The organism is Paenibacillus oceani (assembly GCF_014705615.1).
In the GTDB taxonomy this organism is placed as follows: Bacteria; Bacillota; Bacilli; order Paenibacillales; family NBRC-103111; genus Paenibacillus_AB; species Paenibacillus_AB oceani.
In genome coordinates, this window is the sequence record NZ_JACXJA010000036.1 from 57,672 (window position 1) to 111,233 (window position 53,562).

Here is a 53,562-nt window from a genome sequence, read left to right on the forward strand (position 1 = left end):
ACCGGGTTTGGCCGGCCGTGTGATCGGACCGGCAGTCATATTGCGATTCGGCCATCTCCGAACAAGCAGAGATGCCGGCTCGCCGCTTTGCAAGCCTATAACGTATCTTCCTGCCGGAAAAACGGCGGGTGAAGCGGTAGTGCGGGCCAAGCTGCCGACACTAGGCAGCGGTTGTCCTCCCAAACGGTGATGGAGAGGAGCCGTCCAAGGCTTCAATCGGATTACGCCTTTACCCGTACTTCCGGGAGCAGTCGGACCGGGTCCGTCTGTCTCTTTAATTTGCTTGCCGCCTTTTCGTCTGCGCTTCGCGGCTCCTGCTGCACTTTGGGCAGGTACGGCCGGTTCTGCCGAATCCGCGGATTCCATAGGAGGCTCGGCATCTTGAGCTTTTTTCTTTCGTCCGCCCGGGCTTTTCCTCCGGGTCCCCTTTGCAGCCGGGGCGTCTTCCCCCGTCTGGACGGGTTCGGCTTGCACCGGAGCGCGGGTTGATTCATGTGCAGTGGGAGCTGCACGGGTTGCGGGATAAGCATGCTCAGACGGCTGCCCGGAAACGTCCGGCCGGGGCTTGCCCCGATTCTGCGCATCCTGCCGCTCTGCCTTGGACGTCGTTACGTCGCGGACTCGTTCGTCCCGCAGCACGATCGTCGCCGTCAAGGCGCTCCGTTCCTTCGGCTCCGCCGGCATGGCTGCCTGCAGCAGTTGCAGACGGGTCAGCCATTGCACCGTCATCGGATCGCTGCGTCTGGAACCGCCCATGATATGCTGCACCAGCTCGCGCTGATGCTTGAAGACCAGCGACAGCCGGCCGATATAGTCGTCTTGATTAAATCCGTACTTGCCGGCGATACCGGACGCGAAACGGTTCATTTCGAGAGCGGAACGCGTTATCGAGGTGCGGCCGGGCGATAGGGACGCTCTCCGCGAGCCGGCCGCCAGCCGGGCTCGGGATCGGGCGTTATTCGGTTGTAGCGGAGCCATATCGAATCCCCCTGCCTGCCACTCTATTTGCTGAAGATCGTTTTCAAGCCGGTATGCACAATTTCGATCGATTCTATCGCTACGCTGCCGGTTGATGCGTTCAAGTCCGGCCCGTTCCATTTGACCGGATAAGCGTCAAAAAAATTCCAGCGGCAAATCTCTTTGCCGGCATGGTTGTGCAGGATAATGGAGCCGCTTTTCCGTTTCACCTGGCCTGCGGCTACCCCGTCATACCAATCCCACAGCTCGCTCGACTGGGTCATGCCCCTCTTCAGCACGATCCGGGGATACTTCGTCTGCTTCGGGAATAGGTGCACGTGGGTATTCAGCCCGCCTTCGGCATATTCCATCACCTCGGTTTCGGACTTGATGCCCGTCACCTCGGAGAACCCGCCGACCAGAAGCCCGTCCAGCTCCACCTTGAACCGGAACGCGCCGTTCACATCGTTCACGCGTTGTACGGTCTTCATCTGGCTCACCTCTTGTTAAACACATCGAACGGATTGTCCGGCGCTTCTTTCCCGTCATCGTTCAAATTGCGGTTAATTTTCGAGATTTCCTCGCACCAGCGGCGGCGCTCCCGGTGCTCCATCGACATGATCTGTTCGTGAGGCCAATGAAAGTAATAAGCGATAAAGCTGGCCTCTTCATAAATTTTGTCGACGGGATATCCGGTTATGCCTCCGCCGTCTCGTCCAAAAAAGAAACGTCCACATCGAATTCATGCTCGCACTTCGGACACGTGCAGTGTACTTTCGGCACTTCCGCTTCGTTAATCGTCCGGTACAGATTTTGCAAATAAGCGAGGTCCGCCGTAAACAGCCTTTCGATGACGCGGGTATCGATTGCCCGCAGATCGCCCAGCTTGGTGACGACTCTCGCAAGCAAAATAATGCTCAGGTAGCCCGGGTTTTGCTGGACGCGCTGGTCGCGCATCGGCAAAATTTCGTCAGCCGCCGTTGCCAGCCTCATCACGCCGCGCTTGTGAAGATCTCCGTTCTCGTCGACATAGCCACGGGGAAGCACAAATTCGTACTCGGTTTGAAAAGCCATCGTTAAAGTCCTCCTAGTCGTAACGTTCCGATCGAAGTCCCGGGAACAGCCGGGCTATGCCGCCCGGCTGTTTTACCGCTTCTTCGCTTCCTTACTTCGTGCGTGTCATGCCTTCGTGCGCGAGCTCCAAGTTCTCGATCGCCACTTCATTGCCCGAGCCGTTGAAGCCGGGAGCCGAATATTTGGACGGCCATGCTTCGATAACTTGCCAAGTCGCCACGTCCTGGCCTTCCTCGTCGATCGCGATGATCGTCACCGTCTTGCGCGAGATTTTGCCCTGTATGGATTCGGACATCCAATTGTACATATCCAAAGAGTCGGTGACGCCCCACTTCAACGTAATGTTGCCGTATTTGGCGAGTCCCGGAAGTTTGCGTGGCGTGATCGTCTCGTTGCCCTCCCGGTATTCGATTACGGATAAACTGGCGTCAAAGCCGGATACTTCGCTGAAACCGGCTTGCTGAATGCCTTCCACTTCGATACGGAACCTAAAATTGCGGTATGGATCTTTGCGCTCGCCTGCCATACTATACCCCTTCCCCAGACTTTAAGAATGAACAGCGTCATGCAAGCCGTCAGCGGCTTACTCTTCTCTCGTTTTTTGCGTAATCCGGAAAATGACGAACTCCGCAGGCTTCACCGGAGCGACGCCGATTACGCAGATGAGGCGGCCGTTGTCGATATCGTCCTGCGTCATCGTGCTTCTGCCGATATTGATGTAGAACGCTTCGCTTGGGCTTCCTCCGGTAAGAGCTCCGTCTCTCCATACCCGGGTCAGGAACGCGTCGATCGTCCGCTGTACGCGTGCCCACAGCTGCTCGTCGTTCGGTTCGAAGACGACCCAGTTCGTGCCGTTGCGGATCGATTCTTCCAGGAAAATGAACAAACGTCTGACGTTGATATATTTCCACAGTCCGTTGGAGGAACAAGTGCGGGCGCCCCATACGCGAATCCCTTGTCCGGCAAACTGACGGATCAGGTTGACCCCTTGCGGATTGAGAATATCCTGCTCGCCCTTATTGTATTGGCAGTCGAGTCCGACTACGCCGCGCACGACCTCGTTCGCAGGAGCCTTGTGCACGCCGCGCGTATTGTCCGAACGGGCATAAATACCGGCCATCGAACCTGAAGGAGGTATGTAGATGTTGCGTTTGTCGAGGGGATCGAACACTTGCAGCCACGGGTTGTACATGGCGGCGTACTGGCTGTCGAAAATGTTGCGGTGCGTCATGACGTCCGCCACTTTCGTCTTGTCGCGCGGAATGTCGAGAATCGCAAAACGGCTGCCCAAATTCTCGCAATGCGCAACCAGCGCAAGCTGAACGTTCGGGTCGGTTACACCCGGAACCGCCATAATGCTGGCGAAATCGTTGTCGATAAACGCCTGGATACCGGTACGCTTGCCCGGACCGCGGTCTTGGCCCATGAAGTCGGAAGCGGACAAATTGGCCAGCGAGCCGTCGCTGCCTCCGGACAGGGCGATCTGGAACTTGCCTTGCGACTCGCTGCTTCCGGATACGACCTCGAACGGTGCGACCGCGCCGAAATCGCCGCTGGAGATGTCCTGCACTTTGACGATATTCGAGCGTGCCATCACTTTCTCGATATGGTTCGCCGCCGAGACGTTCAGCGACATTTTCTCGAACGTTTCCGCCTCGTCGCCATAGAAGACGTGGAACGTAAATTCGCAGGTCGTGAGCACTTTCGCCGGAAGCAGATTTTGATCCACGACGGAATCTCCGCCCTCAAGCGCCGACTCGAGCTCGATAATGTTGTCCTGGGAAGAGACGACCTTGTTGTACTGCTTCTCTCCGCCCGCTTCGAAAGCGACGACGTCGCCTACGTTGAATCCGGCATTGTTCTTCACACGGTATTGCTTGGCTTGTCCCGCTTCGCCCAAAATTTCATAGATTTGCGTTTTGGCTTTGCTGGACGGCACGACGGCAATCCTCACCTGGTTGCCCCAAGTTCCCGGATTTTTCGACTGGATGTTCAGAACGGCCGATTCCTTGCTGCCGCCCGCTTGGTTGCTTGCCGGCTTCGCGTCGGATGGCGCTACCCGCATAATGAACGCGCGGGACCCTCCGTTCAGAAAAAAGTGCTCTACGGCGTAAGCCAAAAACCGGTAATCGCCGAAAGCATTTTCGGACAAATATCCTCCGAAGATACGGTTAAAATCGGCAACACTCGTGACGAGCTGCGGAAGCCCCTCGATCTCCCCGCGTTGAGCCAGACCGATAAAGCCGGCTGTACTCGTGCTTGCACCTTCAAGCGGTTGAGCGCCGCTGTCAAACTCTTCCACATACACGCCTGGCGATAAATACTCAGCCATTGTTTCCCGGACCTGTTTGCCTGTCCCTCGGTTTCGCCTGGGACATTGCGGCAAACGAATGCCAGTTCTCTCCTTTCAGCTTTTGCTTTATGTTGCAAAATGGAGGAATGGCGCTTTCGGCCATCGTTCCATTCTACTTCAACACCCATGTCCCCAGATTAACCGTGACGCCCTGCCTGACCGTCACATCCATAACCGCCGGTTCCCCGTCCTGCGCACGCACGCTCAGCGACGCCGGATACGCTTCGACAGCGCTTCCCGGGAAGGCGACCGCGATCTCTCCGCGTTCCGTCGTCCTGGTCCGGTATACCGGCAGCAGCATCGATCCGCGCGAATAGGCAGCCGCCAGCGGACGTTCCAACCGGAATCGTTTCTGATACTCGATCGTATCGTGGATTCGGACCGTTTCCCGGGTTTCCTTCGCCCCCCGGCCGACGAGCACGAACGTATCGCCGCAGCCTGCCGGCACCGACAGACCGGATACCGCGATCTCCGCGGCCCCTTCCGGCGTCTCCTCCTCCGCGAGACGCCCTACGGCGCATTCCTCGGAGGAAAGGGCAGCCGTGACGAGCGCTCCGCGCACCGGATTCCCCGACGCATTCGTAACCATAGCCCGGATCAGGGTGTCGCTCGGCCGGTACGGATAGGAAGGCAGCGGGAGCAGCGGAAGCTGAACGATTACATTTCCGGTACTGACCGAAATCAGCCGCGTTTCCCGAAAATAATAAGTAGAATCGATTTCCAGCTTATACTCGCCCGGTTCCAAATCGTTAAATATGTACGTGCCGTCCGGCTTGCCGACCGGCCTCCTCGGGTAATTCGCCAGCCGGACTTCCAGCTTCCGGTCGGACGGCGGCGCGGCAAGGAAACTATCGCGCAGCAGCACGACCAGGGACACCCGGCTTTTCATACGAACGATCCGCAGTTGTTCCATGCGGATTCCCCCTAACCTTGAATCGAGACGTCTCGTTCGGTAACCCGCTTGGTCGTTTTGACTCGAGTCGAGTCGATCATAACAGGTCCTGCAACGTAACTGACGGACAACCGGTAAGGCGTGTCGGCAAAATTCCACATGTTCAGCAGCGCATCGCCGGGCATGCTTTCCATCACGACGCGCACTTCCTCATTCCGCTCGGCAAGCGTGCCGACTAACGCCGGGCCGCGCAGGACGGAATGATCGTACAGCACTTGCATCGCACGACCGAGAATACGCTGCTCATCCAAGGCTCGGGATTGCAGCTCGGCCGGAGAATGCACCGTCATCAAGTAGTGAAGATCCACCGTCATCGGCGGAAACTGAATTTCGCCCGTTCCCCGCGAGACCATCTGGGTTTTCCGGCTGTCGCCGCTCTCCCGTACGCTGTACAGAAACAGCGACAAGTAGAAATCCCCCTTGTCCACCGGGCTGCAGAGGCCGATCAGCTCGGGCTGCGGGATCGGATCGGGCGTCATGCGCTCCCGAAGCAGCTTGATGAGGGAAGCGCTAACATCGGCTATGACGGAATATTCGCCTATAAGTATCCACTCCCAACCGCAAACGGTAAGTCGTTCGGAAAGGCCGCCGCCAAACCACGCGCAACGATCAAGCGCCGCCTATTCGGCGGCACCCTGATGCATGCGTGTATGCAATGTCCGGCTCTCTTTCGTATCCATCGAATTGCCTATTGCAGGCAAGCCATGCGTGACATTTTCCGACTCTACTCTATTATATAGGTAAAATAGTGTACTTAGCTATAGCGATTTCGGTGAGATTTACCACAATTTAAGCTCTCTCAATAATGTTCGAAGCCGGTTCGCGGGACGATTTTCCCGGATTTCTGCAGTTCGTGGCGCACGGCGTGAACCAGATGCCGCATGCCGATCCCCGTCCCTCTCTCCGCAGCCAGAAACGCCGCCGACAAAACGACGTTTTTGATATTGCCTCCGGCGATTTCGTACGATTTGGCCAGCCATTTGAAATCCACGTCGTCCGAAAGCGGCGTTTCCGAAGGAATCGTGGCCCGCCATATTTTCTCCCGGTACTCTGCGTCCGGGAACGGAAACTTGATGACGTAATTGATTCTTCGCAGAAACGCCTCGTCGATATTGTTCAGCAGGTTGGTGGCGAGTACGGAGATCCCGTCGTACTCCTCCATTTTCTGCAGCAGGTACGCCGTCTCGATATTCGCATATTTGTCGTGCGCGTCCTTGACCTCCGACCGTTTGCCGAACAAGGCGTCCGTCTCGTCAAAAAACAGGATCGCCCCGCTTTTGCGACCCTCCTGAAAAATCTCGTGCAAGTTTTTCTCGGTCTCCCCGATATATTTGCTGATCACTTGCGACAAGTCGATTTTATACAGTTCCATGTGCAAATCTTTGGCCACCACTTGGGCGGACATCGTCTTCCCGGTGCCGGGAGGACCGGCGAACAGCATCGAGAGCCCTTTTCCGTAAGCAAGCTTGCGTTCGAAGCCCCAGTCGCCGTATACGACATATCTGTACTTCACCTGGTTGCAGGCGTTGCGCAGCAGCTCCTTCTGCTCTTCCGGCAGCACGATATCGTCCCAGTCGTAGCGCGGCTGAATCCGGACGGCTTTCCGTTCCAGACTGTGCCGCACCTGCCCGTAGCTCGCCTGATCGATGACGGCCCCCGCGCGCTCGCCGTTCCATGCGGCCGTCCGCACCGCTTCTTGCAGCGCGCTCCGGATCTGCCCGGGAGTAAAGCGGAACTTGGCAGCGAGCCCCGGCCAGTCCACAGCTTCATCAAACCCCTGTACCTCTGCATATGCCTGCCAGACCGACAATCTCTCCTGCTCCGAAGGCACGGTCAGCTCCCGCTCCAGCCAGCTCCGGCGCGGCGTCCCCAGATCCGCCCTCAGCCGGGACTCGGACAGTAAAAAGACGGGAAGCCGGCAATCGTCCAACTCCTCGCGAAACAGGCGAAGCCGCTCTCTGGCGCCGGCGTCCGGCTCGTCCGGGTCCAGTACTTGCGCGTTCTCGAAGGCGAGGCACGCCTGATGCAGGAGCGCCTCTCTCAGCACTTTGCCCAGTCGGCTGCGGAACCCTTCTCCCTCGGCGACAATCGCCCGCATATCGGCGATCAGCAAGTTTTTGCCCCATTTGGCCGCGGCATGACGAAGCTGAAACTTTTTGCCAGAGCCTGCGGGACCCCACAGCCGGACTCCCGTCGCAGCTTCGACGCTTCGCCCGGAGGAGGCAGGGCTCCCGACAGGAGCGCGGACCGACAACTGCGCCTGCACGTCATGATGGACCAGCAGCGGCTCCAGCGGTTCGTCCGGATAATGGATCGTCACGACCGGCTGGAGCTCTTCGTCCAGCGCGCCCGTATCGAGAAGAAACGCCGTCACTCTCCGGTCGAGCGCAAACGGTCTGGACAGCAGCGGCCTGCCGAACGGTTCGTTCTCCTCCTTCGCCAGCACATACTTCGACAGCTTGCCGCGCGGGGAGAAAGCGACCCGGGCCGCACGCATCTCGTCAGCCGTCCGGCATACGAGCTGAAGCGCAAGGCCGACGTTCGGCAAACGAATCGTCAAATCGTCCGCCATAAATCCGAATATCCGCTCATATTTCCGGTCGAGCTCGACGGCCAGAGCCAGCATAACGACCCCTTGCTCCACGGCGTTTAAGGAGAAGACGCTGCTTACATGCACGATCGGCAAAAAGACGCCACCCTCCCTGCTCGCCGCCTTGCGTCCCGCAATCTCGTCCCGGAGGGCGTTGATTTTGCCCGCGCGTTCCTCTGTCTCCGGATCTCCGTCTTCCTCCGCCTCCGTCACCTCCTCCGCATCCGCGACCAAACGCATAAATTCGTCCTCGGACACGTACATCCCCCGGAAGGCGTCCGCTTGCGGGTCCTGCTCCGGAAAACCGCGGCGGCTGTACAGCTGCAGCAGCTTCAAATCCAGTAGACGAAGCTCGTCCGCGTAATGTTCCCATATATGCGAATAGGGCCGTGCGGTCGCCCGTTCTCCCGGCGTTTTCCCTATCGATGTTTTGCTCAACCGTCCGCACCCTCTCTTTATCATTTCCCTGAAATTCGTTTAGCGCCTCGCCCTTTGCCGGGAAGACCCCAATCGCAGCTCCTCCCTGTATTTCATCACCGTCCGGCGAGAAATGCGCAGGCCGTCCGCAGCGAGCAGATCGGCGATCTGCTGGTCGGAGAGCGGCGCCGCCTTGTTCTCTCCGTCGATCAGCCGCCTTATTTTCGCCTTTACGGCTTCTGCGGAGGCCGGGATGCCGCCGCTCGTAGGCAAACCGTTTGTAAAGAAAAACTTCAATGCATAAACGCCGCCCGGCAGCTGCACGAATTTGTGCTGAACCGCCCGGCTTACCGTCGACTCGTGCAGCTGCAGCCGTTCCGCGATCGTGCGCAGGCTCATCGGCTTCAAACCGTCTACGCCCCGCTCCAAAAACGCGCGCTGTTCCTCCACGATCGCCCCGATAACCCGGCTCAACGTCGCCTTTCGCTGCTCCAGACTTCGGATCAGCGAGCGAGCCGCCTGCAGATGATCGCGAAGATACACTTTCGTCCGCATATCCCTGCTATTGTACGCCAGCCGCTTGTAGTACGGACTAAGGCGAAGGGAAGGGGTGCTCCGATCGTTAAGATACAAAACATAGTCCCCTCCGACATTGCGGACTTCCGCATCGGGAACGATAATCGTCCCCGAATCTCTGGAATACCCTGCACCCGGGCGCGGGTTCAGCGTGCGAATATAAGCTACCGCCGCTTCCACCTCGGCGATTCCGATGCCTAGCCCGCCGGATATGCGCCGGTAGCTGCCGGACGCCACCTCCTGAAGGTATCCGTTCACGATCGGGATCGCATGCTCGTTGGCATAACAATCCCGCTCGATCTGAAGGCGCAAGCATTGCTGCAGCGTTGCCGCAGCCACTCCGGCTGGCTCCAGCGACTGCAAAGCCGCGATCGCCTCCTCCACCCGGCGGACCGGTTCGCGCAAGCAAGCGGCCGCTTCCTCCGCCCCGATCCGCAAGTAGCCGCTCTCATCCAGATTGCCCGCCAAATACCGGGCGATCCGATACAAATCGTCCGCCATGCCGCTCATCCGGAGCTGACCGAGCAGCGACAGCTCGAGCGTCTCCTCCGGGGCGCACACTTGCTCCAGTCCCTCATCGCGGTCGGGATTGCGTGCGCGCCCCCCGCTGTCGGACCGGCTCCGACTCCGGCTGCCGCTGCCGCGCGAATATTCCGCCGACTCCACCGTTTCCATCGGCTCCATGCACGGATTTCCCTCCAGCTGATCCCGGACATACAGCTCCAGATCGGCCGCCGCCATCTGCAGCACGTTCATCGCCTGAATCAACTGCGGGGTCATATTCAGTTTCGTATAGAGGCCCTGGACCTGCGACTGCCCGACCCACATGCCGCTCCCCCGCCTTCCATCCGCCGGCCGCGCGAATCGCCGGCTTCCGGTCATAATAATAGTTACGCATGCCGCCTACCATCGTTACTGTCCCCGGCAAGCCTCGACAAACGCTTCGAACAGCTTCCTCGAGATGTCGTCCGTGCCGGCCGTCTCCTCCGGGTGCCACTGCACCCCGAGGACGAACCGGTCGCTGCTCTCGCTTTCGATCGCCTCGACAGTCCCGTCCCCGGCTCTGGCCGTTATCCGCATACCGGGAGCCGGCTGCTTGACGGCCTGATGGTGGAAGCTGTTCACCTTAAACAAATTCGTCCCGGCAATTCGCGCCACCAGACTGCCTTCGTCGGCCGTAACCGCGTGTGACAGGTGGGAGGTTGGCGCCTTCTGGCTGTGCTGAATCGTCTTGCATTGCGAATAAATATCCTGATACAAGCTGCCGCCCATCGCAACGTTCAACACCTGTTCGCCCCGGCATATCGCGAGGATCGGCTTGCCGGCGGACGCATATTCGCGGATCAGCAGCACTTCCAGCCGGTCGCGCTCAGGCGTAATTCGCCCCAGTTCCTTCAGTGGCTCCTCCCCGTAATAACCCGGATCGATATCCGCGCCGCCGGTAAGCATCAGACCGTCCGTCTTGCCGCACAGCCGGCGGACTTCCGCCTCTCCGAGCCCGAACGGGACGATGACCGGTATACCTCCCGCGCGTATAATCCAGTCCGAGTACGCATATTTCAAAACGGCGGTATTCTCGTCACAGCTTGCCGTAACGGCGATAATCGGCTTCAAGTCCATACACCCACTCCTCCATACGTTCCGTTACTCCTAGGTATACATGATGCGGGCGGTTACGTAAACCACTTTTTATCGGTCAACCCTTCTCCATGCCAACCTGTTCCGGCACCAAGAGGCGACGATCACGATTGTTAGTTTGGTTAGTTTACCTTGGTTGCCGCAACTGCCTTGCTTGGCTCTTTTGGCTCTTTTGGCTCTTTTGGCTCTTTTGGCTCTTTTGACTCTTTTGGCTGGGCAAATGTGGCAGACGTAGCTATAAGCGGCTCCCATGTCCGTTACGTATCCACTCCACCCCTTTTTCCACTCTAAGCTGCAGCTGTGTCCGTTATGACATTGTTTCGCAAACGCGCCGCGGTGTCCATTGGCTAGAGGATGGGGTGCGCCAACAAAACAAAGCTTTCTACGCAGCGGATGACCGTACCGCCGGAGCCGCTTAGACGCAATGAGTTAAGATGAGGCGTGGCAAGCCGGGTCGCGAAGAGGACCGCACTCTCGCACTGTCGACCACCTAAAAAAAGCCCCCGATCCTGTCCGGTCAGGACAAAACGGGGACTTCACGAGTTGCCGATTGCAATCTCAGAACGTATTGTATGGGATAAAAAAGCGTTGCCGGTGGCCAACTCCGAATTTCAAACCAATAGGTCATGCCCTGAGCGTGTAGCGATTACACTTGCTCCAACACCGTCTCAAACCCGACCTCGAACATCCGGCTCCACGGCAAATGCACGTCATCGATGCGGATTCGTCCCGGGCAGCCTTCCTGTACATACTGCTCCACGAATTCCTCGAGCTTCCGCTGGATGACGGCATACACTTCCGCCTGCACATGGGTCAGCTCGTAGTAGCTGGCTCCGAGCTTAGGCAGCTCGTTATGGATAACGTCTTTGCGGACAAGCGCCTGGTAGCCCCAGTCCTCGATTAACCGGAAATAATAATAAGCTCTGCTCCGATTCAGCCGTTCCGCCGACTGATCGCCGCGGCCGCGATAATACGACTCGATGATCGCATGGGAGATCACCGTTCCGAACGTATTGCCCGACGTATTCCAAGCCGCATACGCCGCAATATCGTGCAGCAGTCCGCTGCGCGCAACCAGCTTCATAAACGGCAGATCCGAGCCGTTGCTTACTGCTACGTCAGCCAATGCAACCATATGGCCTTCCCGGATATAATGGCGGATCGCCTGTACGAACTCCTTCGGATTCGTTTCCGAAAAATACGCACGGTTGCGCCCGCTGTACGGAGTGGAGCATTCCGCCATATCCTTTTGCCCGACCGGTGGAGAATTCGTCATCAGAACAAAATCGGTTCCGGCCGAATTGTCGTGCGACACGGCTCCGGCCGCCGTCAAATGATATTTGATGCTTTCCCCGAGGGAGCGGTCTTCATACTTCGGCGCGACGAACGGGCCATGCACCGAGGAATACCGGACGAACGCTTTCGGAATATATCCTTTCGCTTCGCAAAACGCCCTGGCGAACAACGTGCAACCGATCTCGTCCGCACCCGGATAAATCATCACGCGGTCGCTGATGTCGAGTTCTTCCGCAAGCAGCGTCAGCTTCCGCTGTTCCAGCGGGCTGAAGCCGTATTGGGAATTGTCGTCGAGCGGGACAATCAGATAGTCGATAATTCCGTCACGGACAAGCTTCATCGTCTCCGCATTCACAAACGAATTCGTTTTCCGGCGCGTCAGGAAATCTTCCAGCACCGCCTCCGGAATGGCAGCCGTAACCGACTCCAGACGAGCCGTCTCTTCCTCATCCAAACTTTCCTGCTCGGCCTTGTCCTTCAGCCAGCCGTACGTAAAAATTTCGTTGCCGTAGTCGGCGTAATAATCCGGTTCTTCCTCCGAGCTGGAGTAAGCCGGAACCCGGGTAATCAGGTTGAATCCATATATGCGAAGCTGCGGATTGTCCCGCTTCAGCTCGGCCAGAACGGCCAAGCGCTCCTTGCAGACCGCTTCGTCCGTATGGTGCAGACGGGACGGCACGATTCCTCCGTGCACGAGCATATCGATCGAAACGATCAGAGCGTCTGCGCCGGAAACCGCCCCGGGCAGCCAGTCGCGGATCGCATCTGTATTTGCAGCCGTTTTTTTGCGTCCAAGCATGCCGATCTCCGGCGCTTTCAAGGTCATATCCGTCATCGACGCCAAAATTTGAGGGTAGCGGTAGTTACAAGGTCTTTCGTCCAACGGAACATACACGATCGTTTGCATGGTTTTCTCTCCTAGCGAATAAGTAAGTTTAAAAGATTTTTTCCTTTAACAAGGGTAGTTATGGAGAATAACTCCATTCTAACACGACCCGGCCGATAGGGAAAGCACGAACAGCCCACAGTTGCCGCCGCCCGAGCCGCACATCGCCGTCTAATCCCAACAACCCGGTATTCCTCCGGAGTGCTCATGATTAATAAAATGCAACTTTTAGCAATTTCCCTCGTCCATTTTATGTATCCGCATGTATCCGCCTATAGATCCATGGAAATAGTGCAGAATAAGACAACCTAAGGAGGTGCCGCCATGAAAAGGCTGCTCGCCGCCATACCGCTGCTGCTCGCCTTAGCCGTCTCCGGTTGCGCAGGCACGGCAAAAGAGCCCGTGGAGCCCGGAACCGGCATGGGAACCGGAACTGAAACAGGTACCGCGTCTCCCGCTCCGCCGCCCGCCGCCCCCGATCCGATTCAGGAGCGGCTGAAGTCGATGTCGCTGGACGAGAAGCTGGGACAACTTGTCATCGCCGGCGTCAACGGCACGAAGCTGGACCCGGAAACCCGGAGCCTGATTGAAAAGGATCGCGTCGGAGGATTTATTTTATACAAGCCGAATATCGAATCGGTCGAACAAACCGTATCGTTTCTGAATGAGCTGAAGCAGGCCAACCGCAACAGCCCCATTCCGCTGCTGCTCAGCGTCGATCAGGAGGGCGGAAAGGTGAGCCGGCTGCCGCCGCCGTTAGCCGCTCTGCCGTCCAGCCGGGATATCGCGCGAGACGGAAAACCGGAGCGTGCTCGCAGCATCGGCGAAGCGATCGGCGAGGAACTGCGGGCGTTCGGCTTCAACGTTAATTATGCCCCGGTGCTGGATGTGGACAGCAATCCGAACAATCCGGTTATCGCCAGCCGGTCGTTCGGCCCGTCGGCCGCAATCGTCAGCTCTTATGGGATCGAACTGATGAAGGGGCTGCAGCACCAAAAGGTGATTCCGGTCGTCAAGCATTTTCCCGGACACGGCGATACTTCCGTCGACTCCCATCTCGATCTCCCGGTTGTGGACAAGACGGCGGACCAACTGCGCAAGCTGGAGCTCGTCCCGTTTGCCGATGCTGTACGCGCCAAAGCCGATTCCGTCATGATCGCCCATATCCTATTGCCCGATCTCGATCCCGGCGTCCCATCCTCCATGTCTTCGAAGATTATTACCGGACTGCTGCGGGAGGAGCTCGGCTTCGACGGCGTCGTCATGACCGACGATATGACGATGGGCGCGATAACGAAGCATTACGATCTCGGGCAAGCGGCCGTGCAGTCGTTTAATGCCGGAAGCGATATTCTGCTGGTCGCCCACAAATACAAAAACGCGCGCCTGGTGCTCGACGCCCTGAAGCAAGCCGCCGTATCCGGAGCCATTGCCGCAGAACGAATCGATCGCAGCGTCACCCGGATTTTAACTTTGAAGCAGCGCTACGAGCTGTCGGACGAAGCCGCAGGCCCCGTCGATACTGACAAAATCAACGCCGCGATCCGGCAGGCCGTCGGCAAATAGCCGCCGCCTCAATTCAAACCTCTGTCGCATGGCTCTTCTTCCTCGTTTCAGTTTCGTCATGCAATGAAGAAAACCGTCCGGCAAAGGTGTCCGGACGGTAACTACTCAGGCAGCAAGAAAGCGAGAGGGAACAAGGCTGTGATTAAAGAGGGAATCATCTTTCACTACACAAATTCCCTACTATTCCAACCATCTTTTCTGATGTATCTAAGTAGTTACTCCGGACGGTCCATGGACGTGCAAACCCATACGCTTGTGTATGGGAGAGAATGGAGAATGGGTATCTTCGCTTTAGTCGCTCGTTGACGAGGTTTCGGGGGTACAACCCGACTCTAGGTGCGGTCCGATAACAGTTGGCTTACGAGCAGGTTGTTGCGTTTGCCTTCGCCAAAACGTATGCGCGCGGGTTCTAAATCATATAACAGTCTTTGCTACCTTCTATTTTCGATCTTTTCGACAAACTAAATCGGATAGAGGCGGTTTGCAGCTTTTATTTGAACCAACTGATGGGGAGTTTACCTTTTTCGCGGATTTTAGCGACTTCAAACCACTCTTATTCCGTGTTCAGTCCGGTTTTTGGACAATATAGCGGGTACAAACGACACTTATTCGGTTCCTTCTCCGCTCGGAAGCAGGGCTGGAGGTCCAAAAAAAACCACCCACGATGAACAACTTGGCTGACTTGATAAGAAAGGGGGCTCCCCGCCCGCATTTAGCACAGTGACCCGCTTAGACATTCCGGCCTAGCAAGTACAAGCCCCCTCACCCACTTCGCCATATTGAAGCATTTAGGCATTCCAACTAACAAGTACAAGCCCCTCGCCCACTTCGCCATAATGAAGCATTTAAACATTCCAGCCTAGCAAGTAAGAACTCCACTTGTCCACTCTGCCACGCCGACTCACCCAAACAATTTAGCAAAACAAAAAAGGGACGTTGGCCCTCACGCCGGCGTCCCTTGCTTTTTATTGAAAGTGAATGCGCCCGTTGCGGACCCATTCCCATAGCTGCTGAGAAGGGATGTTCGTCTTGTCGGCTAACTGTTGAATCGTCATCCGCGAATCATTCCGCACCAATTCCCTCACCACATCGAACATCCGGTCGTAGTGCCGCTCGCAATCCCGGCACACCGTCACTTCTACACGGTCCGGTACGAACAGGACGCCGCAGTCGCGGCAATTGCACAGAGTCATGGCGTCCCGGCCTCAAGCACAGCTTTTTTCCAGCATGTACCGTTTTACCGTGCCGAGCGCATCCATGAAATGGACCAGTTCCTCTCTGGACATCGTCTGGAACCGCTGCAGCAATCCATCCATCCCCGCCCTGCTGATTAACTGTTCCAGCTCCGCTGTCAATTGAGCCATTTCCGGTTGATTCATCGCATTCATCCTCCGTTATCGATTAGGTTTGCGCCACAACATCGCGCATTGGCGCCGTTCGTTTACTCCCCGTAACGAACCCCCTTTCTGACAGGCGGTCCACCGAAAAAAGAAAACTGCCCGAAATGCGGGCAGCCGTCACAATCCTTTACGGACTTCCTCATTTCGGTAGCCCAGCTGCCGTAGGCGGTTCCCTTAGGCCTGAAGCTTTGCGTCCCTACCTTTCGATAGGTTTGCCGTTTATCGATGCCGGTGTTAGGTACAGTATAACACGGGAAGCACTAAAAAAGAACTACTCCGCGACGGAAAGTAGTTCTTTTTACTCATTCCACAGCAGCACAAACCGATTCAAGCCTGCAGTTTGAAAAACGCTTCTCTCCCTTCCACAATCGCGCGCGAGGAAACAAACAGAAACGTTTGCTTGATTCCGGAAAATTCGGCGACATACTCCGAGAGCGCTTCATACGCCTGATAATACGGAAACAGCCGGTGCAGCGCACCTTCCCCTTCCGTTCGGAGCAGCTCCGGCCGCAAAGCCTTCAGCATGAGACCCGCCGGTATTTTGCCGCCCTGCATAACCCGTTCCTGCAGACGAACCGTCACTCCAATGGCGCGGATGAGCCGCTGACGTTCCGGACAATTCAAATCCGCCTTCTGCAGCGCCTTGGACAAATCCCGCACCCGCTCGACCATCGTCTCATATGTCCGGAACAGCTCCCCCGGAGCGATCGGCCCGCTGCTCCGGTTCATCCAGCGGTCTTCGCGGATGAAGGCGGATATTTCCTTGCCCGACTCGATGTATTTCCGCACTTCCTCGATCTGCAGCCGCATTTGCGGCTTATAGGGCGTCATGCGGGCGGACATCAAATCCTGCTGGATATAATACAGCAGCGTACGGAGCATACTTTCCGATTTGACGAGCAGCACCTCTTCCCGTTCCCGGTGAACCGGCTTGCGAATCATATTAACGGCGGTGCCGACCAGCATCCCGATCAGAACGAGCAGCAGTTGGTGATAAGCGGCGGTACCGTGGAGCTCGTCGGACGTTCCGATCGTATTGACGGCGACGATAACGGCCAGCGTCAGCGAAGCGGTCAGCTTCAGCCGGACATGGATCGCCATGACAAGCAGCGACACAGCCGCGATTACGAGCGAATATTCCCCGAACAAAAGCGCGGCTCCGATCCCGAGCAGAGCGGCGAACAAGGCGCTGGCGAGATGGGACAGCGTCGATTGGAGCGAACGGTATACGGACGGCTGAACGGCCAGCATCGAGATGATGCCCGCGAAATGATCCGGCTCCAGATGCAGGAGACGGGCGATCGAGATGCTGATCGCAATCGCGATCACGGTTTTGACTACACGGAGTCCTACTCGCATATTGAATCCATCCCCATCCGCTTCTTTATGTTAATTATTATAACATATAATTTGCGTTTGAATATACTTTGGTTAATTAATGTCATTTTATATAACATATACATGACACAACTATTCATTACCTCGGTATTACCGCTTGCAGATAAAGCCGATCCAGTCCTATGCCGCTAATCACGAATCGATCTTTGTTGTTGCCGGGCAGCTGCTGCGTTCATCCCCCAGGATTTCCGTCCCCGATCCGCTGAAACGTTTCCAAGGATGACCGCAAGGATTGAGATTAAATCCTTTTATAAAACACAAAAAATCGCCCCAAGCCAAGCTGGGACGATGGAGCTGCATACGGTAAACTTTTCAATAGCAAGGACGAAAAATCCGGACAATCGTGGTATACTTCAACCTTCTCAGGAACGTCCCGCCACACGGCCTCCCGCTCCCCGCCTGCTCAAAATCAAAAAACCGATGCCGCCCAGCGCGCACGATACCGCCGCAAACCGGAACATCGTTCCGAACCCGGCATGGTCGATTAGCCAGCCACCCGCGTTGCTCGCGATCAAAATCGCCAAGTTGACGTACACCATACTGAACAGCGTCTGCCCCGTCGACTTCCAGCTATCCGGACAAAGGTCGCTGACGTACTGGACACCCGCCGCATAAAACAAGGCGAACGTTATCCCCTGCAGCATCTGGCTGAACAGCAGGACGGCGAACGGCGGGTCCAGCGACAAGATGATCATCCGGGAAGCCGCCACGAATGCGCCCAACGCCAAAATGGCCCGGTAGCCGAACCGCTCGGTAAATCTCGTCGCAAAAAAGAAAAACGGCAGCTCGGACAAAGCCGACACGGTCGACAGCCAGCCGATTTTCTCCGACACCTCTCCGCCCGTCGTACCCAAATAGACGGAGAAAAAGATGCTGAAGCTTTGGGTGCCGCAGGCGACAAGCAGCACGAGCAGCAGAAAAACGGAAAGCTCCTTTTGGCCCAACAGCTTCACGACGTCGCGCATCGAGGCGTTTTTGCGGACGCTGCCTTTCTCCAGCAATCTCGTGATCGCCACAACGACGATCATAAGCCCCATATATAGAAAAAACATCTTATCGATGCCGATCTGCGTATACAATATCCCTACCGGCGACACGATCAGAGCGAAGCCGATTGAGCCCCATACCCGGGCGCCGCCGTACGTTTGCCGGTGTTTCTGGGCATGGGCAACCGCGACGGCATCCGACAGCGGCACCATCGGGGAGTTGAATATCGCAAGCACGACCGCCGTAGCGGCAAAGACGGCAAATCCCGCTCCCGTCGAATAGCCGAACGCGATCGCCGGCGTCATCAGGCCGCATATCATCAAGGCCGTCTTCTCGATGCCGTACTTGTCGCACAGAAGTCCCCACATCGGCTGAACGAACAACGCTACGAAAGGACCGATCGCATAGATGATGCCGATCTGCTGGCTGGTCAGTCCGGCCTCGCGAAGCCAAAAGGCAAGAAAAGGCGAATAAGAGGCCGCGGCCGCGAAGAAAAAGAAAAAGTAGACGTGAGGCGCATAAGCCTGCAACCGGTTCATGATGTCAGCTCCGTTTCGTTAATCGTTCGCATACCGCCCGTCCCTCTCCGATGTGCTTACGATAACACGCCCTATACGAAGCGTCAATGCAGCTCCAAAAACGTTCAGTTATCGGGTAAAATATGCTATGCTTGTGCTTATATTAACGGGAACGGAGAACTACGAAACGATGAATATACTCACCGCAGAACGATTAAGCAAAAGCTTCGGCATGAAAAAACTGTTCGAGCACCTGTCTTTCAGCATCAATGAAGGCGACCGGATCGGGCTGATCGGCGTCAACGGAACGGGCAAGTCGACGTTTCTGAAAGTGATCGCAGGCGCGGAACCGGCCGATGAAGGATCGATCGCCGTCCGAGGCGGAGTCCGAATCGAATATTTGCCGCAAAACCCGCCCTTCGACGACGACGCTACGGTGCTGGAGCAAATATTCAGTGGCCGCACGCCGCTTATGCAGCTGCTGCGCGACTACGAAGCCGTGGTCAACCGCCTGGAGCACGGAGATACCGACAGCGGCCTTCAGAAGCGGCTGCTGGAGCTGACCGGACGAATGGATGCGGAAGGCGCCTGGCAGCTTGAGAACGAAGCGAAGCGAATCTTGACCAAGCTCGGCATCGACGATTTCGACGCGCGCATGGGCTCGTTATCCGGCGGCCGGCGCAAGCGGGTCGCCCTGGCCGGCGCCTTGATCCGTCCGGCCGACCTGCTCATTTTGGACGAGCCGACCAACCATATCGACACGGAGACGGTCGACTGGCTCGAGTCGTATTTGGCCAAGTCCAAGTCCGCCCTCCTTATGATTACCCATGACCGGTATTTTCTGGATCGGGTAGCAGGACGAATTATCGAGCTGGACCAAGGAAAGCTGTATCCGTACACGGGCAACTACAGCGTTTTTCTGGAGCAAAAAGCGGAGCGGATGGCCCGGGAGCAAGCTTCCGAAGAGAAGCGGCAAAACTTGCTGCGCCGGGAGCTCGCGTGGATTCGCCGCGGGGCGAAGGCCCGGTCGACCAAGCAGAAAGCGCGGATCGAGCGGTTCGAGAAGCTGCAGGACGCAGCACCCGACGCGGCGCCCGACGCTATGGACATCTCGCTTGCCGGAGCCCGTCTCGGCAAAAAAGTGATCGAGCTGAACGAGGTCGGCAAATCGTATGAGGGCCGTACCGTCATCCGTTCCTTCAGCCATATCGTACAGCGCGACGACCGGGTCGGCATCGTCGGGCCGAACGGCGCCGGCAAGTCGACGCTGCTGAAGCTGATTGCCGGGCGGCTGACGCCGGATTCCGGCATGATCGATACCGGACCGACCGTGAAGATCGGCTTGTTCTCCCAAGAAAATGAAGAACTGAACGAAAAACTTAGAGTGATCGAATATATCCGGGAAGCGTCAGAGCAGGTCCGGACGTCCGACGGCGAGATCGTCAGCGCCTCGCAAATGCTCGAGCGTTTCCTGTTCCCTCCCGCGGCGCAATGGACGCCGATCGCTAACTTGTCGGGCGGCGAGAAGCGCCGGCTCTTTTTACTGCGCATCCTGATGGAAGGTCCGAACGTCCTGCTCCTGGACGAGCCGACTAACGATCTGGATATTCAGACGCTGACCGTGCTCGAAGATTATTTGGAGTATTTTCCGGGAGCGGTGCTCGTCGTCTCTCACGACCGTTACTTCCTGGACCGTACGGTCGATACGCTGCTCGTCGTCGAGGGAGACGGCGAGATCGGCCACCATACCGGCAACTATTCGGAATTCCGCGACCGGATGAAGGACGCCGAAGCGAAGGAAAGCTCCGCCAAAGAATCCAAGCCGGCCGCAGATTCCAGAACTTCTCCGGCAGACGGCCGCCCGAAGGAAAAAGCGCTCAAATTCTCCTTCAAGGAACAGAAGGAGTTCGAAGAAATCGACGGGAAAATAGCCGAAGCGGAGCGCGAGCTCCACGAGGTCGGAGAAGCGGTCTCCGCCTGCGGGGCCGATTACGAGGCACTGGCGAAGCTGACCGCGAGGCAGCAGGAGGCGGAAGCCGCACTCGAGCATCTGATCGAGCGGTGGACCTACTTAAACGAATTGGCGGAACGGATCGAGCAGCAGAAGAAAGGCTAGCGCCGGGCTGCGACAATCCGCCGCAAACGGCCGACCGCCGGGAGAGGAGCAGAGATGGAAGACGGGACATTCCATATCCGCAGCTTTATCGGCAAGTTCGACGAAACGTGGCAGGACATCGGATTTCACCAGAATACGACGCTGGAAATCGAAATCGTCCTCGAAGGACGCGGCCTCTTCGAATGGCCGGAGCGCAAGCAGCATATCGAGACGGGGCACGTCGTCGTCATTCCGCCGGGCATCCCGCACCGGTTCGCCGCCATCACGAAAGTGCGGTACGGGGTGTTTCACCTTCAGGGCATGCCCCCCTCCTTGCGCGAAGCGGCCGACAAGCTGGCCGGCAACTACACTCAGCCGAAGCTGTACGCCTTGTCCCGGATCGACCGGGACCGGTTCGAGAAGCTGTTCCGCGAATGGCTGCGGGTGCTCGCCGCCTCGCTGAAGGACCGCCAGCGCAATTATGCGGTATGGGCGGAGATGCTGCTGCTTTATTTGTACGAGCATTCCCAGACGGATCTGCAGGCGATGACCATTACGAAGGCTGCGGACTACTTGCGCGAAAATCTGGGGCAGACGGTCCAGATGGCAGATCTGGCCGAGCTGTCCGGGCTAACCGTCGCCGGCTTCCGCCGCACGTTCGAGAAAATATACAAGCTCAGCCCCAAACAGTACCAGCAGCAGTGCCGCATGCAGGAGGCCAAATGGCTGCTAAGCGCGACTGACAAAGATATGAACGAGATTGCCGGTCAAGTCGGCTTTTACCGCCTCCACTCGTTCTCCCAGTGGTTCAAGTCCGCCGAAGGCGTCTCCCCCACCTTTTGGCGCAAGCGGCAGAAAATGAATCACGGCGGCGGAGAACCCCTTACCTGACCGGCCTTAGACGGGTCCGCGACGCGCGGCCCGTTTTTTTGCGTAAATTCCGGTTCCATTTGAATAAATACTTTTCCGGGCATATCCACTATCCTTGTTCGTGTAACCATCGTCCCTAAGGAGGATTTCCCACATGAGCAAAGTGAAAGTCGGTTTTATCGGAGCCGGAGGAATGGCCGAGCATCATATGAAAACGCTGCAAAAGCTGGAGCAGGCCGAGTTTACCGCCGTATTTGACTTGAATGCCGAGCGGGCAGGCCAGGTCGGGGAGCAATACGGAGCGCAAGTGTTCGACAGCGCCGACCAGTTGCTTCAATCGGGTGCGGTGGACGCGGTATTTATTTGCACGCCGCCTTTCGCCAGAGACGGAATCGAGGAAGCCGCCGCCCGCAAAGGCATTCACCTGCTATCGGAAAAGCCGGTCGGTCTCAACATGGAGGTTGTCCGTTCCAAAAGCAAAATCATTCAGGAATCCGGGATCATTCATTCTTCCGGTTATTGCCTGCGTTACCTGGAATCCGTCCAGAAGGCAAAAGAATATCTCGCAGACAAATCGGTCGACATGGTGTTGTCTTACCGGCTCGGCAGCTTGCCCGGAACTCCATGGTTCCGCAAAATGGACAAATCGGGCGGACAGCTCGTCGAGCAGTCCACTCATCAGGTCGACCTGATCCGTTACCTGGTCGGCGATTTCCACGAGGTACATGCGCGTTATGCGCAGCGCAGCATCCTGAAGGAATTCCCGGACGCTACGATTCCGGACGTCGGCATCATCTCGTTCTCGCTTCAGTCCGGCGCAGTCGGCTCGTTCAGCACTGCGTGCATGTCGAAGAAGTTCGGGCGCGGCGACGTCGAGCTGATCGGCTCCGATTTCTACGTCACGATCAAAGGCGGGGCGCTCCGCATCGTCGACAACGAGCTGAATGTGGATGAGAAATATAACACCGACTTTTACCTGGAGCAGGACCGCGCCTTTATCGAAGCGGTGCGGACCGGCCGCCAGGAGCTCGTGCTGGGCGGCTACGACGAAGCGGTAGCGACGCTCGAAGCGACGCTCGCCGCCAACGAATCGGCCGCCACCGGGCGCGCCGTCACAATCTCCGCCAGCACGGCTCAAGTGTAAGGCGAGAAGGAGGAACCCGTTATGCTAAAAAGTGTCAACCAATGGTGTTTTCCTGAAGGCACCCCGCTGCCGAAATTGTTCCAAGTTAGCCGCGAGGCGGGCTTTGATGCCGTAGAACTGAACATCAACCCGCCGGGAGGAGTCGGACTGACGATGGAAACGACTCCCGGCGAAGCGGACGAGATCGCCAAGCTCGCACGGGAGAACGGCATCCAGCTGCGCAGCATCTCGACTTCCCTGATGGGGAGAAGCCCGCTCTCGTCGGCCGACGCGGACATGCGGGCGACAGGACGGAGCGTCGTGACGAAGCAGCTCGACCTTGCTGAGCGGATCGGAGCGGATACGGTACTGGTCGTTCCCGGCGTCGTAAATCCGGCCACTTCGTACGACGATTGCTACGAACGAAGCTTGAGCGAGCTGCAGAAACTCGTTCCGGAAGCGGAAAAACGCGGCGTCAAGATGGGAATCGAAAACGTCTGGAACAAGTTTCTGCTCTCGCCTCTCGAGATGCGAACCTATATCGATACGCTGAATTCCCCTTACGCAGGCGTCTACTTCGACGTTGGAAACATCCTGCTGTACGGCTTCCCGCAGCATTGGATTCGCATTCTCGGCAGCCGGATCGTAAAAGTCCACGTTAAAGATTTCAAAACGTCGGTCGGCAACGGAGGCGGCTTCGTCCCGCTGCTCGGCGGCGACGTCAACTGGCCGGAAGTGGTCGCGGCGCTGAAGGAGATCGACTACGCGGACACGCTGACGGCGGAGATCGGCATCTACTCGTCCAGTCCGCTGCAGCAAGTGTATGACACGGCGCGCCAGTTGGATGCGATCATCCAGGGCCGTCCCGCTTGAATGATGAAATAAAGGCGATTTGCATCACAAACTCTAACGGACACAGAGGCCGTTATTGTGATGAATTTCGATCCATTTGATTTCTATAGGACATGGATGCAACTATTTAGTGAGAAATGTTACTTTTAGAGGTGGTTCGGAGTAAATAAGTGCTGTGGTGACCGTTACATTTAAAAAAACTGTATTTTAGCGAAATAGCTTCCACCATGTCCGTTAGAGTATCGTTTAGCTTAAATTCCGGGCTCATCTTCGCTTTAATACAGTGAAGAATATTATTGTGATCTATTGACAAAAACCGTCTACCGGCCAAACACCGGTGACGGTTTTCTTTTTCGAATCTAAAAGGTAACGCCTGCCAGCGCTTCAATCGCATCCTTCAGCATCATATAAGCATCACCGTCCGTCAATTTCTCCGGATTTCCGATCAGGTTGACGGTGGATGGCGATAACAGCTTCCGGTTCGCCAGTTCGTCCTGAGCCGTGTCGATCGTCGCATCGAGTCCGATTCCTTTGGCAATCGTGTAGCTGGCCTGCTGCAGCGTCAACGGTTTTTTCGCGGGCTCCTCCACGCCTTTTACAGCCTGGGCCGGATCGCCCTGAAAAGAGTCCGGGTTCATGCGTCGGATGTGATGAACCTGATTCACCATACGCTGCATATTCGACGGATTGTCGAGCAGAAACGCTTCGTTATTGTAAGAACCGACGGCAATCCCGGTATAAACGGCCGCTTTCAGCCCTGCATACGCTTTATGCTTCATATAGGGCTGAGGCTGCAGCGTATACGGCTTCAGGTCCATCCCCTGGTCGTTAAGCCGTTTTTGAAGCTCGGCGATCAGCGGTTTCGACTCGGCCATGCTGCGGAATGCAACTCCGTGCTCGACCGCCAGTTTAACCGCAGCACCCGCCGCTTCGCCTGCGGCCATGCCCGTAGGAATCACGCGCGCGCTTCCGTGCGCCAGCGTGTCATAGCTGGCCGAGCGTCCTACGACCAGCAGACCGTCTACGTTTTGCGGAACGATGCTGCGGAAGGGGACGGCGTATTGGAGCGGATGTACGACGACCGCGCCGTTGTCCGACACCGAGGTTCTTTGAATATCCGCTGGGTAAGAACCGAACGCGATCCGGTCCCATTGATCGCGGTTTTCCAGCAAGTCGATCACGCTCAGCCGGTACAGACCGTTCATATGCCGCGTCTCGCGGACGTACAGCTCGGGAGCGATCGCATCGAGCTCGGCATGCTTGAACTCTTCGAACGTCTGCAGAAATTTTACTACGTTCGGAACTTCCTCACGGGCAATCTCCAGCGCTTCTTTTCTCGATTCCGGGTTTAATCCGTCAATTCCGAATATTTGCAGCGCGTTGATCAGAATCGTGCCGTCAAGTTGTCTGCCGATATTCAAGCCGCGCATTTTCGTCTGTTCTTTATTTAGGGGCACATACTTTTTCATCTCGTCGCCGTAGCCCCATGCCGACATGTCACTGACTCCGGTATTGCTGTCGCCGTCTCCGTTCAGCCGCTTGGCGATTAGTTCCCAAGCTTTGTCGTCGATATGGTTCAGCCGGAATACGGCGGTCACGGCCATCCGCGAATCGGGATCGCCCAGATCCTCGCGTCCGATCGTAAAAGGAACTCCCGCCACAGCGGCGATATCCGCATCTTGCGTAGCGTCGATAACCGCCTTCGAGCGAACCTCCTGCTTCGTTCCATCGGTTCCCGTGATCGTGACGCCCTCGATCCGGACCGTTCCGCCTTCCTTGGCAACGATCGGCTCCACGTCGGCCGCCTTCATATCCAGATCGATGCGGCTCTCGGCCCGGACCATATCATTGAACGCATTGGCAGCCGTCGTCACATCGAAGGAATGGCCCTCCGTTTTTTTATACCATTCGGTAAATATCCCTTTGTTGAAATGATCTCTTCCTTTGCCCGGGATCGAAGCCGCGGTGTTGTCCCAGTTCATATCGATGCTGTTCAGCCAGCCGACCGTCATCAGTCCGCCCAGCACGTCGCGGCCGTAGCTGTCGACAAGCAGCGTATTCAGTCCGCTGCGCGCCGCAGAGACGGCTGCGCTGATCCCTTCCGGGTCTGTACCGACGACAATCAAGTCGTAGCTGTCTTTCCTTTTTTCCACGGAATGCACTTTTACCGGTTCTCTTTTTACATCATTCGCATCGTCCGCCCCTCCTGCCCGTGCCGGATCTTTCCCCTTGCTGTAGTAGATCCCTGCGGCTCCTCCGAGGAATACGACCAGCACTATCGCTGCGATAATCAACCCTTTGCGTGACATGTAGCACCTCACCGTTATCATTAGAATTTCGGTAATTACGTAAAAAGCGATTTACTCCTTTCCTCGATGTATGCTGACCAGTATAGCGGACAAAGTTTAACCGTTTTTGTTCGGCCGCTTATCGGCCGCTTAAGGGATTCTTAATAAAAATTAAGATGTTCGCAGAGCCCGAAGGCGACTTTCCCGCTGCCAAACGACCTTTTTTGGCGCAAAAAAAGAAGACCTCCTGCGGTCTTCCGTCTAATCTGCTTATGATCCGGATCGATCCAGAGGGAAGCCCGTTTCAAACACAGTCTCTCTCCGTCCGCTGCGTGCGGATAAACGTCCGCCGTGCAGCTCGATTATGCTTTTGGTAATCGCCAGCCCGAGCCCCGTCCCTCCGGTCAGCGACGATCTGGAAACGTCCGTGCGATAAAACCGTTCGAAAATATAAGACAAATCCCGCTCGGGAATCGGCTCGCCGTAATTGACAATTTCTACAACCGCTTCGCCGTCCGTTTTGCCGATCCGGATATCGACAAATTTCCCTTTGCTCCCGTAACGAATCGCGTTCGAGATTAAATTTTCATAGGCGCGCATCAACTGATGGCCATCCGCTTGAATGTACACGCGGTCTTCTTCGGTAACGAGCCGGCAGGACATGCCCGCTTTCGTCAGCGCCGGGATGAACTCCTCCGCCAACTGCTTCAGGAAACCGATCAGATTCACCCGTTTCAGCTCCAATTCCATCCCTCCGCCGCTCAGAGACGTATACTCGAACAGGTGATCGATCAGCCGCTTTAAGGTTTTGGTTTTCTCGTAGGCGATACTCGTATAATATCGCAGCTCCACCTCGTCCTTGTAACGGTCGTTCTCGATCGTTTCCAGATAGCCGAGCACAGACGTAAGCGGCGTACGTAAGTCGTGGGATACCCCGGTGATCAGCTCACTTTTCGTCCGTTCCGCATCTCGCTCTTCTTCGATCGATTTCCGCAGCTTTTCCGTCATCTGGTTGAAATGATCCGCGACCGCCCCCATCTCGTCCGACGATTTGGTGACGATTTTATAGTCAAGGTTGCCTTTAGCTATTTCCTGAAGCCCGCGGGTAATCTCATCGAGGTAACCGATGCTTTTGCGGCTGAACAGAAAGAAGAAGACCAGGAACAGGATCGCGCCCACGACAACCATAACCGGAGCGGAGCCGATCTCGCGGACAACCCACCCGATCGGAGCAGCGAACGGCTTCACGTAGACCAGAACCAGGAGCAGCCGGTAAGCGATCAGCACGGTCGAGGCCGAAAGCGCTGCGCTGAGCATGAAGGCAAACATAAATTTCCAGCGAACCGTATAAATAAACTTGGTTTTCATAACCGTCCCGCTCCAGTCTGACCGCAATCCCGTGCGTTCATTCGATCTTGTATCCGATTCCCCATACCGTCTTGATATAGTGGGGGCTGCTCGGATCGCGTTCGATTTTTTCCCTGATTTTGCGGATATGCACCATGACCGTATTGTTCGACTCGTAAAAAGGTTCGTTCCACACCGTCTCGTAAATTTGCTCCATGCTCAGCACATGACCGCGATTCTTGGCGAGAACGTGAAGGATCGCGAATTCGCGCGGCGTTAAGCGAACCTCCTGCTGATCAACCGTCACCTTATGCGTGAGTACCTGAATCTCGAGTCCGTCGATAACGATTTCGTTGTCGTTGCTTCTATAGGCGGCCGTAAGCTGCCGGTACCGGCGCAGCTGCGATTTGACGCGGGCCATCATCTCGAGCGGGCTGAACGGCTTAACGACGTAATCGTCGGCCCCGATGCTGAGCCCCATAATTTTGTCGATCTCCTGGCCTTTGGCCGACAGCATAATAATCGGCATTTGCCGTTTCTCTCTTATTTTCATGCACGCCTCAATGCCGTCCATCCGGGGCATCATTACGTCGAGAATGATCAGATCGACGTCGTTCGCGTTCAGCAGCTCCAGAGCCTCCACCCCGTCACTTGCCGTAAGCAGGTTGAAGCCTTCATTTTTCAAATACAGTTCCAGCAGACCCATAATCTCTTTCTCGTCGTCCACAAGCAAAATCGTTCCGCCCCGCATACGCACCCTCCCGCAACCCATCTCCACAAAGTAAAGCTCCACTTCGTAACCGGCCGCAAAAAAACGAAAAGCTCTCTCCCGGTTCGGAGAAAGCCCCCATCTCTCTTGTAAACCGCTCTCTGCTACCCTGTCAGACTTACCCCACATACCACCAAATAAAGGCGAGCACAGCCGCGATCGTGGCAACTGCGTAAATCAGCGTCAGTCTTAATGTATTTTTACCGATCTTTTTATCGTAATCGGGATTCCCTTCGACGTTTTGCTTGGACAAACCGATCAGCACTGTTGCGACGGCGGCAAACCCAATCAGCGCAATCAGCGCTACAACGATTCCTATATTCACCTTGTACCGCCTCCGTTTTTTCCTGTTCGAACTACCCTTATTGTATCGCGTAAGCCCGGAATGTAAAGCGCGGGGGAAGAAATATTTTGTGAACCGGGGCGGCAGCGCCGGTTTGGCGGCAAGATGCGCTCAGACACCGAAACCTCTTTTTCAGTTATAGTTTCCGGTTGAGTTTCGGTTCATGCTCGGACTATAATAAGAAAAGCTTATAATCGATGTATTACCACGATGAATCACCCTGCGTAAGAGGTAGCTTTTCTTGCGAGACGATGAATGACCCTGTGTAAGACTCCCCTCCCCTACTACTATAATGAAAAAGGTGCACAATGAGTATACTGACCGTCAAAAATTTAAGCCACGGCTTCGGCGACCGCGCTATTTTCCGCGACGTGTCGTTCCGGCTGCTCAAGGGCGAACATATCGGATTGATCGGCGCTAACGGCGAGGGCAAATCGACATTCATGAATATTATTACCGGGAAGCTGCAACCGGATCAAGGCAAGGTCGAATGGGCCAAGCGGGTCCGCGTCGGTTACTTGGACCAGCACTCCGTGCTTCAGAAAGGGCTCACCATCCGGGATGTGCTCAAGACGGCATTCGCCTACTTGTTCGAGATGGAAGCGGAAATGAACGGCATGTACGAGAAGATGGGCGAAGCGACACCCGAGGAGCTCGAGAAGATGCTTGAGGATGTCGGCACGATCCAGGACGCGCTCACCAATCACGATTTTTATATGATCGACGCGAAGGTCGAAGAGATTGCTCGCGGCCTCGGTCTGGAGGATATCGGTCTGGAGAAAGACGTTCACGACCTCAGCGGCGGGCAACGGACCAAAGTGCTGCTCGCGAAGCTGCTGCTCGAAAAGCCGGACATCTTGCTGCTCGACGAGCCTACGAACTATTTGGACGAGCAGCATATCGAGTGGCTCAAGCGGTATTTGCAAGAATACGAGAACGCCTTTATTCTAATCTCTCACGACATTCCGTTCCTGAACAGCGTCATCAACCTGATCTACCATATGGAAAATCAGGAGCTCAGCCGCTACGTCGGCGATTACTACGTCTTCCAGCAGCAGCACGAAGCGAAGCAATTGCAGTTAGAGTCGGCCTACAAAAAGCAGCAGCAGGAGATCGCCGATCTGAAAGACTTCGTAGCCCGCAACAAAGCCCGGGTATCGACCCGCAACATGGCGATGTCGCGCCAGAAGAAGCTGGACAAGATGGACGTCATCGAGCTGGCCAAGGAGAAGCCGAAGCCGGAATTCCGCTTCAAGGACGCCAGAGCGTCCGGCAAACTGGTCGTCGAGACGAAAGGTCTAGTCATCGGCTATGACGAACCGCTGTCGCGGCCGCTGGATCTGCGCGTGGAACGCGGCCAGAAGATCGCCCTCGTCGGCTCGAACGGCATCGGGAAAACGACGCTGCTGCGCAGCATTCTCGGCGAGATCCAGCCGCTTGGCGGATCGGTGGAGCTTGGAGAGCATCTGTATATCGGCTACTTCGAGCAAGAGATGAAGGGATCGGGCAGCACGACCTGCATCGACGAGGTATGGAACGAATTTCCTTCGTTCTCGCAATTCGAAGTCCGCGCGGCGCTCGCCAAATGCGGTCTGACGACGAAACATATCGAGAGCCGGATCGACGTGCTGAGCGGCGGCGAGAAAGCTAAAGTGCGCCTATGCAAGCTGATCAACAAAGAGACGAACCTGCTCGTGCTCGACGAGCCGACGAACCATCTCGATGTCGATGCCAAGGATGAGTTGAAGCGCGCGCTGCAAGCTTACAAAGGAACCATCCTGCTAATCTCTCACGAACCGGAATTTTACCGCGACGTCGCGACCGAGGTTTGGAACTGCGAATCATGGACGACGAAGCTGCTGTAACGGATAAGCGTCCCGGTCCGCCTCGATGGCGGCCCGGAACGCTTTTTTTCGCTTGCTCCGCAGGCAGAACCGCTGAACGATGCAATCCAGAAAGTCAACCCTAATTCGAGCGCCGCAATTATCGGGCCGTTTCCCCGGATTTCGGCGTCCGGACGTAGAGGTAATTGTCAACTCATGTGGAATATATATCCTTATTCGACGCGCGACATCTGGGCTTGTGACGGAGGTATTTCTGTGAAATCTCGGTTTAGGATGAAATTGACGGTCGTGATGATCATTTTCGCGATGGCGCTGTCCGTCGCGATCGCCCTGATGGATCATTATCGTCTGAAAGATCAAGCCCGTCTGGGCAAAGCGGAGCAAGTCCGGAAAAGCGAGCAAACCGTCAAGTACGCGCTGGAATCGATGGAGAAAGCGTATTACGTGCTCGGCGAGAATATAGCCGCCAAGATGCGGGAAAGCACCGTTTATTTGCTAAACCAATATGAGAACGCTCCGTCCGTAAGCAGTTGGGATCTGGAAGCGCTGAAGAAAGAGCTTACCTACGACATCCACATTATCGACGAGAACGATGTAATCGTCTACAGCAGCCTGCGGGACGAAGTCGGACTGGACTTTAATGCTTGCTGCGGCAAGCTGGCCGCCATTTTGAAGGAGCGGCGGAGCACCGGCGAATTTTATCATGACGGAATCGATCTCGAGCAAAACACCGGCATTTTAAAAAAATACAGCTATATGTCGACACCCGACAAAAGGTATATATTTCAGCTCGGCTACACGCTGCAGGACAGTATGATCTACCAGCATTTCAACTTCTTCCAGGCGATCAACGAGCTCGTAGCCCAGGACGATTCTTTTTACGAGATCAACGTGCTGAATATGGGCGGCCACGCTTTGGGCGAGCTGGCCGACGCCAGCAAGCTGTCGGGTTCGCGGAGGGATGCGTTCGAGAAAACGTTCACAACCGGACAAACGAGCGAATTTCGCGGCGACTGGCAAGGGCTGCCGGCGATCTACCGTTATGTGAACTACGACTCCAAGTACGACAGCGGTTCCACGCAGACGAAAGTGCTCGAAATGATATACAACGACAAAGACTTGCAGGCTTTCCTGCAGGAAAACCGGAGGACGTTCATCGTCCAGCTGATCGCCGTCCTGTTCGTAACGGTCGTTCTGGCCCTTATTATCTCCAGATGGGTGGCCAGGCCGATGCATCTCGCTTTTCATGACAGCTTGACCGGCTTGCACAACCGCGCGGCTTTCGAGGAGCTGCTGGAATCGATGCTGGCGGATAACAGAGATACGCTCGCCCTGCTTATGATCGACTTGGATAATTTCAAATCGGTTAACGACGATTACGGTCACGATGCCGGCGATCTGCTGCTGAAGCGGGTCGCCCACAGCATCCGCTCCGTCCTTCGCAAAGGAGATGCCGCCGTGCGGCTTGGCGGCGACGAATTCGTCATCCTTATGCCTTCGGCGAGCAAGGAGGAAGCGGAACATACGGCGGTACAGCTGATTGAAGCGGTCCGGGGACCGCTCAAGCGGCACTCTCCGCTTGAGAAAGCGAGCATCTCGGTCAGTATCGGCATATCGCTGGCCCCCCATGACGGCATCGACGTCGAGACGTTATGCAAGCGGGCCGATACGGCGCTTTACGTATCGAAGGAGCTCGGCAAAAATCGGTACAGCTTCTATTCCTGGCAGGCGGCCGACCGCCGTCAGAACGCGGCAAGGCCGCTATAGAAAGGCTCGCCCCCCATGCAAGGTGGTGCGTTCCATTTTCCATAGCGGCCGTTCGTCTGCAGCGCTCCTATCGGTCGTCGTCCCGGACAGGTTCCGGCTCTGTCTCCGATTCCGGCTCAACCTCTTGCTCCAACTGTTTCGCCAGAGTTTCGATCTGGTCCTTCGTTACCGTCGTAATCAACGCAAGCTCCTTATGCTTCGCATAGCCGATCTGCTCGGCCGCCTCTTCAAGACGTCCCAGCTTCTGAAGCGTCAACGCATAATAGTAGTAAGACTCCGCATGCTTCGGAGACTTGTCCACCGCTTTGGCGTACATCTCGGCCGCTTCCTCGTATCGGCTGAGCAAATAATACGTTTGCGCCAAATTATCGAGGATCGTCACATCGCCGTCGTTGTACTCGTACGCCTCCCGGTTGAAGCGGAGCGCATCGTCCAACTCGCCGCGCAGCAGCTTGAAATAACCCAAATTTCCGTACACGGTCGTGTTTTTAAATGTTTCGTACACGGTCTCAAGCAGGTCGCGCGCTTCGTCTTGCTTGCCCTGCAGCCAGTACACGGTCGCCAGATTCACTTGAGCCTGCAGCCGGATCTCGTTCGAAAGCTGGCCGGACAACACCTCGTTTAACACCCGCTCCGCTTGATCCGTCTCTCCCGCCTTCGCCAGCAGGAAGCCGTAGCCTGCGATATGCTGGGGATGATACGGCTTGGTCTGGTACGCTTTCTCCAGCTTGGCGAGCGCCGTCTTCATATCGCCCTTCATATACGCTACATTCCCCTGCTGCGCATAGATCGCGGAACGGCTCTTGTAGATCCAGAACGCGAGCAGCAGCACAAACACCCCGATCCCCGCACCGATGTGAAACTTAAACGCGGCGAAAATGACGACCGCAACGAGGGCCAGCTTGATCAACCCTTGTACAATTGGCGGCATGGATACTCTCCCTTTCTCCTCTTTGTTTCTTACAAAATCTATCTGCACAGCAGCTTCTGCGTCACAATATCCGAAAATAGCTCCATTCCCGCCGTCCGCGCGATATGGATGACGTCCGACAGCGTCGCACTTTGCGGAGACAGCTCGGACAGGGCATTGTCCAGCCGGAGGACGCGCTGCGGATCGTACGCAACGTCCGGCTGCCCGTCGAATAGTGCCGCATAAAAGATCCCCGACTCGACCAAGTCCTGAAAAAAGTGACTGCCGTACGACAGCTCGGGCATAAATCCGGCTTCGACCGAAGACGTCTCGACGATAACGGACATATGGCACAGCTCGGAAAAATGAACCGGCACCCCGAGCGACGGCGTCGTCGTTCCCCATCGGCCCGGGCCGATCAGCATCGCATACCGATGCTTCAGAATCGCGTTAACGTACCCGATATGCCGGGCGACCTCGTATTTCCCCTGCACGCTGCGGTCCAGATACGCCTGCGGATGGACATAAACGACATAATCGATCGGCAGCCGGACGTTGCCGCCCATAAAGTTTCCTTTGGACGAAAAGAAGCTATCGTCCCCGTCGGTCAGCTCCGGTATATGGACCGATTTGCCCAGTCCTCTCGTCTGCAGCGGACGGCATTGCAGCACATTCACTTTGAACCGGCGGTCTTTCGTAAAGTTGGCTGTAAACTCGATATCGACCGGATAATCGTACACGCCCGACAATAAAGCGAGCAGCTCCTTCATCAGGCCGGGAAACCCGGTCCCTGTAAGCAGGCTGTCGAAATCGAGAATATCCGGCGTCTTGTACCCGGTGTAGCCGAGCTCGCTCAGACGAAGCGCCGTCTCGTAGTCCGGCGAGGCGAACAGCGCTTTGTCCACCTTCAGATCGTACGGAAGAACGTCCTCCAGCCGTTTGGTCGACAGCGTGTTTTGTTTCAAGGCAATGACATCTACGTAGTGCTGGGAATATTTCCGGTAGTCTTCGGCCAGGCTGAGCGGCTTGCGCTGCGGGTTATCGAGCGATACGATTTTCGCGTAGTCCCCGACCGTCCGGTCCACCGCCCTCGTCCCCAGCCCGAACACCAGACGAAGCATGCCCGCGTCCATATCCATGCTTTTATCCCACACGTACAGATTGGTGGAATTGCCGACGCCCGCGAGATGCGGAAAAAACAAATCGTTGTAATGGTCACCGGATACCCGCTGGACCAGGATCGCCATCTGCTCGTCCTGCTCGAACAGTCCCCGGTTCAGCCGGTATTGCAGCGCATCCTCGTTCATCGTGCTGGCGTATACGGTGCGGATCGCTTGCTCGAACGCTTCGTACCGCTCTTCCGGCGTGCCTTGATTGGCGCAAAATACGCTGTCGTACTTGCCGGCGAACGCATTGCCGAAGTTATCTTCGAGCAACGAACTGGACCGTACGATAATCGGCGATTGCCCGAAATATTCCAGCAGTTGGACGAATTTCTCCTGAATGTTCTCCGGAAATTTGCCGCACAGCAGCTTTTCCTTTAACTCGGGAGCGTAGCGGAAGTAACCTTCCTTCGTCTTCTGCTTCGTCCGCAGCTTCCACCAGCCGTTCTGCACGATGTACGTATAGTACACGTCCGCCCCCAGATAGTACGAGTCATGAGGCTCCATGTACGGAGCGAATCGCTCGCCGCCTTCGCGCTCCAAGATTTTTCTGGCGATCAGCATCCCGACGCTTTTGCCTCCGATAAAACCGGTCCCGACTCCCCTAGAGGCGATCGCCAAAATATCCTCCAGTGTAAAATACCGGTCGCACAGCTCGAACATCCGCGATTCGTGGCCGATCAGCATCGCCATCAGCATCCGCTTGGCCGCCTCCTGACGCTCGGGCGGTTGCGACAGCTCCTCTCTCGCCTTGTGGAACAGGACGTCCCAATAGTCCAGCCGTTCCCCGCCGCGCTGGATGCTGGAGAACAGCTCGGCCGACTCCGCGCTCGCCGTAATGCACTCCGCTTCCTGGCCCCGTATGCGGTGCGGGAAAAACATCGTGGGCGAATATCGGTTCCACACTTTCAAAGGATGAATGTAATAGTTGTCGCCCACCCGGTACAAATCGAGCAGCAGCTGCGTCGTCTCCCGGATGCTCGCGATCGTGCTGTACGTATGAACGTTGCGGACGATGGCAAAATAAGCGATCGTATCAAGCTCGTACAGAAATGGGCACGACACCTTAAAAAAGTTGCCGATCATCAGATCGGAATGCCAGTATTGCAGCAGATCGGTCAAGCAGTCGAACACGTAAAACGCTTTGCGGCCTTCCTGCTCGATCAGGCTGTGGACCGCCGTCGCAAAGCTTTCGAACCCTTTCTCCGCATCGACCGGATAGACGGCAATGGCCGGATCGGCTTCAAGCACCGGCTCGTGGCCGCCAAAACGGACGTATACGAGCTTCCGGTTATCGAGCTTCGACTGACGGACGTACGGCTCGACCATCTTCCTGTAGTCGGATACGGAATCGACCTGCCATACGATGTTGTCGCCCAGCCGGAGCTTGTCGATCGCCTGATCGAAGCCCGTCATCCCCGTGCTTGCCTTGTCGCGAATGTCCATACGCGCCCCTCCGTGCCGCCGGTCGGCGTTATTGTTCTAACCGCAATCCGTTAGTAAAATCATACCACATGTGCCTCCGGACAGCGAAAAAGCATACCGGCGACACTCGCGGGAGGCAGCACGCCATCCACGATTAGTCCTTTCGTCGCCTTTCTTTTCCAGCCTCAGCTTAGCACAAACCGGTTCAGTCTGGCGCGCACCCGCTCCTCCCCCATCACGTTCATCACATCGTACAGATCCGGGGCGTTCAGCCTGCCCGACAAGGCGGAGCGCAGGACGGCGGCGACATCTCCGACGCTCCCTTTGTAAGTTTCCGGATGTTTCTTATACGCTTTCGTATCTTTAGCGAAGCCGAACGCTTCGGCGATCTCCTTCACCTTGCCGAACCAGGTGTCCCGGTCGTCCTGCGGATCGTAACGGTCCAGAAACTCCCCTGCGATTCCTCTGGCTGTCAAAGCATCGACTGCCGTTGGCAGCGGATAACCGGCAGCCGTCTCCTCCGCAAACCAGCCGTCGTGGAAAAACGCGACGGAGCTTCTCACGTCTCCCCACTTGGCCATATCTTTGCGCGGCTTTTCCGGCGTTCTTCCGATGCGGAAGATGTTCAGCGTGTAATCTTTATTCTCGCGCAGCCAGCCGCACAGTTCCGGATCGTAAGCCTTCGCCCACCACGACGTCTCGGTGAAGACGGACTCCGCACTTAGCTTCGAGATTACATCCTTGCTAATATCGTTCAGTTTATCCATATCGAACAAAGCGCCGCTGGCGTTCATTTTGTTCGTATCGATCGCAAACCGGGTGTACGGCTCCGCCGGATGGTCCATCCGCCACTGCTCGTAATCCGAATTGATCAGCGTCATGAAATATTCGTTAATCGACAGACTCGGATATCCTTGGCTCCGGTAATAATTTGCCGTGGCGTCCCGGTCTTTGCGCTTGCTGAACTTCCGCTTTGACGTTCCGTCCATCTTCATGATCGGTGCGATATGGCCGTATTCCGGTCGCTGGAATCCCAGCACCTCGAACAGCTGCAGATGAATCGGCACCGAGGACAACCATTCGTCTCCGCGGAAAACGTGGGTCGTCCCCATCAGCCGGTCATCGATCGCATGGGCAAAATGATACGTCGGAATACCGTCCGATTTCAGCAGGACGATGTCGTGATCGTTCTCGGGCATCTCGATCGGGCCTTTAACCAGATCCGTATAACCGATCCGGCTCACGGGCGATCCCAGCGATTTCAACCGGATCACATACGGCTTGCCCGCCGCCAGCTCCTCCTTCGCCTGCTCTGGTGTCAGGAAGCGGTGAACGGCCCACTCGCCGTAATAACCCGGCGTCACTTTCCGCTCCTGCTGCTTGTCGCGGATCGCCTGAAGCTCCTCCTCCGTGCAGAAGCACGGGTAAGCCAAACCTTGCCGGACCAACTGCTTCACCCATACGTGGTACAGCGGCACTCTCATGCTTTGGCGGTACGGACCGTACGCGCCGGTCTCCTCGCCGGAGGCGGCAGGCCCCTCATCGATCGCGATGCCGAACGCGGCCAGCGACTCGATCATATCGGCCATGCTGCCCTCGACCTCGCGCTTTTTGTCCGTATCTTCGATCCGCAAGTAAAAGACGCCGCCGCTGCTTCGCGCCAGCCGCTCCGAGATCATCGTAGCGTACAGCCCCCCGATCGTCAGAAAACCGGTCGGGCTCGGGGCGAACCTCGTCACTTTCGCGCCTTGCGGCAAATTTCTCGGCGGATATAACGCAAGCACATCCTCGGGGGACCGGGCAACGTTTGGAAACAGCAAATCGGCGAGCTCGTTTAAAGTCGTCATCAAGATTCATCCTTTCGCGATCGTTGAAATGAAAAACAAAAAAAGCCCCCATCCTCATAAGGACGAAAGGCTTTGGCTTCCGCGGTACCACCTAATTTGGCCGTAAGACGACCCGCTTATCGTACGGCTGCTCTGCTGCATCAATGCACGGCGCCGCAATCGATTCTGTAACGGGAATTCCCGCCGGACGTACTCCGCTTGCTTTCGGTCCGGTACTCGGAGGCTTCTTTCATCAATTCCGGATGCCTACGTCTCACCCCAGTAGGCTCTCTGCGATCCGGTCGGTTGATTACTGTTCCTCTTCATCGCGTCTGTTCATATAAGGCTGGATTCGAGTTGCAATTTCATTATCGTACAAAATATCATATCCCCGTATATCCCGTCAAGGGAGTGTTACAGCAAGGTTGCTTTTACGGTTTGGAACAATCGGTCGATTGAGGCACGCTTTAGTACAAACGCTCCGGCTTTCCCTTCAAAGCTGTAGCTTTTGGCGCTGCCCGCCACTCCGACATTCGCGCTTTCTGCGATCGGCGTTATACTGCCCGCTCCGTCGGTCAGGAAGGCGGCGGTTTCGTTGTTGCCGGTGCGCAGCACGACGATTCCAGCCACATATTTATCGAACAGCAGCACCGTGTCGCCCGGCGCTTCCGGCGTATCCCGTTCCAAGCCGGACAGTCCGGTAATAAACTTCCCGGCAGACGCCTGGGTGTCAGTCATCTTGAACGGCTCGTCCACCTCCTGATTGTCGTAAAGCCGGCTGTTCGTTACCGCCGGTTGAGCCGAGGTGCTGGAAGCGATCGGGGCATAGGTCAAGCCGCGCATCCGGTTGGAGCTGATATCGGCGTGTCTTAGCTCCATCGGCACCGAACCCGCATCCATAAATACCCCGTACCGGCAAGTTTCGATCAGATTGTCTTTTACCGCAGCGGCTTCCAGCACGTTCGAGAGCGGCCGATTGCCTTCGAGCGAGAGCCGGATTCCGAACTGATACGTCTGGATGATATTGTTAAAGCAGCGGACGAAACCGCTCTTAATGTTGATGCCAGAAGATCCGTTCGTATTCGACACACCGTGAATGACATTGTTCGAAACGACCGAATATTGGGCGGCGATGACGGAGATGCCGCCGACTTCGCCGTTTTTGACCGTATTGCCTTCCACGACGCAATAGGCCAAGGTCCACGGAGCGGGATCTCCGTTTATCGAAGAGCCGTCGATGTAGATGCCTTGCCGAACCGTTCCGTTATGACCTGTCCGGCAGTTGATCGTATTTCCTTTCACGGTGGTGTACTGGTTGTCCCGGACAAGTATGCCGGAATTAAACGAGTGTTTCACCGTATTGTCGCTGATCACCGTGAACCGGCACTTGTACCCGGATTCAATTCCGACGTCGGCGACATCCTCCACCACATTGCCGATAATGACGTTATGATCGCATGTCTTCAGGTCGTGAGCCTGGGTCGTGGCGCTGGAAGTAAGGAAGATTCCGTTCGAGACGCGCACCGTATTCGGGAGATCGCCCTTAATATGGTTGTTCGCGATCAGGTTGTAATGACAGCCTTGCGTATCGGCAACTTCCGGACCGATCTGGATCGCCGACCGGTAAAAGTTTTCGAAGGAATTGCCTTCGAGCCTCCACCGGTGCGAGCCTTGACCGAGATCGATATGCTGGGAGGGGGAGTTCACGAAACGGCAGTTCATGACCGTCCCCCCGGTGCGGCCGAATGAACGAATGGACGCTCCAGTGCCGAGTCCGTCGGCGATCCCGGCCGCTCCCCGGCTGCCGTCAAGCGTCAGTCCGTCCAGCGTGACCCGGTCAGCGGATATGCGGAGCAAATATGCAGCCGTATTCGGCGCACGTTTCAGGATACCGGTACCGAACACGCGGATTCCGGCTTTTTTGATAGCCAGGCATTCATTGCTGTTCCCCGGCGCAATCCCGCACAAATACGTGCCGCCCGGTATAAATACGATCCCCCCGGGCTCGACCGCATCAAAAGCAGCCTGAATCGCGCCCGAATCGTCGGTTGCCCCGTCGCCGGCCGCTCCGAAGTCGGCAACATTTACAATAGCACCAGGCACGGAAACCGGCATAGGTGTCGCCAATCCCGGAGCATGAGATGTGCCGGGCGTCACCGGCACTTCTCCGCTTGCCGCTTCCTCCTGCCCAAGCGGTCCCGCTCCTGCGGCATTCGCCGCCACCGCCGTGACGCCGCTCGTTACGATCGCGGCACCGGTCAGCCCCATCCAAGTGATCATTTCTCTTCTGCTGATCGTCGTGTCCGTTCACTCCCCGTTTCAGTCGATATACGGTTCTTTGTTATAACCGGTCATGCTGCGGCGTTCAAGCTTTATTGACGATCCGCCTCAGAGCCGCGCCGTCCGAAGCGATTTCCCCTCTTCTGACGTCCTCTTCCGTAAACACAGCCATTAAAATTTCTTTATCGTTGTTGCGCTCGCGGTCGTAGATCAGGTAGATTCGTCCGTCTTCAGCCTGTACGCCATCCGGATAACTGACGCGATTCCGTTCGTCGAGCAGCAGGTTGCCGATCCAACTTCGGCCATCGTCGTCGGACAGCATCGCTGTCAGATGGCTGCGTTTTTTCTCCGATTCGTAATGATTGACGAGCAGCAAGCTGCCGGAGCGCAACCGGCGAATAAAAAACCGGGAGTCGGGTCCACCGAGCGCGGAAGGTCCTCCCGGCGTCCAGGTGCGCCCCCCGTCGAGGGATTCCGACTGTCCGATGCCGTACAGCGTACGAACGAGCATCCACAAGCTACCGTCGCCGCGCTCCACGATCATATGCTCGTCGAAGCCGCGGGTCGGAATATCCGCGAAGCCGAGCTTGTGGAACGTTACCCCCTGATCGATCGAACGGTATACGTTGGAGAACCGTTCTTCGGGCAAATAGTTCAGATCAGAGCTCTGGCAAGCCCATACCGCGATCGGCATCAGCCATTCGCCGCTCGCGAGTACGGTCGGCTTGTTCATCATAATGCCGTCCGCGATGCGCCGAGGCTCGCCCCATACCGCCTTTTCGTCGCCGCTATTGTCGCAGGTCGCCGCGAATACGCCGCAGCGTCCGTCGTACCAGCCGTAGCTTTGCGCCCAGAACAGCCACAGGCGCCCCGACGGGTCGTGCCACAAGCAAGGGTCGTATGCCCTCACCTTGCCCGGCGGATCGACCACATAGCGGATATCCGTCCAAGTCCGGCCTCCGTCACCGCTCGTGACAAGCGCGACATAATTGTCAGGCCCTTCTTCGTCCCCTCCGCTGTAAAAGGTCGCCCACAACCTTCCGTTGCCGGCGCATTCGATACCGGGAATGCCCTGCCAGCTGCGGGACTTGTAACGATCGTCCGTAACCGGCACTACTGCTTGCGCCACTAAAGCTAAGTCTTTCTCTTCATTCGGCATTTCCATCCTCCATCCTAAAATAAGCGCTTACTCGCCACGCAGGCGAACGGCTTATTTTCGCTGCTCTTCAGCGATTTTTTTGTTCGTATTTTCTTCCGCGGTTCGAAACGCCGTGTTTACGTCGGTTTTCGCATTGATGACGTTGCGGAACGCAGCTTCCACTTCCTGTGCGGCGATCAAATCGTACTTGGAGACGGATTCCGGGGAAGGCGCGATATCGTTGGCCAGAAACGCCCCTACGTTTTTACCTTTCAAATAGTCGCGGTCCGCTCCGAATTGCTTTTTGATGTCGGCGTTTTTCAGAACCGGAGGTTCTCCTCCACGAGCACGCTGCAGCTGTACTTCGTCCGACAGGAAATGGCTCAGAATCGCAAACGCTTCTTGTTTATGCTTGCTTGTCGACGATACGTACAAGACCGGTCCGAAAACTTGCAATCCTTTTTTGGGAGCTTGCGGGAACGTTGGCATCGTCACCATGTCCCAGTTCAGGTTGGAGGTGCCGAGCGTGCTCATCATGTTGGTGGCCGAGTACATCGCCAGCGTTTTTTCCTTGAGGAAAGCGTCCGTCGCGTTCGACTTCAGCCCCTGCATCCCTTCGAGCTGATAGAAACGGGCCATGCTGTTGAACCACGACTTCCAGCCGTCCGTATTAAAGGCGGCCGCATCGTTTTTCACAAGCGGAAGCGAAAGCTGGTTGTACTGGATTTGGATGTTTGCGGCGAATTCGAAGCCTCGGTACTGAACGCCGTTATCGAGCCGAGTCATCCGTTTGGCGAGCTCATAGGTTTCATCGATCGACATGCCGTCTTTCGGATATGGCACCGCAAATTTGTCGAAGATGTCTTTGTTGTAGTAGATCGACGTATTATTCATCGTGATCGGCAAGCCGTATATTTTTTCTTTCTCGAAATAAACCTTTAATCCTTCCATCGCCATCGGATCGATCCGGCTTACGTCGAATTTCTGGCTTTTGATCAGAGGCGAAATATCGTACAGCAGCCCGAGTTTCTCCAGATCGAAGGTGAATTTGGCGCCCGGCCCCTGTATCAGGTCCGGTGTATTGCCGCTTGCCACTAGCTCGGGGAGCGAAGATCCTTTTTCGTTTTTGATGTAGACGAGATTCATATTCGGGAACTTTTTCTTCATCGGAGCTACCCACAGGTCGTTCCACAAATTGTCGGCGTAGTTGTAAGGATTAAATACTTTGATAGTGATCGGCTCGTCGGTTTTGACCGGCTTCTCCGGATTGGCTCCGCTTTCATTTTGAGGCGTTTGCTTGCCGCACGCCCCGGCCGTTACCGCAATCGCGAGACAACCCGAAAGCAGGGCGATTTTATTAAACTTTCCGCTTAATTGATTCATGGTCCATCCTCCTGAGTCTTAGTCGTAGTATGTATTCGTTCGGAAACCCATACAAACTTATCTTTCGTTCGATCCCTCTCCTCTTTCCTTGCTTGCTTCCACCTCCGATCGTTCGTTTGGGATTGTTTGGCCCCTTTTAACTTCATGCCATTTGAACCACACATTTCGTTAGGTAAATGTTAGGTTAATGTTATGGTTCATGCCTTAATCATATAAGCGCTATTCGCCACAAGTCAACAACAAATTTACGAAACAAATAACCAATTTGACAACCAAGAGAAAATAATCGATAATGATTTTTGTTAGCTTGTTGTTATGTTAATATCATTTATTATGTTAGGCGGTGTATGATTTTGACTAAAAAAGTATCGATGCAGCAAATCGCCGACCGGTTAGGTCTTTCCAAATATTCGGTGTCCCAGGCTTTATCGGGCAAACAGGGCGTCAGCGAGGAAACCCGGGAGAAAGTGATCGAGATGGCAAAGGCTATGGGCTACAGCTTCAGTCCCGCTTCCGCGCCTGCGGACAACCGGCAATCTGCCGAAGCGGGCCAGCCGGCCGGGGAACGATCGTTCGTCCTGATCTGGACGAAACCCGATCAGCGGAGGGATATCAGCTTCTGGAACCGGGTCATCTCCGGAATTATCGACGGCTGCGAGCTTTACGGGCGCGACCATCTGATCATCTCCAACAATACCGGCGAGCAGGAGTTCGAATTTCCCCCGTATGCCGACCGTTCCTCCTGTGTTGGCGTCATACTGCTCGGCAGTCTGACCGATTCCACCTTGCTTGCGGTCAAGAAGCTCGGTCTGCCGGTCGTATTGGCCGATCATTACGCTCCTTTCCTGGGTATCGATTGCGTCGTGAACGCCAACCTCGAAGCGGCCAAAACCGTCTGCCTCAACGTTATCGCTTCCAAAGCCGGCTCCATTGTGTTCGTCGGAGACGACGGGTTTTCCGTCAGCTTTAGCGAACGTCGGTGGGGCTGCCAAATCGCGGTGATGGAGGAAAACGAAAAAAACGGATCGAACGTCGCATTCGCCAGATGGACCGTCCCGTACAGAGGCCCTTGGAGACACGCGCTGGAAACGGAAATCAAACATATGACTGAGGACAATCGGCCGGACTGCTTCATCTGCGCCAACGATGACATCGCGGTCGGGCTGCTGACACTGCTGAGAAATTACGAATATTCGGTCCCCGGCCAGTTCAAAGTGGTCGGCTTCGACGATATCGAGATGGCCGCCCATTCGAACCCCCCGCTCACGACCGTTGATTTCGGCAAGGAGGATCTCGGCTTCCGGACAATCGAGGTGCTGGAGCGCCGAATCGCCAAACCCGACTCCGCGCCGGAGAAAGTCGTACTGTCGTTCCGGCTCGTCGTTCGCCAATCAGGGTAACCGCAAGTGCCTGCCGGATCAAGTTCGCAGCCTAACAAAGGAGAATCAAATCTATCTCATGAACAAGATGATCGTTTTTTACGAACCGGGATTTCCATCAAGCGGAGCGGTTCCGGACGATACCGCGCTCAAGACTCTTTCCGGCTTTGCGACCGTTGTAGACACCGGACAGTTGGGCGTAACGCTGGCCCAAACCGACGGAGGCTGCTTCGTTAATCTTCACGCCCCCTATTTTCCAAAAGAAGCGTGGAGTTTCATCCTGCGGTTTTTGGAGCAAGGCGGCGGACTAGTAAGCATCGGCGGGGCGCCTTTTAAAATTCCCGTGGAGCTTGACGACGGAAAGTGGAGAGAAGTAACGGAACAAACCGCCTATCACCAAAAACTGCGCATTCACGAGACGATGGCCGTCGATCCGGCCTCGATTCATCGGCTTGAAGCTTCGACAAGCATGCCGGTATGCGCTCCACACGTCGATTTGCTGACTGTCGAGCCGACCTGCAGCTTCATTATGCACGTAACCCGTCAAAGCGACATGCCGGGTGAACACGGTTCTGCCGGACCGATGGACGCTTTCCTCTATCCGCTTGTGACCGGAATATCCCGGGACGGACGCGAAGTGGCCGCTCCTGTGCTCTTGATCGAAAATACGCGAGGCTTATTCGCCGGCGGACGCTGGATATTCGTCAATCAGTGTCTGACCCCCCGGTTCTGGGATGGTGCCGGTGCCGAAGCGGTTGCGGATTGGGCGAGTTACTGCGGGCGGGGCGCGACGGACATGTGGCTAAAGCCATCCTATGCTTCATACGATCCCGGAGATACGCCCAAGCTGTCGTTCCAACTCCAGCATCTGAGCAGATCCGGCGGAGACCGGTCCAACCGAAGCTGGACCGGTACGCTGCGCTTCGGAACACAGTCGGATATAGGCGCCGGCGTCGATGAATGGACGCACACGTTCCGGGTGGATAACCCCCTGGAACTAACCGTACACCCGATCCGAGTGCCGGTCCCGATCGGGCCGGGCTTCTACCTGGCGGAGCTGACCGTCCGGTCGGACCAGGGGGAGACCCGCGTGCTGCGGCAAGGACTATGGGGATACGACGAAGTTCTTCTCTCAAGCGGCGAACCGCTGACTTGCGACCGAGATTATTTCCGGAAGGACGGTCGTCCGCTGCCGATCGTCGGCATGACGTACATGTCATCTGATGTGGCCCGCAAATTTTTGTTCCTGCCGAATGCCGCTGTATGGGACCGCGATATGGCCACGATGAAACGGGCCGGCATCAACCTGATCCGGACGGGAGTTTGGACCGGCTACCGGCATATGATGCATGACGACGGTCACCCTTCCGAATCGGTGCTCCGGGCGATCGACGCGTTCCTTTTAACCGCGAAGAAACACGATCTTGAAGTTACGTTTACATTCTTCGCTTTTACTCCGGCGGCGTGGGAAGGGGCGAATCCGTACCTCGATCCGCGGAGCATCGAAGCGCAGAAACGATTCATTGGCTCGGTCGTTTCCCGGCACAGCAGGTCCTCGCACGTTCATTGGGATCTGATTAACGAGCCATCGATGTTCGATCCGAAGCGGGTATTCGCAGGTCCGCGCAGCTGCGGCGATCCGTTCGAGAAAGCCGCATTTGCCAAATGGCTCGAAGAGAAGCACGGCACGATCGGCTTGCTGCAGCAGCGCTGGGGCGTTACGCCTGAGGAGCAGCCTTCGTTTGCCAGCGTCCCGCTTCCCGATCCAGGAGACATCAACTTTGACGTCCACGACATGGCTGCCGGCAAAAAAGGGGTACGCTGGCTCGACTACAGCCGGTTCTCGATCGAGATGTTGAACGGCTGGGCAACGCAAATGAATGAGACGATCCGCTCCTTCAGTTCCCGGCAGATGATTACGATCGGACAAGACGAAGCGCTCGGCAGCCAGCGGCCGTCGCCGTTACTGTACGAACGTTCGGTCGATTACACGACGAACCATTCGTGGTGGCTGATGGACCAGCTCGTCTGGGACGGCATCTTCGCGAAGACGCCGTACAAGCCAAATCTGATTCAGGAAACCGGCATGATGTACGTGGAGACGCCCGACGGCCGGGCCAAAAGGACGGAAGCCGAGCTGCGGAACATTTTGGAGCGCAAATACGCCTACTCGTTCTCCACAGGGGGAGCCGGAGCGGTTCAGTGGCTGTGGAATACGAACTTTTATATGAACAACATCAACGAATCCAACATCGGCGCCTTGAGGGCGGATGGTACGGAGAAGCCGGAAGCGGACGTCTCTTACGGCTTCGGCCGGTTTATGGGACAAATCCGCGACTTGTTCGTCGGACGCGAGTTGGAGGACGTCGTCGTCGTATTCCCTTATTCGAACGATTTGTCCAACCGCAGACTGGCCGTCGAAGCAACCTCCCGGCTGACGCGGGTACTCGCTTACGGACTGAACGTTCATTTTCGCGCGATTGGCGAGTACAGTCTGGATTCGCTGGCGGACCAGCCGGCGAAGCTGATCGTCGTTCCGAGCGCCCACAATCTGAGCGACGAGGGGTTCGGCAAGCTGATTGCTCACGTAAGCGAGCACGGCGGCACACTGCTCGTAACCGGGCCGATCGGGATGAACGAATATTGGCAGCCGGTTCAGCGGTTAGTGGCAGAGCTGGGCCCACGGGCGATTCAGAATGTGCTGCGGGAAGAAGCCGTCGAGTCGGACGACCGACTGCTCCCCTTCTCTTTCGGCGACCGGAAAATCGCTCAGTTGAGCAAAGAGGTGCCCGCGGATGACCAGTCGTCTGCAGCGAAACTCACGGAGATACCATTCGGCCGCGGCCGCCTGATCTGGTGCGGCTTGCCCGTCGAGCTAAGCGACCGGCCCGAGTCGCTTCGTCAGCTGTACGCAGACGTACTGGCCCGGAGCGGCGTCGGGACCGAGCTCGAGTGGGAGCAGGGCGGCGAGCTCGCCGGCATATACGGGCGCAAGCTCACCTTCCGTGACGGCAGTTTGTTCATTTTCGTGTCGGAGTACGGGTGCAATGCCCGCATCCGAATCAAGGACCTGTCGACAGGTGCGGCATACGAATTCACGGTTGAAAGCGAACGCACCGTCATGTTCGCCGCCGACCGCCTCGGCCGGATTACGGCGACGTACCGGCCTGACGAGGTGAGCGTGGCGGCTAGTGTCGCCGAAGGCTCCTAGATGTTTAGAATAAAGACCGGCCGGAGCTCCCGCCGGCCGGTCTGTGGGATAAGCAACGGAGGCCGAAATGCTCGTGTAACCGGGGAGGCCCGTTTTTCCTCGCCCTCTCCTTTCTTTATATAAGTTGAACTAAATATACATCATGGTTAAGCAGAATGTAGTGGAGAAAAGAAATTAGCTTGAAAGCGAGTTTTGGCTAAGAGCTTTTGTCAGAAAGCTGCTTCGGAAGGATAAGCTCCCGGTGTCAACAATCCGAAGACCAATCCAATCCGAGACACTCAAAACAAGATGTCTGAAGCTTCAAGCCATTTTTTTCGGAACGGAATGGACTTTATTTTTCATATGTTCAACTTTATAGCTAAGCTTTTCACAATAAGAGTGATTTGCATCCATATCGCTCATAACCGGCTCCCGCATCCACTCAGGGTCGAACGCTTCATGTGACCCCGCGACTGGACTCCCAATATCGTCACAGGCCTTCCGCAAACTTGAACAGGGAGTTATCGGCTCCTTTTCTGCGAAGAAAACGCGGTCCGGGAGTCCACCGCTCTTTTCCCAACCGGCGAGATATCGCCCGTTCCATTGTGCACTACACAAGTCGGTCTGTCCCGGTATCGCAAATAAACCTCCCCCCCTGCTTCTTCGCATCGGAAGTGGAGATGGAGGTTATTCTTTTTCCCTTATCACTCATAATGTATTCGTAATCCTGTTGACAGTCCAGGAATTAGAGTTGTAGAATGATATGGGAATTACATTTACATTAGATTTATAACAAAAAAGGAGGTATTACGGAATCCACCACAGCATATGTGGATTGATGGATCGGGTGTTTTTAGTTCGGGTTTGGTCGGGTTTGGTCGGGTTTGGTCGGGTTTGGTCGGGTTTGGTCGGGTTGGATTTGATTCACTTTGGTTTGACTTGGCGGTTAGATTTGGATTGGAACCCGGGGGTCGGCAGCCTGTCACTCCGAATAGAAACGATGAGGATGAGGGAGGTTTTTGTATGAACGGCAAAAAAATGGCATGCGTATCCCTATTAGCCGGACTAACCGCTCTAACGGCCGCCGGCTGCGGAAGTAAACCGGCGGAACCGGCGCAGGACGTCTCCGGCAAGGCGGAGCCTGTGGCGCTGAAATTGTTTCTGGCGTCCAAATCGAGCATGCCGCTTGAAGAATTAAAGGCCAACTATGTAGAACCGATCAAACGGAAATACCCGCACTTTTCTTTAGACATCATTAATAACGACAAAGGCATCGACCAGTTTTTGGCTACCAATACGAAGGTGGATCTGATTCTCGGCTCGTATAACGTACTCAACAGCATGAAGCAATACGAGCTGTTCGGCGATATGTCCGACCTGGTCGCTTCGGCCAAGTACGACCTGAACCGGTTCGAGAAATCGTATCTGGACGCCATTACCGGGATGAGCGACGGAAAATTGTCAGCGCTTCCATTTTACGATTTGCGCCTCGCCCTGTATTACAACAAAGACATATTCGACCGGTTCGGGGTCCCCTATCCGAAGGACGGCATGACCTGGGAGGAACTACTTGATACGGCCAGACGGCTTACGCGCGAAGACGGAGGCGTGATGTACCGGGGCTTGGCCGGCGCTCCCTCCAATCTCGTTGCGGTCAACCAGTTCTCGCTCGGCTTCGTCGATCCGAAAACAAACGCGGCAGCGCTGCAAAAGGATCAGTGGAAAACGTTTCTCGACGTGCTCGTTCCCTTCTACACGATGCCCGGCTACAATCCGACCAAGAAGCAACTCGCAGTGAACGATCAATCGAATTTGTTTTACAACGAGAAAACGGCGGCCATGTATATCGCGTTTAACAACGGAGCTTCTCTGGCAAACAAAAGCGCTCTGAACTGGGATCTGGTCAGCTTACCCGAGATGAAAGGGCTAAAAAATATCGGCTCCCAGCCTTATCCCGTATACGTGGGCTTGTCCGTAACAAGCGAGCACCGCAAAGAGGCGTTTCAGGCGATTACCCAGCTCGTGTCCGACGAGGTTTTGAAAGAACGGAGTGCCGACCAAGCTTTCCTCGCGCCCGTGACAAGCGCCGAGATCAAAGGAGCCTACGGACAAAACGTAAGCGACTGGAAAGGCAAAAACTTCAAAGGTGTCGTCAACCAGCAAACGGCCGCTCCAATGCCGTACAGCCCATATAATATAACGGGTCAGGCGGAAATGACGAATGCGATGCTGTCGGTTATTGTCGGCGAGAAAGACGCAAATTCGGCGCTGCGCGATGCCGAGGAGCAAACGAACAAAAAAATTCAGGCGGCGGCCGGCAAGTAATCGAACCTACCCTTTACCTCTAAAAAGGCGGTGCTGGAAAAATGAACAGAGAAGCGATTAGCCGGAGACAAATGCTTGCCAGACTCGGGATCGGAGCGGTCGGCGCGACCTTTGCCACAGCCGGAATCGTATCCGGGGCGCCATTCGGCGAAGGTTCCGTCCAGAACCATGTGTACGGCGGCAGCAGCGACGGGAATGGCAAGGGGAACGGCAGAGGGAATGGACACGGGAATGGTAGTGCGAATGGACACGAAAATCGCAACTCGGCGTGCGATACGCCAATATGCTCCCTGTCGAGCATGCTCGATCTGATCGGACTGGAAGGCGGCACGGACCGCGAGTGCGTGCACCTGATCGGTTACAGACCCGGCCACACGATAGGCGGCGGCCCTTTTTACTGGGATGCCGCGCGTCCGCGAGCCGATCATAACGGTGGGGCCGTCATTAGCCCAACCGTCCCCCTGCTGCCGGATTTCTCGAATCTGTCCGGGTTTCTGAACGGCATCGGCGAAACCGCTCCGTCCGGAACAGGATGCTGGGTACGGCCGGTGAAAGCGGAAATCCCCCTGGAGGAGTTCGGAATCGATCCGACCGGCCAGACCGATTCGTATGATGTCATTATGAAGGCGGCCGCCTACGCTTTCTCGTTCAACCAAAACCCGCCCGGCCAATCGTACCAGACGAACGTCGGCGCCACACTCCTGTTTCCCCGGGGCAGCATCCGGCTCGACCGGGAGGTCGTGCTGACCGGCTGGGGCATCCACCTCCGGGGCCACCGACTGATGACGCGGATCTGCAACGGCGGCGCTTTTACCGGCGAAGCGTACTTCCGCTTCTACAATCCGGCTACTTACCTAAGCGACGTATCGTGCTGCGATATGGCCTTTGACGGGCGCGGACTTGCGGTCAAAGGAGTCGTCTTTCAGCGGTGCCGGAATCCGGTTATCGCGAGCGGCCTGAGCGGCCAGTACATGGGCGCGGCGCTGGTCAAGACGCTCCAGTGCGACATGTGGCTGATCGACGACGTCTTCTTCATCCCGCTTGCGCCGGGATCGTCCGCCAACGGCATCGAGATCATCAGCGGCAACGAAGGCGTCCTGTCGCGGGCGAAGCTGTTCGGCTGGAACGATACGGCGGGCACCGAGAAAACGAACGGCTCCGCCGTATACATCGAGAATAACGAGGAAGTGAAGCTGTTTGCTGTGGAGATCGCTTTTTTCGGCCGGTACGGACTGGAGGCCCGGGGATGCTTTGCACTCAAAAGCTACGACTTGCAAGCAGAAAGCTGCGGCCTGGGCGGTGCGATCCTGACCGCTTCCGGGACAAAGCGTTCGATCTACTGCACCTTCTCGGGAACGAACCTAGACGGGGTCGGCGACCAGAAAAAGCTGTGGATCGACGATGCGCTCGGCTGCCGGGTTCTCGATCATACCGCAGGACCGATCGAACTTACGACGAAATCGGAAAAGTGCGTGGTCGACATATCGGCGGGAGGACGAGGCGGCGGCGTAACGAATACCGGGACGAATAACGTCGTCATCTCCGACTTTTTCGGGCAGTTTAAAGTTAGCGGCGGCGTCCGAATCGCGGGAACGACAGGAAAAGTGACTGCGGAAGGAACGTTGGCGCTGGAAGCGGCTACCTCGATCGTTCCGAAAAAGTTTATGGCATTCCAATCCGACTGGTCGACGCTCGATACAGGCGGACTGCGGCTTGGCACCTATCGATTGTGGGTGGACAGCTCGGGACGGCTGCGTATGAAAAACGGCGACCCGACCGGCGATACGGACGGCGAGTTGGTGGGCGCCCAGAGCTGATCCGGGCAGTTCAACCAAAAACCGTTCAACCTGGATGACGGCAGTTGCTCGACTGCCGCTCCAAGTTGAACGGTTTATTTTGCATGCAGGTTCTTACAGTGGGCAAACTGGATGGAGCAGCAGCGGCAGGCGCACCATTCCTCCGAGTCCGCCGCGCCCCTACACCCCCTGCCTATTCCTTCCGGATATGAGCGCTTAATTGCTCGCCTACCAGCCTGCATAACGTCTCTTCGTTTATGAACCGAGACCAGTACTGCTTCAGTAGCCCCCATAACACGACGAATCCTTCGCTCGTCAAGTTCAGTTCGCCATGCGTTCGCATAGACGGCAATATGTCGCGGAATAAGTCGAACCGGGACGGCCTGTTCAGCTCGTCCGCCACCTTCGTTTCCGCAGCGGACTTCAGGGACGGGATACTGAGCGTTTCGTTGCGGATAATGAGCTGCCCCTCCAGGGAACCCAGAAAATCGACGAGCAACCTAGCTGCCTGCTTTTTGTCCGAGCCTCTCCGGATACAGGCGCCCATCGATACCGCCAGCGTCCTGGGTTCCTGCAAGTACGGCAGCGACGAAATATCGTAGCCGAGCCCGGAATGCTTCAATTCGTTCAAGCTCGTGTAGCTGGTCAAAATCATCGAAACTTTTCCTGTCATAAACAGCCGCTCAATATCGTCGTTGCTTTCCGACATTACCTTCGGAAAGAGCTCCGCGTCATGAATAATCCGGTCGTACAAACGGATGCTGTCCAGCATCGGCGTGCCGCTTATGTCACATCGACCGTCGCGGTTAAGCCCGAGCTTCATGCCGCTTTGCAGCAAAAAGGCTGGCCACCGGTTAGCCGACAGCTCATAAAACACGAACCCGTACCGCTCTCCCGGTCTGGTGAGCTGCCGCGCATACTCCAGACAATCGTCCCATGTCCAGCTGCTGTCCGGTTCGGAAAGTCCCGCTTCGCGGAAATGTTCCTTGTTGTAACATAACACGATCGGCCCGAACAACAGCGGCTGCGCATATTGGACCCCGCCCGCCGAAAACGTCTCGTTTAGGAAACGGTAATGCCCCGGCTCGGCCGCCAGCGGTTCCAGCAGTTGCACTTTGCCGCTATCCGTTATGTCCTGAAAATATTGATTGTTGATTATACATGCGTCAACCAGCCCATGGTCGACATACTCTTCGATAAACAGACGGGACTTTCCCGGAATCGTAATCGGCTGCACCCGAATCGAACGATATTTGCGCTGAAACGCCTCCAGCAGTCGGGATAAAGCCATATCCCGCTCCAGGCTGCTGTTGACGCCAAGCGTAACGGTTACGACCGACTGATGAACCGTTTCGGTAACCTGGTTGCCGACCCGGGGGATTTTACGGATCAGCTCTTCCTCCACCAGAATCGATAATCCTTGACGCACCGATTTGTTGCTCATCCCGAACGTCTCCGCCAAATCCGACTCGGAAGGCAGGAAATCGCCCGGCGCATACTGTCCGCTTACTATCTCGTGTCTCAACTGATCGACCATCCGGTCCAAACGGACCCGGAACAAACGCTGACTTGTCTTCCCGCTCATTGTGCTTACATCCTTCACCGGATCATTTTAACTCGAAGCCTCTAAGATGATCATAGCGAAAACGGCACAAAAAGTACAGCGTTATGCTGTACTTGTCATTTTAATATGAAGAATGTATGTTTAAAATATGATTATATATAAATTACATTTACATGAATGACTTGGACTTGACCTTGGTTTTCATCAAATCGATGCTTAATTGCAGTGTGCCTAGCGATCGGAAGCAAGGTCCGATGTAAATAAGACTTTTGATCCATTATGACCATAGGCTTAAAGTAACAATATTCCCGAGAACAGCTGTGAAATTAGTTCTATCTCCCCTCTTAAACAGGTCCTGCGTACTTTGATTGTACATTTTTCCATTTGATATAATAGATTTTGAAATATAGAAAAATTCTAGGAGGAACTGATGAGAAAGAAACTACTGCCTGTAATGGTCGGAACGTTGCTTTTGGTCGGCGGAATGAGTATTGGGGCATTCGCCAGCTCTCAATTGGAGGAAATTAAAGCTTATTTGAATAAAGATCTGAAGGTCAGAGTACACGGTAAGGTTGCCCAGTTAAACGATGAACAGGGAAATGCCGTTTTGCCGATTACATATGAAGGCAATACCTACTTGCCTGTAAGAGGTATCGCAAGTTTGCTGGACGTAGCGGTTCACTTTGATCCGGAAGCTTATGAAGTAATTTTGGGCGAACGTCTGGAAGGAATTGCGATTAACCAGGAACAATTTGACGACACCTTGTACTCCAAAGACCCGAGCCAGACTACATTCGGCGGCAAAGATTACGGCGAGGTGCTGTTCAGCCCTGCGGGTAAAAATATTCAATACGCGGCCTTGACGCCGGACGGCAAATATCAGAAGCTCTACTTGCAATTTGCAGCGATCGGAAAAGACATTGAATCGATTGAAATAAAGAATGACGAAAAAAATGCATTGTTGAAAAAAGTAGGCACCATTACGACGGAAGATGGAATGCAAACGATCGAAGTGGATATCGCCGGGGTTCAAACGCTTTCGATTAACGTGAGCAAAAAACATGACGGGGCCTTTATGATCCCGCTGACAACCTCTTATTACAAATAATCCTCTAACAGAGCGCTAATGTTGCCGACTTCCGAGTCGGCCATTTTTTTTACGCCAGAAACGCGTTCACTATTTTAATCTATAAATGAGCAAATTCGCTTCCAGTAAACTGTAAAATCAAAAGAATAGAGACAAAGCGCGCTCCTTGTGGTAAAAAGTAGTCACCACA

Annotated in this window: 39 protein-coding genes, 1 riboswitch and 1 other annotated feature (1 of these 41 cut by a window edge); of the genes, 12 read left to right on the plus strand and 27 right to left on the minus strand. The window is 55.9% G+C overall.

What is annotated here, in order from left to right; all coding sequences use genetic code 11:
* The 12 genes from IDH45_RS23775 to IDH45_RS23830 form a co-directional block, all read right to left on the minus strand.
* Nucleotides 1–978, minus strand: the 5' portion of a protein-coding gene (locus tag IDH45_RS23775) for a hypothetical protein (protein ID WP_190930629.1). 3,945 nt of this gene lie to the left of the window's left edge; only the first 978 of its 4,923 coding nucleotides appear in the window; it begins with the start codon at nucleotides 976–978; its stop codon lies beyond the left edge, outside the window.
* Between the two features lie 23 nt (nucleotides 979–1,001).
* Nucleotides 1,002–1,448, minus strand: coding sequence for a phage tail protein (locus IDH45_RS23780; RefSeq protein WP_190930630.1), 447 nt, complete (start codon nucleotides 1,446–1,448; stop codon nucleotides 1,002–1,004).
* A 5-nt stretch (nucleotides 1,449–1,453) separates the two neighbouring features.
* On the minus strand, nucleotides 1,454–1,699 hold the full coding sequence (locus IDH45_RS35055) for a DUF6760 family protein (RefSeq protein WP_317891275.1): 246 nt from the start codon (nucleotides 1,697–1,699) through the stop codon (nucleotides 1,454–1,456).
* Nucleotides 1,654–2,031 (minus strand): phage tail assembly protein, encoded by a 378-nt coding sequence (locus IDH45_RS23790; protein WP_190930631.1) that lies wholly within the window; start codon nucleotides 2,029–2,031, stop codon nucleotides 1,654–1,656. The genes IDH45_RS35055 and IDH45_RS23790 overlap by 46 nt, the downstream gene beginning before the upstream one ends.
* A 91-nt stretch (nucleotides 2,032–2,122) precedes the next feature.
* The gene (locus IDH45_RS23795) at nucleotides 2,123–2,557 is read right to left on the minus strand and encodes a phage tail protein (RefSeq protein WP_190930632.1); all 435 of its coding nucleotides are present in this window, start codon (nucleotides 2,555–2,557) and stop codon (nucleotides 2,123–2,125) included.
* Nucleotides 2,558–2,614: 57 nt separating this feature from the next.
* Complete coding sequence (locus IDH45_RS23800; protein WP_190930633.1) at nucleotides 2,615–4,363, minus strand: phage tail sheath family protein; 1,749 nt, start codon at nucleotides 4,361–4,363, stop codon at nucleotides 2,615–2,617.
* A 133-nt stretch (nucleotides 4,364–4,496) separates the two neighbouring features.
* Nucleotides 4,497–5,297 carry a hypothetical protein gene (locus tag IDH45_RS23805; RefSeq protein WP_190930634.1) on the minus strand — a complete coding sequence of 267 codons (801 nt, stop codon included), beginning with the start codon at nucleotides 5,295–5,297 and terminating at the stop codon, nucleotides 4,497–4,499.
* Nucleotides 5,298–5,308: 11 nt separating this feature from the next.
* The gene (locus tag IDH45_RS23810; RefSeq protein WP_317891276.1) at nucleotides 5,309–5,884 is read right to left on the minus strand and encodes a DUF4255 domain-containing protein; all 576 of its coding nucleotides are present in this window, start codon (nucleotides 5,882–5,884) and stop codon (nucleotides 5,309–5,311) included.
* Between the two features lie 251 nt (nucleotides 5,885–6,135).
* Nucleotides 6,136–8,364: an ATP-binding protein gene (locus IDH45_RS23815; RefSeq protein WP_190930635.1), complete on the minus strand. Its 2,229-nt coding sequence runs from the start codon at nucleotides 8,362–8,364 to the stop codon at nucleotides 6,136–6,138.
* Between the two features lie 39 nt (nucleotides 8,365–8,403).
* Nucleotides 8,404–9,747 carry an RNA polymerase factor sigma-54 gene (gene rpoN, locus IDH45_RS23820; RefSeq protein WP_190930636.1) on the minus strand — a complete coding sequence of 448 codons (1,344 nt, stop codon included), beginning with the start codon at nucleotides 9,745–9,747 and terminating at the stop codon, nucleotides 8,404–8,406.
* 84 nt (nucleotides 9,748–9,831) lie between these two features.
* Nucleotides 9,832–10,539, minus strand: a complete 708-nt coding sequence (locus tag IDH45_RS23825) for a gamma-glutamyl-gamma-aminobutyrate hydrolase family protein (protein ID WP_190930637.1) — start codon at nucleotides 10,537–10,539, stop codon at nucleotides 9,832–9,834.
* Between the two features lie 664 nt (nucleotides 10,540–11,203).
* Nucleotides 11,204–12,760 carry a DUF4127 family protein gene (locus tag IDH45_RS23830; RefSeq protein ID WP_190930638.1) on the minus strand — a complete coding sequence of 519 codons (1,557 nt, stop codon included), beginning with the start codon at nucleotides 12,758–12,760 and terminating at the stop codon, nucleotides 11,204–11,206.
* A gap of 303 nt (nucleotides 12,761–13,063) precedes the next feature.
* Here IDH45_RS23830 and nagZ point away from each other — a divergent pair, with 303 nt between their 5' ends.
* Entirely contained in the window at nucleotides 13,064–14,305 is a 1,242-nt protein-coding gene (gene nagZ, locus IDH45_RS23835; protein ID WP_190930639.1) for a beta-N-acetylhexosaminidase, read from the plus strand.
* A 965-nt stretch (nucleotides 14,306–15,270) separates the two neighbouring features.
* On the opposite strand, the gene IDH45_RS23840 is transcribed toward nagZ, so the two are convergent.
* From IDH45_RS23840 to IDH45_RS23855, 4 genes are all read right to left on the minus strand, one after another.
* Nucleotides 15,271–15,498 (minus strand): hypothetical protein, encoded by a 228-nt coding sequence (locus IDH45_RS23840; protein ID WP_190930640.1) that lies wholly within the window; start codon nucleotides 15,496–15,498, stop codon nucleotides 15,271–15,273.
* 12 nt (nucleotides 15,499–15,510) lie between these two features.
* A complete protein-coding gene (locus IDH45_RS23845) occupies nucleotides 15,511–15,684 on the minus strand; it encodes a hypothetical protein (RefSeq protein WP_190930641.1) in 174 nt (57 codons plus the stop codon).
* A 164-nt stretch (nucleotides 15,685–15,848) separates the two neighbouring features.
* Nucleotides 15,849–15,932: riboswitch (cyclic di-GMP riboswitch) on the minus strand.
* Between the two features lie 100 nt (nucleotides 15,933–16,032).
* Entirely contained in the window at nucleotides 16,033–17,064 is a 1,032-nt protein-coding gene (locus IDH45_RS23850) for an aromatic acid exporter family protein (protein WP_190930642.1), read from the minus strand.
* Between the two features lie 401 nt (nucleotides 17,065–17,465).
* Complete coding sequence (locus IDH45_RS23855) at nucleotides 17,466–18,629, minus strand: MFS transporter (protein ID WP_190930643.1); 1,164 nt, start codon at nucleotides 18,627–18,629, stop codon at nucleotides 17,466–17,468.
* Nucleotides 18,630–18,798: 169 nt separating this feature from the next.
* On the opposite strand from IDH45_RS23855, the gene IDH45_RS23860 reads away from it, so the two are divergent.
* From IDH45_RS23860 to IDH45_RS23875, 4 genes are all read left to right on the plus strand, one after another.
* The gene (locus IDH45_RS23860) at nucleotides 18,799–20,724 is read left to right on the plus strand and encodes an ABC-F family ATP-binding cassette domain-containing protein (RefSeq protein ID WP_190930644.1); all 1,926 of its coding nucleotides are present in this window, start codon (nucleotides 18,799–18,801) and stop codon (nucleotides 20,722–20,724) included.
* 54 nt (nucleotides 20,725–20,778) lie between these two features.
* A complete protein-coding gene (locus tag IDH45_RS23865; RefSeq protein ID WP_190930645.1) occupies nucleotides 20,779–21,594 on the plus strand; it encodes a helix-turn-helix domain-containing protein in 816 nt (271 codons plus the stop codon).
* A 133-nt stretch (nucleotides 21,595–21,727) separates the two neighbouring features.
* A complete protein-coding gene (locus IDH45_RS23870) occupies nucleotides 21,728–22,717 on the plus strand; it encodes a Gfo/Idh/MocA family protein (protein WP_190930646.1) in 990 nt (329 codons plus the stop codon).
* 21 nt (nucleotides 22,718–22,738) lie between these two features.
* Nucleotides 22,739–23,569, plus strand: a complete 831-nt coding sequence (locus IDH45_RS23875; RefSeq protein WP_190930647.1) for a sugar phosphate isomerase/epimerase family protein — start codon at nucleotides 22,739–22,741, stop codon at nucleotides 23,567–23,569.
* Between the two features lie 338 nt (nucleotides 23,570–23,907).
* On the opposite strand, the gene IDH45_RS23880 is transcribed toward IDH45_RS23875, so the two are convergent.
* From IDH45_RS23880 to IDH45_RS23895, 4 genes are all read right to left on the minus strand, one after another.
* Entirely contained in the window at nucleotides 23,908–25,857 is a 1,950-nt protein-coding gene (locus IDH45_RS23880) for an FAD-dependent oxidoreductase (RefSeq protein WP_190930648.1), read from the minus strand.
* Between the two features lie 249 nt (nucleotides 25,858–26,106).
* Nucleotides 26,107–27,204, minus strand: a complete 1,098-nt coding sequence (locus IDH45_RS23885) for a sensor histidine kinase (RefSeq protein WP_190930649.1) — start codon at nucleotides 27,202–27,204, stop codon at nucleotides 26,107–26,109.
* Between the two features lie 37 nt (nucleotides 27,205–27,241).
* A complete protein-coding gene (locus IDH45_RS23890; protein WP_190930650.1) occupies nucleotides 27,242–27,934 on the minus strand; it encodes a response regulator transcription factor in 693 nt (230 codons plus the stop codon).
* Nucleotides 27,935–28,070: 136 nt separating this feature from the next.
* Complete coding sequence (locus tag IDH45_RS23895) at nucleotides 28,071–28,277, minus strand: hypothetical protein (protein WP_190930651.1); 207 nt, start codon at nucleotides 28,275–28,277, stop codon at nucleotides 28,071–28,073.
* Between the two features lie 326 nt (nucleotides 28,278–28,603).
* Here IDH45_RS23895 and IDH45_RS23900 point away from each other — a divergent pair, with 326 nt between their 5' ends.
* Together IDH45_RS23900 and IDH45_RS35060 are read left to right on the plus strand one after the other, a co-directional pair.
* Nucleotides 28,604–30,160 (plus strand): ABC-F family ATP-binding cassette domain-containing protein, encoded by a 1,557-nt coding sequence (locus IDH45_RS23900; RefSeq protein ID WP_190930652.1) that lies wholly within the window; start codon nucleotides 28,604–28,606, stop codon nucleotides 30,158–30,160.
* A 234-nt stretch (nucleotides 30,161–30,394) separates the two neighbouring features.
* The gene (locus IDH45_RS35060; RefSeq protein ID WP_190930653.1) at nucleotides 30,395–31,906 is read left to right on the plus strand and encodes a diguanylate cyclase domain-containing protein; all 1,512 of its coding nucleotides are present in this window, start codon (nucleotides 30,395–30,397) and stop codon (nucleotides 31,904–31,906) included.
* Nucleotides 31,907–31,973: 67 nt separating this feature from the next.
* Here IDH45_RS35060 and IDH45_RS23910 read toward each other — a convergent pair whose 3' ends face one another.
* From IDH45_RS23910 to IDH45_RS23935, 6 genes are all read right to left on the minus strand, one after another.
* On the minus strand, nucleotides 31,974–32,837 hold the full coding sequence (locus IDH45_RS23910) for a tetratricopeptide repeat protein (RefSeq protein ID WP_190930654.1): 864 nt from the start codon (nucleotides 32,835–32,837) through the stop codon (nucleotides 31,974–31,976).
* A 38-nt stretch (nucleotides 32,838–32,875) separates the two neighbouring features.
* Nucleotides 32,876–35,425 (minus strand): PEP/pyruvate-binding domain-containing protein, encoded by a 2,550-nt coding sequence (locus IDH45_RS23915; protein WP_190930655.1) that lies wholly within the window; start codon nucleotides 35,423–35,425, stop codon nucleotides 32,876–32,878.
* Nucleotides 35,426–35,589: 164 nt separating this feature from the next.
* Complete coding sequence (locus IDH45_RS23920) at nucleotides 35,590–37,251, minus strand: glutamate--tRNA ligase (RefSeq protein WP_190930656.1); 1,662 nt, start codon at nucleotides 37,249–37,251, stop codon at nucleotides 35,590–35,592.
* 55 nt (nucleotides 37,252–37,306) lie between these two features.
* Nucleotides 37,307–37,566 (minus strand) — a binding site (T-box leader).
* A 78-nt stretch (nucleotides 37,567–37,644) separates the two neighbouring features.
* Nucleotides 37,645–39,510 (minus strand): right-handed parallel beta-helix repeat-containing protein, encoded by a 1,866-nt coding sequence (locus IDH45_RS23925; protein WP_190930657.1) that lies wholly within the window; start codon nucleotides 39,508–39,510, stop codon nucleotides 37,645–37,647.
* Nucleotides 39,511–39,595: 85 nt separating this feature from the next.
* A complete protein-coding gene (locus IDH45_RS23930) occupies nucleotides 39,596–40,669 on the minus strand; it encodes a sialidase family protein (RefSeq protein ID WP_190930658.1) in 1,074 nt (357 codons plus the stop codon).
* Nucleotides 40,670–40,720: 51 nt separating this feature from the next.
* Entirely contained in the window at nucleotides 40,721–42,031 is a 1,311-nt protein-coding gene (locus IDH45_RS23935; RefSeq protein WP_190930659.1) for an ABC transporter substrate-binding protein, read from the minus strand.
* A 353-nt stretch (nucleotides 42,032–42,384) separates the two neighbouring features.
* Here IDH45_RS23935 and IDH45_RS23940 point away from each other — a divergent pair, with 353 nt between their 5' ends.
* The 4 genes from IDH45_RS23940 (at nucleotide 42,385) to IDH45_RS23955 (ending at nucleotide 50,742) form a co-directional block, all read left to right on the plus strand.
* Nucleotides 42,385–43,431, plus strand: coding sequence for a LacI family DNA-binding transcriptional regulator (locus IDH45_RS23940; protein ID WP_190930660.1), 1,047 nt, complete (start codon nucleotides 42,385–42,387; stop codon nucleotides 43,429–43,431).
* A gap of 58 nt (nucleotides 43,432–43,489) precedes the next feature.
* Nucleotides 43,490–46,621, plus strand: coding sequence for a beta-galactosidase (locus IDH45_RS23945; RefSeq protein WP_190930661.1), 3,132 nt, complete (start codon nucleotides 43,490–43,492; stop codon nucleotides 46,619–46,621).
* Between the two features lie 1,002 nt (nucleotides 46,622–47,623).
* Entirely contained in the window at nucleotides 47,624–48,925 is a 1,302-nt protein-coding gene (locus IDH45_RS23950) for an ABC transporter substrate-binding protein (RefSeq protein ID WP_190930662.1), read from the plus strand.
* Between the two features lie 41 nt (nucleotides 48,926–48,966).
* Complete coding sequence (locus IDH45_RS23955; RefSeq protein WP_190930663.1) at nucleotides 48,967–50,742, plus strand: hypothetical protein; 1,776 nt, start codon at nucleotides 48,967–48,969, stop codon at nucleotides 50,740–50,742.
* 172 nt (nucleotides 50,743–50,914) lie between these two features.
* Here the strand turns inward: IDH45_RS23955 and IDH45_RS23960 are convergent, their stop codons facing one another.
* Nucleotides 50,915–52,306, minus strand: coding sequence for an extracellular solute-binding protein (locus IDH45_RS23960; protein WP_190930664.1), 1,392 nt, complete (start codon nucleotides 52,304–52,306; stop codon nucleotides 50,915–50,917).
* 409 nt (nucleotides 52,307–52,715) lie between these two features.
* Between IDH45_RS23960 and IDH45_RS23965 the strand changes: the two genes are divergently transcribed.
* Nucleotides 52,716–53,393, plus strand: a complete 678-nt coding sequence (locus IDH45_RS23965) for a hypothetical protein (protein WP_190930665.1) — start codon at nucleotides 52,716–52,718, stop codon at nucleotides 53,391–53,393.
* The last annotated feature ends 169 nt before the right edge of the window (nucleotides 53,394–53,562 follow it).

Bases quoted from the DNA above. Each gene is read 5' to 3' on its own strand.
- IDH45_RS23780 (WP_190930630.1), bottom strand. From the start codon at position 1,448: ATGAAGACCGTACAACGCGTGAACGATGTGAACGGCGCGTTCCGGTTC.
- IDH45_RS23790 (WP_190930631.1), bottom strand. From the start codon at position 2,031: ATGGCTTTTCAAACCGAGTACGAATTTGTGCTTCCCCGTGGCTATGTC.
- IDH45_RS23795 (WP_190930632.1), bottom strand. From the start codon at position 2,557: ATGGCAGGCGAGCGCAAAGATCCATACCGCAATTTTAGGTTCCGTATC.
- IDH45_RS23800 (WP_190930633.1), bottom strand. From the start codon at position 4,363: ATGGCTGAGTATTTATCGCCAGGCGTGTATGTGGAAGAGTTTGACAGC.
- IDH45_RS23805 (WP_190930634.1), bottom strand. From the start codon at position 5,297: ATGGAACAACTGCGGATCGTTCGTATGAAAAGCCGGGTGTCCCTGGTC.
- rpoN (WP_190930636.1), bottom strand. From the start codon at position 9,747: ATGTGGGTCGGGCAGTCGCAGGTCCAGGGCCTCTATACGAAACTGAAT.
- IDH45_RS23825 (WP_190930637.1), bottom strand. From the start codon at position 10,539: ATGGACTTGAAGCCGATTATCGCCGTTACGGCAAGCTGTGACGAGAAT.
- IDH45_RS23830 (WP_190930638.1), bottom strand. From the start codon at position 12,760: ATGCAAACGATCGTGTATGTTCCGTTGGACGAAAGACCTTGTAACTAC.
- nagZ (WP_190930639.1), top strand. From the start codon at position 13,064: ATGAAAAGGCTGCTCGCCGCCATACCGCTGCTGCTCGCCTTAGCCGTC.
- IDH45_RS23840 (WP_190930640.1), bottom strand. From the start codon at position 15,498: ATGACTCTGTGCAATTGCCGCGACTGCGGCGTCCTGTTCGTACCGGAC.
- IDH45_RS23845 (WP_190930641.1), bottom strand. From the start codon at position 15,684: ATGAATCAACCGGAAATGGCTCAATTGACAGCGGAGCTGGAACAGTTA.
- IDH45_RS23850 (WP_190930642.1), bottom strand. From the start codon at position 17,064: ATGCGAGTAGGACTCCGTGTAGTCAAAACCGTGATCGCGATTGCGATC.
- IDH45_RS23855 (WP_190930643.1), bottom strand. From the start codon at position 18,629: ATGAACCGGTTGCAGGCTTATGCGCCTCACGTCTACTTTTTCTTTTTC.
- IDH45_RS23860 (WP_190930644.1), top strand. From the start codon at position 18,799: ATGAATATACTCACCGCAGAACGATTAAGCAAAAGCTTCGGCATGAAA.
- IDH45_RS23865 (WP_190930645.1), top strand. From the start codon at position 20,779: ATGGAAGACGGGACATTCCATATCCGCAGCTTTATCGGCAAGTTCGAC.
- IDH45_RS23870 (WP_190930646.1), top strand. From the start codon at position 21,728: ATGAGCAAAGTGAAAGTCGGTTTTATCGGAGCCGGAGGAATGGCCGAG.
- IDH45_RS23875 (WP_190930647.1), top strand. From the start codon at position 22,739: ATGCTAAAAAGTGTCAACCAATGGTGTTTTCCTGAAGGCACCCCGCTG.
- IDH45_RS23880 (WP_190930648.1), bottom strand. From the start codon at position 25,857: ATGTCACGCAAAGGGTTGATTATCGCAGCGATAGTGCTGGTCGTATTC.
- IDH45_RS23885 (WP_190930649.1), bottom strand. From the start codon at position 27,204: ATGAAAACCAAGTTTATTTATACGGTTCGCTGGAAATTTATGTTTGCC.
- IDH45_RS23890 (WP_190930650.1), bottom strand. From the start codon at position 27,934: ATGCGGGGCGGAACGATTTTGCTTGTGGACGACGAGAAAGAGATTATG.
- IDH45_RS23900 (WP_190930652.1), top strand. From the start codon at position 28,604: ATGAGTATACTGACCGTCAAAAATTTAAGCCACGGCTTCGGCGACCGC.
- IDH45_RS23910 (WP_190930654.1), bottom strand. From the start codon at position 32,837: ATGCCGCCAATTGTACAAGGGTTGATCAAGCTGGCCCTCGTTGCGGTC.
- IDH45_RS23915 (WP_190930655.1), bottom strand. From the start codon at position 35,425: ATGGACATTCGCGACAAGGCAAGCACGGGGATGACGGGCTTCGATCAG.
- IDH45_RS23920 (WP_190930656.1), bottom strand. From the start codon at position 37,251: ATGACGACTTTAAACGAGCTCGCCGATTTGCTGTTTCCAAACGTTGCC.
- IDH45_RS23925 (WP_190930657.1), bottom strand. From the start codon at position 39,510: ATGATCACTTGGATGGGGCTGACCGGTGCCGCGATCGTAACGAGCGGC.
- IDH45_RS23930 (WP_190930658.1), bottom strand. From the start codon at position 40,669: ATGCCGAATGAAGAGAAAGACTTAGCTTTAGTGGCGCAAGCAGTAGTG.
- IDH45_RS23935 (WP_190930659.1), bottom strand. From the start codon at position 42,031: ATGAATCAATTAAGCGGAAAGTTTAATAAAATCGCCCTGCTTTCGGGT.
- IDH45_RS23945 (WP_190930661.1), top strand. From the start codon at position 43,490: ATGAACAAGATGATCGTTTTTTACGAACCGGGATTTCCATCAAGCGGA.
- IDH45_RS23950 (WP_190930662.1), top strand. From the start codon at position 47,624: ATGAACGGCAAAAAAATGGCATGCGTATCCCTATTAGCCGGACTAACC.
- IDH45_RS23955 (WP_190930663.1), top strand. From the start codon at position 48,967: ATGAACAGAGAAGCGATTAGCCGGAGACAAATGCTTGCCAGACTCGGG.
- IDH45_RS23960 (WP_190930664.1), bottom strand. From the start codon at position 52,306: ATGAGCGGGAAGACAAGTCAGCGTTTGTTCCGGGTCCGTTTGGACCGG.
- IDH45_RS23965 (WP_190930665.1), top strand. From the start codon at position 52,716: ATGAGAAAGAAACTACTGCCTGTAATGGTCGGAACGTTGCTTTTGGTC.